The 56,147-nt window shown below is 64.0% G+C and carries 52 protein-coding genes and 1 pseudogene (1 of these 53 cut by a window edge); 29 read left to right on the top strand and 24 right to left on the bottom strand.

The window, feature by feature from the left end:
* Positions 1-57: 57 nt before the first annotated feature.
* A complete protein-coding gene (locus AC07OK_RS06900) occupies positions 58-957 on the bottom strand; it encodes a LysR family transcriptional regulator (RefSeq protein WP_494689603.1) in 900 nt (299 codons plus the stop codon).
* Positions 958-1,052: 95 nt separating this feature from the next.
* On the opposite strand from AC07OK_RS06900, the gene AC07OK_RS06895 reads away from it, so the two are divergent.
* Positions 1,053-2,003: an NAD(P)H-binding protein gene (locus AC07OK_RS06895; protein ID WP_494689602.1), complete on the top strand. Its 951-nt coding sequence runs from the start codon at positions 1,053-1,055 to the stop codon at positions 2,001-2,003.
* 63 nt (positions 2,004-2,066) lie between these two features.
* Here the strand turns inward: AC07OK_RS06895 and AC07OK_RS06890 are convergent, their stop codons facing one another.
* The 8 genes from AC07OK_RS06890 to AC07OK_RS06855 form a co-directional block, all read right to left on the bottom strand.
* Positions 2,067-2,255 (bottom strand): 4-oxalocrotonate tautomerase, encoded by a 189-nt coding sequence (locus AC07OK_RS06890; RefSeq protein ID WP_494689601.1) that lies wholly within the window; start codon positions 2,253-2,255, stop codon positions 2,067-2,069.
* Between the two features lie 11 nt (positions 2,256-2,266).
* Complete coding sequence (locus AC07OK_RS06885) at positions 2,267-2,995, bottom strand: class II aldolase/adducin family protein (protein WP_494689600.1); 729 nt, start codon at positions 2,993-2,995, stop codon at positions 2,267-2,269.
* Positions 2,996-2,999: 4 nt separating this feature from the next.
* Positions 3,000-4,322 carry a guanine deaminase gene (gene guaD / locus AC07OK_RS06880; RefSeq protein WP_494689599.1) on the bottom strand — a complete coding sequence of 441 codons (1,323 nt, stop codon included), beginning with the start codon at positions 4,320-4,322 and terminating at the stop codon, positions 3,000-3,002.
* A gap of 228 nt (positions 4,323-4,550) precedes the next feature.
* Positions 4,551-5,651 carry a xanthine dehydrogenase accessory protein XdhC gene (xdhC, locus tag AC07OK_RS06875; RefSeq protein ID WP_494689598.1) on the bottom strand — a complete coding sequence of 367 codons (1,101 nt, stop codon included), beginning with the start codon at positions 5,649-5,651 and terminating at the stop codon, positions 4,551-4,553.
* 2 nt (positions 5,652-5,653) lie between these two features.
* Positions 5,654-8,023, bottom strand: coding sequence for a xanthine dehydrogenase molybdopterin binding subunit (gene xdhB, locus AC07OK_RS06870; protein WP_494689597.1), 2,370 nt, complete (start codon positions 8,021-8,023; stop codon positions 5,654-5,656).
* On the bottom strand, positions 8,020-9,510 hold the full coding sequence (gene xdhA, locus AC07OK_RS06865; RefSeq protein WP_494689665.1) for a xanthine dehydrogenase small subunit: 1,491 nt from the start codon (positions 9,508-9,510) through the stop codon (positions 8,020-8,022). Before xdhA ends, xdhB begins: the two co-directional genes overlap by 4 nt.
* Positions 9,511-9,535: 25 nt before the next feature.
* The gene (locus tag AC07OK_RS06860; protein ID WP_494689596.1) at positions 9,536-11,290 is read right to left on the bottom strand and encodes an allantoate amidohydrolase; all 1,755 of its coding nucleotides are present in this window, start codon (positions 11,288-11,290) and stop codon (positions 9,536-9,538) included.
* 144 nt (positions 11,291-11,434) lie between these two features.
* Entirely contained in the window at positions 11,435-12,373 is a 939-nt protein-coding gene (locus tag AC07OK_RS06855) for a LysR family transcriptional regulator (RefSeq protein ID WP_494689595.1), read from the bottom strand.
* 223 nt (positions 12,374-12,596) lie between these two features.
* Between AC07OK_RS06855 and AC07OK_RS06850 the strand changes: the two genes are divergently transcribed.
* The 5 genes from AC07OK_RS06850 (at position 12,597) to AC07OK_RS06830 (ending at position 18,973) form a co-directional block, all read left to right on the top strand.
* A complete protein-coding gene (locus tag AC07OK_RS06850; RefSeq protein WP_494689594.1) occupies positions 12,597-13,835 on the top strand; it encodes a urate hydroxylase PuuD in 1,239 nt (412 codons plus the stop codon).
* Positions 13,836-13,849: 14 nt separating this feature from the next.
* Complete coding sequence (locus tag AC07OK_RS06845; RefSeq protein ID WP_494689593.1) at positions 13,850-15,475, top strand: HAL/PAL/TAL family ammonia-lyase; 1,626 nt, start codon at positions 13,850-13,852, stop codon at positions 15,473-15,475.
* A gap of 188 nt (positions 15,476-15,663) precedes the next feature.
* Positions 15,664-16,965: an NCS2 family permease gene (locus AC07OK_RS06840; protein WP_445231885.1), complete on the top strand. Its 1,302-nt coding sequence runs from the start codon at positions 15,664-15,666 to the stop codon at positions 16,963-16,965.
* An 87-nt stretch (positions 16,966-17,052) separates the two neighbouring features.
* Positions 17,053-17,916, top strand: a complete 864-nt coding sequence (locus AC07OK_RS06835; RefSeq protein ID WP_494689592.1) for an outer envelope protein — start codon at positions 17,053-17,055, stop codon at positions 17,914-17,916.
* A 175-nt stretch (positions 17,917-18,091) separates the two neighbouring features.
* Entirely contained in the window at positions 18,092-18,973 is an 882-nt protein-coding gene (locus AC07OK_RS06830) for a PEP-CTERM sorting domain-containing protein (protein WP_494689591.1), read from the top strand.
* 597 nt (positions 18,974-19,570) lie between these two features.
* Here AC07OK_RS06830 and AC07OK_RS06825 read toward each other — a convergent pair.
* The 3 genes from AC07OK_RS06825 to AC07OK_RS06815 form a co-directional block, all read right to left on the bottom strand.
* Positions 19,571-20,626, bottom strand: coding sequence for a GGDEF domain-containing protein (locus tag AC07OK_RS06825; RefSeq protein WP_494689590.1), 1,056 nt, complete (start codon positions 20,624-20,626; stop codon positions 19,571-19,573).
* 92 nt (positions 20,627-20,718) lie between these two features.
* The gene (locus tag AC07OK_RS06820) at positions 20,719-21,531 is read right to left on the bottom strand and encodes a beta/gamma crystallin-related protein (protein ID WP_494689589.1); all 813 of its coding nucleotides are present in this window, start codon (positions 21,529-21,531) and stop codon (positions 20,719-20,721) included.
* Between the two features lie 83 nt (positions 21,532-21,614).
* A complete protein-coding gene (locus AC07OK_RS06815; protein WP_116989168.1) occupies positions 21,615-22,073 on the bottom strand; it encodes an Lrp/AsnC family transcriptional regulator in 459 nt (152 codons plus the stop codon).
* A 126-nt stretch (positions 22,074-22,199) separates the two neighbouring features.
* Between AC07OK_RS06815 and AC07OK_RS06810 the strand changes: the two genes are divergently transcribed.
* Positions 22,200-22,487, top strand: coding sequence for a hypothetical protein (locus AC07OK_RS06810; protein ID WP_494689588.1), 288 nt, complete (start codon positions 22,200-22,202; stop codon positions 22,485-22,487).
* Here AC07OK_RS06810 and AC07OK_RS06805 read toward each other — a convergent pair.
* Positions 22,484-23,782 (bottom strand): NCS2 family permease, encoded by a 1,299-nt coding sequence (locus AC07OK_RS06805; protein ID WP_494689587.1) that lies wholly within the window; start codon positions 23,780-23,782, stop codon positions 22,484-22,486. The two genes, AC07OK_RS06810 and AC07OK_RS06805, sit on opposite strands and share 4 nt — an antisense overlap.
* A gap of 136 nt (positions 23,783-23,918) precedes the next feature.
* Between AC07OK_RS06805 and AC07OK_RS06800 the strand changes: the two genes are divergently transcribed.
* From AC07OK_RS06800 to AC07OK_RS06790, 3 genes are read left to right on the top strand one after another with little or no spacing between them, the layout of a single operon-like run.
* Complete coding sequence (locus tag AC07OK_RS06800; RefSeq protein WP_494689586.1) at positions 23,919-24,272, top strand: STAS domain-containing protein; 354 nt, start codon at positions 23,919-23,921, stop codon at positions 24,270-24,272.
* The gene (locus AC07OK_RS06795; protein ID WP_494689585.1) at positions 24,269-25,237 is read left to right on the top strand and encodes an MBL fold metallo-hydrolase; all 969 of its coding nucleotides are present in this window, start codon (positions 24,269-24,271) and stop codon (positions 25,235-25,237) included. The genes AC07OK_RS06800 and AC07OK_RS06795 overlap by 4 nt, the downstream gene beginning before the upstream one ends.
* Before the next feature lie 8 nt (positions 25,238-25,245).
* On the top strand, positions 25,246-27,357 hold the full coding sequence (locus AC07OK_RS06790) for a CHASE2 domain-containing protein (RefSeq protein WP_494689584.1): 2,112 nt from the start codon (positions 25,246-25,248) through the stop codon (positions 27,355-27,357).
* 4 nt (positions 27,358-27,361) lie between these two features.
* Here the strand turns inward: AC07OK_RS06790 and AC07OK_RS06785 are convergent, their stop codons facing one another.
* Together AC07OK_RS06785 and AC07OK_RS06780 are read right to left on the bottom strand one after the other, a co-directional pair.
* On the bottom strand, positions 27,362-27,952 hold the full coding sequence (locus AC07OK_RS06785) for an OmpA family protein (RefSeq protein WP_494689583.1): 591 nt from the start codon (positions 27,950-27,952) through the stop codon (positions 27,362-27,364).
* Between the two features lie 3 nt (positions 27,953-27,955).
* Positions 27,956-28,408 (bottom strand): FecR family protein, encoded by a 453-nt coding sequence (locus AC07OK_RS06780; RefSeq protein ID WP_494689582.1) that lies wholly within the window; start codon positions 28,406-28,408, stop codon positions 27,956-27,958.
* 40 nt (positions 28,409-28,448) lie between these two features.
* On the opposite strand from AC07OK_RS06780, the gene AC07OK_RS06775 reads away from it, so the two are divergent.
* Complete coding sequence (locus AC07OK_RS06775; RefSeq protein ID WP_494689581.1) at positions 28,449-28,868, top strand: ATP-binding protein; 420 nt, start codon at positions 28,449-28,451, stop codon at positions 28,866-28,868.
* Between the two features lie 28 nt (positions 28,869-28,896).
* On the top strand, positions 28,897-29,538 hold the full coding sequence (locus tag AC07OK_RS06770; protein ID WP_494689580.1) for an FABP family protein: 642 nt from the start codon (positions 28,897-28,899) through the stop codon (positions 29,536-29,538).
* Between the two features lie 6 nt (positions 29,539-29,544).
* On the opposite strand, the gene AC07OK_RS06765 is transcribed toward AC07OK_RS06770, so the two are convergent.
* On the bottom strand, positions 29,545-31,911 hold the full coding sequence (locus AC07OK_RS06765) for a sensor domain-containing diguanylate cyclase (protein ID WP_494689579.1): 2,367 nt from the start codon (positions 31,909-31,911) through the stop codon (positions 29,545-29,547).
* A gap of 101 nt (positions 31,912-32,012) precedes the next feature.
* Here AC07OK_RS06765 and AC07OK_RS06760 point away from each other — a divergent pair, with 101 nt between their 5' ends.
* The gene (locus AC07OK_RS06760; RefSeq protein ID WP_494689578.1) at positions 32,013-32,663 is read left to right on the top strand and encodes an HAD family hydrolase; all 651 of its coding nucleotides are present in this window, start codon (positions 32,013-32,015) and stop codon (positions 32,661-32,663) included.
* Here AC07OK_RS06760 and AC07OK_RS06755 read toward each other — a convergent pair.
* Positions 32,660-33,724, bottom strand: a pseudogene (locus tag AC07OK_RS06755) (methyl-accepting chemotaxis protein); the annotation flags it as partial. The gene AC07OK_RS06760 and the pseudogene AC07OK_RS06755 overlap by 4 nt on opposite strands.
* A gap of 372 nt (positions 33,725-34,096) precedes the next feature.
* On the opposite strand from AC07OK_RS06755, the gene AC07OK_RS06750 reads away from it, so the two are divergent.
* The gene (locus AC07OK_RS06750) at positions 34,097-34,345 is read left to right on the top strand and encodes a hypothetical protein (protein WP_494689577.1); all 249 of its coding nucleotides are present in this window, start codon (positions 34,097-34,099) and stop codon (positions 34,343-34,345) included.
* Positions 34,346-34,481: 136 nt separating this feature from the next.
* Here the strand turns inward: AC07OK_RS06750 and AC07OK_RS06745 are convergent, their stop codons facing one another.
* Positions 34,482-35,111 carry a LysE family translocator gene (locus AC07OK_RS06745; RefSeq protein WP_494689576.1) on the bottom strand — a complete coding sequence of 210 codons (630 nt, stop codon included), beginning with the start codon at positions 35,109-35,111 and terminating at the stop codon, positions 34,482-34,484.
* Positions 35,112-35,196: 85 nt separating this feature from the next.
* Between AC07OK_RS06745 and AC07OK_RS06740 the strand changes: the two genes are divergently transcribed.
* Genes AC07OK_RS06740 through AC07OK_RS06725 form a run of 4 tightly spaced genes read left to right on the top strand, consistent with a single transcriptional unit; the run spans position 35,197 to position 39,011 of the window.
* Positions 35,197-36,159, top strand: coding sequence for a helix-turn-helix transcriptional regulator (locus AC07OK_RS06740; RefSeq protein WP_494689575.1), 963 nt, complete (start codon positions 35,197-35,199; stop codon positions 36,157-36,159).
* 32 nt (positions 36,160-36,191) lie between these two features.
* Positions 36,192-36,980 carry a DNA/RNA non-specific endonuclease gene (locus AC07OK_RS06735; RefSeq protein ID WP_494689574.1) on the top strand — a complete coding sequence of 263 codons (789 nt, stop codon included), beginning with the start codon at positions 36,192-36,194 and terminating at the stop codon, positions 36,978-36,980.
* Positions 36,977-37,237, top strand: a complete 261-nt coding sequence (locus AC07OK_RS06730; protein ID WP_494689573.1) for a hypothetical protein — start codon at positions 36,977-36,979, stop codon at positions 37,235-37,237. The genes AC07OK_RS06735 and AC07OK_RS06730 overlap by 4 nt, the downstream gene beginning before the upstream one ends.
* Before the next feature lie 49 nt (positions 37,238-37,286).
* Positions 37,287-39,011 carry a DUF4214 domain-containing protein gene (locus AC07OK_RS06725; RefSeq protein WP_494689572.1) on the top strand — a complete coding sequence of 575 codons (1,725 nt, stop codon included), beginning with the start codon at positions 37,287-37,289 and terminating at the stop codon, positions 39,009-39,011.
* Here AC07OK_RS06725 and AC07OK_RS06720 read toward each other — a convergent pair.
* Together AC07OK_RS06720 and AC07OK_RS06715 are read right to left on the bottom strand one after the other, a co-directional pair.
* The gene (locus AC07OK_RS06720; RefSeq protein ID WP_494689571.1) at positions 39,008-40,000 is read right to left on the bottom strand and encodes a sensor domain-containing diguanylate cyclase; all 993 of its coding nucleotides are present in this window, start codon (positions 39,998-40,000) and stop codon (positions 39,008-39,010) included. The two genes, AC07OK_RS06725 and AC07OK_RS06720, sit on opposite strands and share 4 nt — an antisense overlap.
* 24 nt (positions 40,001-40,024) lie before the next feature.
* Complete coding sequence (locus AC07OK_RS06715; protein WP_494689570.1) at positions 40,025-40,846, bottom strand: sensor histidine kinase; 822 nt, start codon at positions 40,844-40,846, stop codon at positions 40,025-40,027.
* Positions 40,847-40,989: 143 nt separating this feature from the next.
* Here AC07OK_RS06715 and queE point away from each other — a divergent pair, with 143 nt between their 5' ends.
* From queE to ldcA, 5 genes are all read left to right on the top strand, one after another.
* A complete protein-coding gene (gene queE / locus AC07OK_RS06710) occupies positions 40,990-41,625 on the top strand; it encodes a 7-carboxy-7-deazaguanine synthase (protein WP_494689569.1) in 636 nt (211 codons plus the stop codon).
* Positions 41,626-41,627: 2 nt separating this feature from the next.
* Entirely contained in the window at positions 41,628-42,074 is a 447-nt protein-coding gene (gene queD / locus AC07OK_RS06705; protein WP_492924776.1) for a 6-carboxytetrahydropterin synthase QueD, read from the top strand.
* A complete protein-coding gene (gene tadA / locus AC07OK_RS06700) occupies positions 42,067-42,549 on the top strand; it encodes a tRNA adenosine(34) deaminase TadA (protein WP_494689568.1) in 483 nt (160 codons plus the stop codon). The genes queD and tadA overlap by 8 nt, the downstream gene beginning before the upstream one ends.
* Before the next feature lie 85 nt (positions 42,550-42,634).
* Positions 42,635-43,579: an alpha/beta fold hydrolase gene (locus AC07OK_RS06695; protein ID WP_494689567.1), complete on the top strand. Its 945-nt coding sequence runs from the start codon at positions 42,635-42,637 to the stop codon at positions 43,577-43,579.
* A 10-nt stretch (positions 43,580-43,589) separates the two neighbouring features.
* A complete protein-coding gene (ldcA, locus tag AC07OK_RS06690) occupies positions 43,590-44,516 on the top strand; it encodes a muramoyltetrapeptide carboxypeptidase (protein WP_494689566.1) in 927 nt (308 codons plus the stop codon).
* Here the strand turns inward: ldcA and AC07OK_RS06685 are convergent.
* A complete protein-coding gene (locus AC07OK_RS06685) occupies positions 44,495-45,424 on the bottom strand; it encodes an EDSAP-1 family PEP-CTERM protein (RefSeq protein WP_494689565.1) in 930 nt (309 codons plus the stop codon). The genes ldcA and AC07OK_RS06685 overlap by 22 nt on opposite strands.
* 252 nt (positions 45,425-45,676) lie before the next feature.
* Between AC07OK_RS06685 and AC07OK_RS06680 the strand changes: the two genes are divergently transcribed.
* From AC07OK_RS06680 to nadC, 3 genes are all read left to right on the top strand, one after another.
* Complete coding sequence (locus AC07OK_RS06680; protein ID WP_494689564.1) at positions 45,677-47,278, top strand: ABC-F family ATPase; 1,602 nt, start codon at positions 45,677-45,679, stop codon at positions 47,276-47,278.
* A 91-nt stretch (positions 47,279-47,369) separates the two neighbouring features.
* Positions 47,370-48,515, top strand: a complete 1,146-nt coding sequence (gene nadA / locus AC07OK_RS06675) for a quinolinate synthase NadA (RefSeq protein ID WP_494689563.1) — start codon at positions 47,370-47,372, stop codon at positions 48,513-48,515.
* Positions 48,512-49,378, top strand: a complete 867-nt coding sequence (gene nadC / locus AC07OK_RS06670; protein WP_494689562.1) for a carboxylating nicotinate-nucleotide diphosphorylase — start codon at positions 48,512-48,514, stop codon at positions 49,376-49,378. The genes nadA and nadC overlap by 4 nt, the downstream gene beginning before the upstream one ends.
* 4 nt (positions 49,379-49,382) lie before the next feature.
* On the opposite strand, the gene AC07OK_RS06665 is transcribed toward nadC, so the two are convergent.
* Positions 49,383-50,420: a DUF418 domain-containing protein gene (locus tag AC07OK_RS06665; protein WP_494689561.1), complete on the bottom strand. Its 1,038-nt coding sequence runs from the start codon at positions 50,418-50,420 to the stop codon at positions 49,383-49,385.
* Between the two features lie 120 nt (positions 50,421-50,540).
* On the opposite strand from AC07OK_RS06665, the gene AC07OK_RS06660 reads away from it, so the two are divergent.
* Entirely contained in the window at positions 50,541-51,320 is a 780-nt protein-coding gene (locus AC07OK_RS06660) for a PEP-CTERM sorting domain-containing protein (protein WP_494689560.1), read from the top strand.
* 37 nt (positions 51,321-51,357) lie between these two features.
* Here AC07OK_RS06660 and AC07OK_RS06655 read toward each other — a convergent pair whose 3' ends face one another.
* Both AC07OK_RS06655 and nadB read right to left on the bottom strand, forming a co-directional pair.
* Entirely contained in the window at positions 51,358-51,894 is a 537-nt protein-coding gene (locus AC07OK_RS06655) for a GNAT family N-acetyltransferase (protein WP_494689559.1), read from the bottom strand.
* A 9-nt stretch (positions 51,895-51,903) separates the two neighbouring features.
* Complete coding sequence (gene nadB, locus AC07OK_RS06650; protein ID WP_494689558.1) at positions 51,904-53,517, bottom strand: L-aspartate oxidase; 1,614 nt, start codon at positions 53,515-53,517, stop codon at positions 51,904-51,906.
* Between the two features lie 184 nt (positions 53,518-53,701).
* On the opposite strand from nadB, the gene AC07OK_RS06645 reads away from it, so the two are divergent.
* Positions 53,702-55,084 (top strand): TIGR03013 family XrtA/PEP-CTERM system glycosyltransferase, encoded by a 1,383-nt coding sequence (locus tag AC07OK_RS06645; RefSeq protein WP_494689557.1) that lies wholly within the window; start codon positions 53,702-53,704, stop codon positions 55,082-55,084.
* Positions 55,084-56,147 carry the 5' portion of an XrtA/PEP-CTERM system histidine kinase PrsK gene (prsK, locus tag AC07OK_RS06640; RefSeq protein ID WP_494689556.1) on the top strand. Its footprint extends 952 nt past the window's final position, so the window shows 1,064 of its 2,016 coding nt (coding positions 1-1,064); its start codon is at positions 55,084-55,086; its stop codon lies beyond the right edge, outside the window. The genes AC07OK_RS06645 and prsK overlap by 1 nt, the downstream gene beginning before the upstream one ends.

Genomic DNA, 56,147 nt, shown 5'->3' with positions numbered 1-56,147 from the left:
AGCATCATCCAAGATCGAGTAAGCCGACGTTGTGTTCTGGAGCAGGCAACCGGGCGGCTAGCTGATGTTGACGTACTCGGTGAGACCTTCGGCGAGCGCGGCGAAGGTCGTTGCGCAGGCGGGGTTGCTGCGCAGGTTTTCATGCATGGCCAGCCAGGTATCCATCGGCATGGTCAGCAGGTCGGGCAGCACACGCACCAGCCGCGCGTCGCGCTCGGCCAGCCTGACCTGGCAAATGCCTATTCCCAGTCCGGCGCGGATCGAAGCCAGATGAACCAGATCGCTGTCGCTGCGCAACGCGAAGGAAGCCGTTTGCATTCCCACCATCATTTGTTGCAGCTTGCGCGTGAAGGCGGTTTCGCGGTCGATGCCGATGAGGGTGTGCTCCGACATGTCCTCCCAGGTGCGCGGTGTGCCGCGGCGCTTCAGGTAGTCCTTCCGGGCGTGGAAACCAAGGTCGATATTGCCGATGCGGCGTGCGACCAGCACGTCCTGCTCCGGACGCTGCATGCGCACGGCGATGTCGGCGTCGCGCCGCAGCAGGTTCTCGATGCGGTTGTTGGTCGCCAGCTCGATGGTGATGCCGGGATGCGCGCGCGTCAGCCGCGCCAGGATGGGCGGCAGCACTTCAACGCTGACGACTTCACTGGCCGTGATCCGCACGGTGCCCTTGATTTCCCCGTGCCCCAATCCGGACGCCGCCCGCAGCAGGGCGGAAGAGGTGGCGGCCAGCGTCTCCGCATACGGCTGCAGGGCGTAGGCGGCGTCGGTTGGAATAAAGCCGGACTGCGAACGCATGAATAGCGACAGCGACAACGATTGCTCGAGCGCGTCGATATGGCGGCCGATCGTCGGCTGGGTCAGGCCCAGCGCGCGGGCGGCCCCCGACAGCGATCCTTCCGTCAGCACGGACAGGAAGGAGCGGTAGAGATCCCAGTTTGGTTCGTTCGTAGTCATACGAAATTGTATAGTGCCCATGCTATTTTCGGTAATTTTCTTTTATCTTCGATTGGGCGACACTAGCTTCATCAACTCACCAAACGGAGAACAACATGGGAAAAACAGCACTGGTACTGGGCGCAACCGGCGGCATCGGCGGCGAGGTGGCACGTCTACTGGTGGCGCGCGGCTGGCATGTGAAGGCGCTGCACCGCGAACCACAGCGCGCCGCCAAAGCGAACGACGGCATGCATTGGCTGGCAGGCGACGCGATGAACCGCGACGACGTCGTGAGCGCCGCGCGTGGCGTGCAGTTGATCGTCCACGCCGTGAACCCACCTGGCTATCGCAACTGGGGTGGCCTGGTGCTGCCGATGATAGACAACAGCATCGCCGCCGCCCGCGCCAGCGGCGCCCGCATCCTGCTGCCTGGCACCGTGTACAACTACGGCCCGGACGTGTTTCCGGTCATCGACGAGGAGTCGCCACAGCAGCCGGTCACCCGCAAAGGCGCGATCCGCGTCGAGCTGGAAGCGCGCCTGCAAGCGGCGGCAGATGACGGCGTGCGTACGCTGATCGTGCGGGCTGGCGATTTCTTCGGTCCCAAGGCCGGCAACAACTGGTTCGCACAAGGTCTGATCAAGCCGGGCAAGCCGCTGACCGCCATCAGCTACCCAGGTAGCACGGGAATCGGGCATCAATGGGCTTATCTGCCGGATGTCGCCGAGACGATGGTGCGGCTGGTCGAGAAGGAGGGCCAACTGGAGACCTTCGCCCGCTTCCAGATGGAGGGGCACTGGGACGCCGACGGCACCCAGATGGTCGCGGCCATCGCGCGCGCGGCCGGCAAGCCGGATCTCAAGGCCAGCGCCTTCCCATGGTGGTTGCTGGCGCTGGCCTCGCCGCTGGTGACGGTGTTCCGCGAACTGCGCGAGATGCGCTATTTGTGGCAGCAGCCGGTCCACATGACCAATAAGCGCCTGGTGCAATTGCTCGGCGCGGAACCGCGCACTCCGCTGGACGTCGCCGTGCATCGCACCCTGGTGGGATTGGGGAGTCTCTAAGCCAGGTTGTGCTTACCCAGGACGAACGACGTAATCCATCGCTGCGGCTCGTTTCGTAACCAGTTAATCCTGTTCAGACCACAGCTTGCCGGCGGTGGCCCAGTTCTCGCGTTTGCACTCGTGGATGATGATGTCGACCGATTCCGGCGAGGCGCCCAGCGTCTGAACCGTGACCTCCGTGATGGCTTTGACAAAGGCGCGCTTCTGCTCCTGCGTGCGGCCTTCGAACAGTTGTACATTGATAGTTGGCATAGCGGTTCCTTTCAGGAGCGATAGTTGGGACTGAGTTTGTCCAGTTTGCGCAGCAGCGCGGGCCATTCCAGCTTGCCGTCCGGCGTGCCGTCGCCCAGCAGTTCCTGATGCGCCTTGAGGCAGATTTCGTGAGGCGGAACATGACGCCGGCCGCCGGCGGATTGCGCCTTCAGCTGGATCACGCAGGCTTTGTCCAACGCCTCCATCAGCACGAAAGCCTCGGCGATGGTCCGGCCGCAGACCAGCGATCCGTGGTTCCGCAGCAGCATGGCCGGATGGTCCGCAAGGCGCTCCAGCAGGCGCGCCTGCTCGCCATCGGTCATCGCCAGCCCCTCGTAGTCGTGATAGGCCAGCACGCCGTAGAAACGCAGCGCATGCGCCGACAGCGGCAGCAGGCCCTCGCTTTGCGCGCCGACCGCGATGCCGTTCACGTTATGCAGATGCATGACGCAAGCCACGTCGTGGCGGGCGCCATGCACCGCCGCATGCAGCGTGAAGCCGGGACGGTTGATGTCGTACTGCGCGGCGTCGACCGGGTTGCCGTCGCGGTCTACCTTCACCAGGTTCGAGGCGCACACTTCGTCGAAGCGCAGCCCGAACGGGTTGATGAGGTAGCGCTCCGCCTCGCCCGGCACGGCGGCCGAGATGTGCGTGTAGATCACGTCATCCCAGCCGTTCAACGCGCACAGGTGATAGCACGCGGCGAGATCGACGCGTGCCTGCCATTCGCTTGGGTTCATCCGTTCAGTCCTGGCGCTGGTGTACCACCTTACCGGCGGCGTAGGTGGCGGAGATGGAGCGGTCGTCGCCCAGCATGGCGATGGCGAACAGCAGTTCTTCGACCGAATCGGTGCGTTCCGTGCGGCGCGCCAGCAGCGGCGTGGCTTTCGGATCGAGTACGATGAAGTCCGCTTCCGCGCCCGGCACGAAATTGCCGATCGTGCCTTCCAGCTGCATGGCACGGGCGCCGCCCAGCGTGGCCAGGTAGAACATACGCATCGCTTGCAGGTAGGTGCCGCCCATGCGCGCCACCTTGTAGGCTTCGTTCATCGTTTGCAGCATCGAGAACGAGGTGCCGCCGCCAACGTCGGTGGCCAGCGATAGCGGAACTCTGTTCGCGTCGGCGCGCTCGAAGTCGAACAGGCCGCTGCCCAGGAACAGGTTGGAAGTAGGGCAGATCGAGATGGCGGACTGCGTTTCGCCCATGCGCGCGCGGTCGGCATTGTCCAGCCAGATGCAGTGTGCGTACATCGAGCGCGGGCGCATCATGCCGAAATGGTCGTAGACATCCATGTAGCTGCGGGCGCTCGGGAACAGCGATTTGACCCACGCCACTTCGTCGGTGTTCTCGGCCACGTGGGTTTGCAGGAAGGTGTCCGGGTAGGCCTTTGCCAGGGCGCCGGCCAGTTCCAGCTGTTCTTCGGTGGAAGTCGGCGCGAAGCGCGGGGTGATGGCGTACAGCTGGCGGCCACGCTTGTGCCACTTCTTGATCAGCGCTTCGCTTTCACGCGCGCCGCTTTCGGCGGTGTCTTGCAGGAAGTCCGGGCAGTTACGGTCCATCAGCACTTTGCCGGCGACCATGCGCAGGTTGCGCTTTTCGCTTTCATTGAAGAAGGCGTCCACCGACTGCGGATGCACGGTGCAGTAGACCATGGCGGTGGTGGTGCCGCAGCGGGTCAGCTCATCGAGGAAGAAGCTGGCGACGTTGGCCGCGTGTTCCGGATCGGAGAATTTGCGTTCGGTCGGGAAGGTGTACTTTTCCAGCCATGGCAGCAAGCCGGGGGCCGGCGAGGCGATCATGTCCGTTTGCGGGTAGTGCACGTGGGTGTCGATAAAGCCCGGCATGATGATCTTGCCGCGATAGTCGTGCAGCGGCGTGCCTTGCGGCAGGAAGGCGATCAGCTGGCTGAAATCGCCGGCCAGGTGGACCTTGCCATCGTTGATGATCAACAGGCCGTCTTCGTGCCAGGAGCAGGCGTTGCTGGCGAATGCCGGGTCGCCGCTGAAGTGCAGAAGGCTGGCGCGATACGCCTGGAAAGTGCCGCTTTGGGTGATGATGCTTGCCATGATATTCGTTCCTTGTTCCGTGTTGCGGACGCCAGTTGACGCGCGCGAGTGCGCGACGCGACTGACATGGTCGTCGGCGATGAAGGCGGGCGCTTGGCGCCACGCCGGATCTGTATGCGTTGGGGTACTGCTAGCGCGGTGGCTAGGTCAATAGAGTGCGATGACGCGCTCCCGCCCCGGCGCTGCCGGAGAGTGAGTGCGCCTGGCTTGCAGGCAGTTGGAAGAACATCAGTTGGTGCATGTGGTTTGCGTTTCCGATAATACGGGTTGAGCAGATGCGCTCATTTTAGCACCGATTTCCATCGGTACGGCCAGTGCGGCGGCTTCCCACACCTGCATCAACTGCGCGGCCACCGAGACGGCGATCACTGCCGGCGCCTTGTCGTGGATGCCGGGCAGGCCGATCGGACAGGTCATCTCGGCCATGCGCGCGGCCGGGATGCCGCGCTCCTGCAAGCGGCGCTCGAAGGACACGCGCTTGGTCTTGGAGCCGATCAGGCCAAACCACGTGAAGTCGGTACGGCGCAGTATATGCTCGGACAACTGCTGGTCCAGCGCGTGGCTGTGCGTCAGCACCAGGAAGGAGGCGCCGGCCGGTGCCTCTTCCACTACCGCTTCCGGCGTATCGGTCGCTTCGACGCGCACGTTGGCCGGCAGGACCGACGGGAACATGTCGTCGCGTTCATCGACCCACACCACCTGGCATGGCAATTCGGACAAGGCGCGCACGATGGCGGCGCCTACATGGCCTGCGCCGAACAGGTACAGGCGTGGACGATAAGGCAGGCAAGAGTCGATCAGCCAGCGCTTGCCGTGATCGTCGATGCGCACCTTGCAGTCGATGCCGGGACCCGGACGCGCCAGCGCCGTCGGGCCGGGGCCGCACAAATGGGCGCCGGTGGCGTCGTAGATGCTGGCCGGTTCGACGCTATCCAACGGCACCATGCGCCAGCTGTCCTGGCCGTCGCGCCAGCGGCGGGCCAGGGAGCCGAAGTGCTCTCCCGCCTCCGGCATGATGCGTTCGAACGCCAGGTGGACTACGCCACCGCAGCATTGGCCCAGGCTAGGGCCGAGCGGGAAGCGTTCAATCCGGCGTTCGGCGCGCAGTTCGCCGGCCGGCATGGCCAGCATTTCACGGGCGATGTCGGTGGCGACCATTTCGAGGTGGCCGCCGCCGATGGTGTCGAAGGCGTGATACTGGGTGATCAGCATCTTGGCGCCGGGCTCGCGCGGCGCGGAGCCGGCGACTTGCGCCACCGTGACCAGCACGCGCGGCACCGCCTTGCTGGCCGCCGCCGTCAGCGCGTTGAGATTGAAGGGCATGGACATGATTAATTCGCCGCTTCCGCCGCATCCTGCACCGCGCTAATCGCGTTGAGGATAGCTTCGCTGGTCGCGGGCGCGCGCAGCGGTGGGTTGAAGCGATGATCGCCGACGCTGGAGCAGGCATCGCGGATCGCCAGGAATACCGAAAACGGCAGCAGCAACGGCGGTTCGCCGACAGCCTTGGAGCGGTGGATGCTGTCCATCACGTTGCGGTTCTTGAACAGGCGCACGCTGAAGTTCTCCGGGCAGTCCGACACGCCGGGGATCTTGTACGTGGAAGGCGCGTGCGTCATCAGCTTGCCGGCCGGGTTCCACCACAACTCTTCGGTGGTCAGCCAACCCATGCCCTGTATGAAAGCGCCTTCGACCTGGCCGACGTCGATGGCCGGGTTCAGCGAATTGCCGGCGTCATACAGTGCGTCGGCCTTCAGCAGCTTCCATTCGCCGGTCAGCGTGTCGACCACCACTTCCGACACCGAGGCGCCGTAAGCGTAGTACGAGAACGGATTGCCGCTCATGGTCTTGGGATCCCAGTGCAGGCCAGGCGTGGCGTAAAAGCCGTCGGACCACAGCTGGATGCGTGCCATGTAGGCTTTTTGCACCAGCTCCGCGAACGGGATAGCATGGTCGCCGACGTGGACGAAGTTGGCCTCGAAGCGCACCGTGTCCGGGTCGCCGTCGTGACGCTTGGCGGCGAATTCGGCCAAACGTTTGCGGATGGTGTTGGCCGCGTCCTGCGCCGCCTTGCCGTTCAGGTCCGCGCCGGTCGATGCGGCGGTGGCCGAGGTGTTGGCGACCTTGCTGGTGTCGGTGGCGGTGGCGCGCACCATGGCGAGGTCGATGCCCAATTCATGCGCTACCACCTGGCATACCTTGGTGTTGATGCCCTGGCCCATTTCGGTGCCGCCGTGGTTGACCAGCACCGAGCCGTCGGTGTAAATGTGGACCAGCGCGCCGGCCTGGTTGAAGTGCGTGACGTTGAAGGCGATGCCGAACTTGACCGGCGTGAGCGCCAGGCCGCGCTTGAGCACTTTGCTTTTTGCGTTGAAGGCGTTGATGTCTTCGCGGCGCTTGCGGTAATCGCTTTCGCTTTCCAGCTGCGCGACCAGGTCGTGGATGACGTTGTCGACCACTTTCTGGTTGTACTGGGTGACGTTGCGGCCTTCTTCGTCATTACGGCCGTAGAAGTTGATCTTGCGGACATCCAGCGCATCCATGCCGAGATTGCGGGCGATTTCATCGACGATGTATTCGATGGCGATGGCGCCTTGCGGGCCGCCGAAGCCGCGGAAGGCGGTGTTCGATTGCGTGTTGGTTTTGCCGGCCATGGCGCGGATGTCGACGTCGCCCAGGTAGTAGGCGTTGTCGAAGTGGCAGACGGCACGCGTGGCGACCGGCGCCGACAGGTCGGCCGAGAAACCAGCGCGCGACACCATTTCCACCTTGGCGGCGACGATGCGGCCGTCGTCGCCATAGCCCATTTCGTACTCGTAGTAGAAGCAGTGGCGCTTACCGGTGACCATCATGTCGTCGTCACGGTCGGCGCGCAGCTTGATCGGGCGGCGCAGGTGCGCGGCCGAGATGGCGGCGCAAGCGGCCCACAGCGCGGACTGCGATTCCTTGCCGCCGAAGCCACCGCCCATGCGGCGGCACTCGACCACGATGTCGTGCGAATGGCGGTGCAGGGCATGCGCGACCACGTGCTGCATCTCGGTGGGATGCTGGGTCGAGCAGTAGATCAGCATTCCCTTGCCTTCCTTCGGAATGGCGTAGGAGATCTGGCCCTCCAGGTAGAACTGCTCCTGGCCGCCGACGTGCAGCTCGCCCTTCAGGCGGTGCTTGGAGCGCTCGAAGGCTGCCTGCGCATCGCCGCGCGCCAGGTGCATAGGCGGCACGACGAACGATTTGGCGTCGCGCGCGGCTTGCGGCGTCAGGATGGCCGGCAGTTCTTCGTACTCGATGACGGCCTTCTTGACGGCGCGGCGTGCGTTGTCGTGCGAGGTCGCCACCACGATGAAGATAGGCTGGCCGACATACTCGACCAGTCCTTCCGACAGGATCGGATCGTCGTGGATGATGGGCCCGCAGTCGTTGGTGCCGGGGATGTCCTTGTGGGTGTACACGGCCACCACGCCTGGCATGGCCTTGACGGCGTCGAAATTCATCGACAGGATATTGGCGTGCGCCTTGGCCGAGATGCCCAGCGCGGCGTGCAGCGTGCCGGTGGCTTCTGGGATATCGTCGGTGTAGGTGGCCTCGCCGAGGACGTGCAGCACCGCCGATTCATGCGGGTGCGACTGGCCGACTTCGGCCCACGCCATCGGGACGCCGGCAGCGGCGGGCTGCGTCAGGAATGCTTCGGATTTGCTGTTCATGCTGCGGCGACTCCCTCTGCGTAGTGATAGGCGTTGATCGATTGCAGCGGCTGGGCGGAGTCCGGATTGGTCTCCAGCCAATAGCGACGCAGCAGGTTTTGCGCGGTCTTCATGCGGTAGCCGGCGGTTGCGCGCATGTCGCTCAGCGGCGTGTAATCCTTGGCCAGTTCGGCCATCGCCAGTTTCAGCGTGGCTTCGTCCCAGCGCTTGCCGTTGACGGCTGCTTCGGCCAGCGCTGCGCGGCGCGAGGTAGCGGCCATGCCGCCATAGGCGATGTGGGCGTCGCTGACCACGCCGTCCTTCAGCGTGAATGCAAAGGCGGCGCAGACGGCGGAGATGTCCTGGTCGTAGCGCTTGGCCAGCTTGTAGGTGCGGAAGTGGATGTCCTTGCGCGGCAGCGGAATCCGCACGGCTTCGACGAACTCGCCCGGCTGCCAGTCCTTCTTCATGTAATCGAGGTAGAACTTCTCGAGCAGCATGGAGCGCTGGCCCTTATCGCTGCGGATGACGATTTCCGCGCCGAGGGCGATCATCCACGGCGCCGAGTCGCCGATCGGCGAACCGTTGGCGACGCTGCCGCCCAGGGTGCCGGTGTTGCGGATCGGTTGCGATGCGAAGCGCTGCCACATTTCGTGCAGCTCTTCCTTGTAGTGCTTGCAGACCGCCTCGTAGGCGTCGTTGAGGGAGACGGCGGCGCCGATATACAGCATGCCGTCTTCCTCCACCATGCGGTACAGCTCCTGCACCTGGCGCACGTAGATCATGTCGCCGAGGTTGCGCATTTGCTTGGTCACCCACAGACCGACGTCGGTCGAGCCGGCGACGATGGTGGCGGTGGGTTTTTCGGCGCGCAGTGTCGCCAGTTCGGCCAGCGTGCGCGGGGCGTAGAAGGTCTGGCCGTCGTGGGTGTAGCTGTACATTTCGGTTCGCTGTATGGTTTGCAGCGAGGCTTTCAGCGCCTCGCGGTCGAAGCTGACGGGAGGCAGCTCGCCCATGCGGCGCGCGGCATCGATGATGGGGCGGTAGCCGGTGCAGCGGCACAGGTTGCCGGACAGGGTTTCGTCCACGGTCTTGCGGCATGGCGGCGTGGTCTGGCCCTCCTGCTTGAGGTAGAGGCTCCACAGCGACATCGCGAAGCCCGGCGTGCAGAAACCGCATTGCGATCCGTGGCATTCGACCAGCGCTTCCTGTACCGGGTGCATATTGCCGTCGGACTGTTTCAGGTCTTCGATGGTGAAGACGGCCTTGCCGTCCAGTGTGGGCACGAACTGGATGCAGGAATTGACCGACTTCATGGCGACTTCGCCGTCGGGCTGCAGTTCCGCCACGACCACGGTGCAGGCGCCGCAATCGCCTTCGGCGCAGCCTTCCTTGGTGCCGGTGCAGTGCAGGTCTTCGCGCAGGTGCTGGAGCAGGGTGCGGGTAGGTGCGCCGTCTACGACGTTGTGCACTTCGCCGCGATAGAAGAATCGAATAGGTTCAGACACGGTTTTGGACATGGTAGCTCCGCAATTACTTGGTTTTGAACTGGCGCAGGAAATCCAGGAAGATCTGGGCCGATACTTCGGCGTCGTCGGCGGTCATGGTCTCGAGCGGGTTGTGGCTGATGCCGCCGTTGCCGCAACGTGTGAACAACATCGCGACGTCGGTCATGCGGGCCAGCGCCATGGCATCGTGGCCGGCGCCGGACGGCAGTTCGAATACTTCGACGCCGGCGCGCTCGGTGGCGGCGGCGAATTGCTTGACCAGCCACGGCGCGCAAGGAGCTGCGGGCGCTTGCATGATCTTGGTGACTTTGAGGCCGATCTGGCGGCGCGCGCACACGGCTTCCGCCTGATTGAGGATGTCGGTGACGGCGGCGTCGCGGGTGGCGTCGTCGGCAGCGCGGATGTCCAGCGACAGCTTGCAGGCGCCAGGGATCACGTTGACCGAACCATCCGGCACGTGCAGCTGGCCGACGGTGCCAACCAGCGAACGTTCACGCCCGCAGCGGTCTTCCACATACAGCACGATCTCGGCGGCGGCTGCGGCGGCGTCCTTACGCATGATCATCGGCGTGGTGCCGGCGTGACTGGCCAGGCCGGTCAGCTCGACCTGGAAGCGGCAGCTGCCGGCGATCGAGGTGACGACGCCGGTCGGCAGGCCTTTGCCCAGTAATACCGGGCCTTGTTCGATGTGGACTTCGACGAAGGCCAGCACGTCTTCCGGCTTGCGGGCCACCGAAGCGATCTTGCTGACATCGTGGCCGGCGGCGGTCAGCGCGTCGCGCATGGTGATGCCTTGGGCGTCGGTCTTGTCCAGCAGCGCCATGTCGAACCGGCCGATGACGGCATTGGAGCCGAGGAAGGTGCTTTGATAGCGCACGCCTTCTTCTTCCGAGAAGCCGATGATCTCCAGGTCGAAGGGCAGGCGTTCGCCGCGTTCGTTGAGGTGCTTGACCACGGCGATCGGCAGCAGGATGCCTTCGCGGCCGTCGTACTTGCCGCCGTTGCGCACGGTGTCGTAGTGGGAGCCGGTCAGCAGCGCCTTGGCGCCCGGCTGGTCCGACTTGTAGCGGCCGACGACGTTGCCGACCGGGTCGATCGACACTTCCATGCCGGCTTCCTTCATCCACGTCGCCAGCTGGGTGGCGGTCTTGCGGTGGGCGTCGGTCATGTAGGCGCAGGTGAGGTTGTCGGCGTCGTCGCTCCAGGCGCCGATGGTTTCGGCCCATTGCATGATGGTGGGGCCGAATTGCAGTTCCACTTGCAGCAGCGCATTCAGGCGCATCTCGGCGATGCGGCCGATCTGCCGCAGGCACTCGGCCAGTTCGTCGTCGCGCTGCGAACGCAGGCGGCGGCCAAAGGCGGCGGTGATCTCCTGGCGGGTCAGGCCGTTGCCGGTCGGGCCTTTGACGGCGAGGATGAAAGGGAAACCGAATTTGGCGTTGTAGTCGGCGTTCAGTTTGTGCAGCGTCGCCAGTTCGTCGGCGTTGCAGTGGGTCAGGCCGGCCTGCGCCTGTTCGCCGGTCGATTCGGCGGTCAGTTCACCGGCGAGGGCCGCTTTGCCAGCCAGCTCCGGGTGGGCGCGCACCAGGCCCAGTTGTTCGGCTTCGGTGGCTTTCTGCACCACGCCTTGCAAGGCTTGCTTCAGTGCGGAGAGGGTGGAGAATGGGCGCTGCGCGGCGGCGCGCTCCGGGATCCACGGCGAGTGTTCGTACAGGCCATGCAGCAGCTGGGTGAATTCGTCGGCGCCGCAGCGGTTCAGGTGATCTAGTGTGATTGTCATTGTTGTGCAGGCGGTGGCCCGTCTCCTCTTGGTATATGAGGAATGATATATGGCGAGGGAGGCTGTTATATACGCCCGGAGCCATAACCGCATTCAGCCCGGGCTTATGGAGAGTGTTGTGGGCGTGCCACGCCCACGGCAGGATTATTTGGCGGTGAGGGCTTGTGCGGCCTGCGTGACCTGGTCGCGCAGCCACTTGTGCTCCGGCGCCTGGTGCACCCGTTCGTGCCACAGCTGGTAGAAGCGCATCGTCGGGAAGCGCACGGGTACCGTGAAGGTCTTGATCGGCAGGTTGCGCTCGTAGAAGCGCAGGTACTGGCGCCCTGTGGTGAGCACCATGTCGGTCTGCGTCAGCATGTAGGGAATCAGGCTGAAATACGCCGATTCCACCACCACGTTGCGTTGGTAGCCCTGCTGGGCCAGGAAGGAGTCGATCACGCCGTGGAAGCCGGGTAGCGTGGGCGAGGGCGCCACGTGGGGCAGGCTCAGATAATCGTCCAGCGTCATATCGTTGGAATCGGTGCGCTTGGCATAGGGCGCGTCGGCGCGCATGGCGCAGATGATCGGGTCTTCGAAGAGGCGCGACAGGTGCAGGTGCTCCGGCGGCTGTTCCCAGTTACCGATCAGCAGATCGAGTTCGCCGTCGGACAGCATGCGGATCGCGTCCACTTCCGCGCCCAGGCTGTGGATGATGACGCGGCTCTTGGGCGATTCGCGTCGCAAGCGCGCCACAACGTTGGGCAAAAATTGAATATCGAGGTAGTCCGGCGCGCCGATGCGGAAGGTGCGGCCTTCCTCCTTGGAGGCGAACGGCGTCTTGTGCAGGAACAGCTGTCCCACCTCGTCGAGGATGCGTTTGGCGGGCGCCTTCAGGCTCTCGCCGTGCTGGGTCGGCACCATGCCGCGGCCGCCGCGCACCAGCAGCGGATCGCCTGTGAGGTCGCGCAGTTTTTGCAGCGAGGCCGAGATGGAGGGCTGCGTTTGATCCAGTTTCATCGCGACGCGTGAAACGTTTTTTTCGCAGAGGAGCATGTACAGAATGCGTATGAGGTGCAGGTCTAAGTGGTCGGGAAGTTGTGCCATGATGATCGATCTATAACGGTGAGCCTATTTTTAATATACGGCTACTGCCATACGAAAAGCCAGAATTAGTTTTATCGTTCGTCCCAGACCGTGCGTGTTCTGCGTGCGGTTTTCAATCGGTCGCAGCGGAGCTTTCAACAGTTCGCGGCCAAAAGGGAAATCATCCCAATCGTCTGGAGCGCCCGCGGTGGCAGACGAGCTTAATCCAATCATTGGGGACAACATGGAATTGCTCGCTTACGGCGTGGACTGGCTCAATCTATTGGTGCGCTGGCTGCATCTCATCACGGGTATCGCCTGGATCGGCGCATCCTTCTACTTCGTCTGGCTCGACAACAGCATACGACCACCGAAGCCGGGTTCCGACCTGGCCAAGAAGGGCGTGTCCGGAGAATTGTGGGCCGTGCATGGTGGCGGTTTTTACAACCCGCAGAAATACCTGGTGTCGCCAGCTGAACTGCCGTCGGACCTGCACTGGTTTAAGTGGGAAGCCTACGCGACCTGGATCTCGGGCTTCTCGCTGCTGTTCATCGTCTACTACTTCAACGCCTCGGCGATGATGATCGATAAGTCGGTCGCGGACCTGACGCAGTTGCAGGCGATCGGCGTCGGCCTCGGCTCGCTGCTGGCGGGCTGGCTGTTCTACGACACGCTGTGCCGCTCGCCGCTGGGCCAGAAGGATGGCCTGCTGGGCATCATCATGTTCGTGTTCATCGTCGCGATGGCCTATGTGCTGACCAAGTTCCTCAGCGGCCGCGCCGCCTACATCCACGTGGGCGCCATGATCGGCACCATGATGGTCGGTAATGTGCTGATGCTGATTATTCCGGGCCAGCGCAAGCTGGTGGAAGCGATGGAGCAGGGTAAATCGCCTGATCCTATCCACGGCAAGAAGGCCAAGCAGCGTTCCGTCCACAATAACTACTTCACGCTGCCGGTCCTGCTGATCATGATCAGCAACCACTATGCGATGACTTATAGCCACGCTTACAGCTGGGCGCTGCTGGGCGCGATCATCGCCGCCGGCGTGCTGATTCGTCACTTCTTCAACCTGCGCCATCACGGCAAGACCGCGTGGCAGTTCCCTGCGGCCGGTGTCGCGATCCTGGCGGCGGTTGCCGTGGTGATTGCGCCTCGTCCTGCGGCGGCTCCTGCGCCAGCCATCGCCGGCGACATCGCCGGTGAGGCACATGCCAGCGTTGCGGCACCTGACTTCAACCGTGTGCAGGCCATCGTCAGCCAGCGTTGCGTCAGCTGCCACGCCGCCCAGCCTACGCAACCCGGCTTCGCCACCGCGCCGGCCGGCATCAAGTTCGATACGCCTGAGCTGATCCGCCAGAACGCGGCCAAGATCAACCAGCAGGCCGTCGTCCTGAAGGCTATGCCGATCGGGAATATGACCAACATCACGCCAGAAGAACGCTCCGAACTCGGTGCGTGGTTCTCCGCCGGCGCCAACTGATAAGAAGACAGATCATGACTACTACCACCATCAATGGTTTCAACCTGACCGCGGCCCAAGTCGTCGCCGTCGCCCGCGACCACTCCATCGAAGTGAACCTGGCCGCCTCGTCGCGCGCCGCGCTGAAGGAAAGCCGCGACTACATCGAGTCGACCTGGATGCACGACGAGGCGCCGATGATGTACAGCTTTAACACCGGCGTCGGCATGCTGAAGGACACCCGCGTCAAGGTGCAGGACATCGTCCTGTTCCAGACGCAGCTGATCAAGGCCCACGCCTGCGGCATGGGCGAGCCGTTCTCCGAAGAAGTCAGCCGCGCCACCATGCTGTTGCGCGCCAATGCCTTCGCCAGTAACTACTCCGCGCCGCGCGTGGAAGTGGTGGACCGCCTGCTGGCCTTCGTCAACGCAGGCATCCACCCGATCATGCCGCAGAAGGGTTCCGTCGGCGCTTCGGGCGACTTGGCGCCGTTGGCCTACCTGGCGGCGGCCATCGCCGGCTTTGAGGAAGCAGAAGTGATGTACAAGGGCCAGCGCATGTCGGCTCCAGACGCGATCCGCGCTTCCAATGTCGGCCCGGTCGTCTTTGAGCTGAAGGCCAAGGATGCATCGGCGCTGATCAACGGCTGCACCGTCTCGCTGGCGGTGGCGCTGCTGGCCGCCTCCGATGCGCGCAACATGCTGTCGGACGCCTGCCTGTCGCTGGGCCTGACGCTGGAAGCGATGCGCGCCGAGATGTCGGCCTTCGATCCGCGCATCCACGAAGCGCGCCCGCACGCGGGCCAGATCAAGACCGCCGCCATCATTCGTGACCTGTTGGACGGCTCCACCCGCACCACGCACGAAGCGCGCGCCGTACAGTTCCCGGAAGAGCTACGCCGCACCGACATCCCGTACACCGCCCGCATCCAGGACGTGTACTCGCTGCGCTGCGCACCGCAGGTCTACGGCCCGGTGTTCGATGCGCTGGACTACATCGACACCATCTTGGACAAGGAAGTGAACTCCGCCACCGACAACCCGCTCATCTTCGGCAAGGACGGCGGCGGCTTCGAGATCATCTCGGGCGGTAACTTCCACGGCCAATACCTGGCGCAGGCGATGGACCTGCTGGCGATGGCCGTGGCGGACCTGGGCAGCATCGTCGAGCGGCGCGTGGCGCGCCTGATCGATCCTACGCTGTCGTGGGGCCTGCCGCGCAACCTGATGTCCGGCGTGCGTGGCGTGAACACCGGTTATCCGGTGATGCAATGCTCGCTCAGCTCCCTCGTGATGGAGAACCGTACGCTGTGCATGCCGGGCAGCGTGGACTCGATTCCGGCCAAAGGCAACAGCGAAGACCACGTGTCCAACTCCACCTGGTGCGCCCGCAAGGCCGCAACTGTGGTGTCGAACACACAGTACATTGTCGGCGTAGAAATGTTGTTGGCGTCCCAGGCTTTGACGATGACAGAAAACCTGCTGCCCGGTTTTGTGCTCGGCAAAGGCACGCAGGCGGCCTACGAATCGGTGCGCGCGCAGATCCCGGCCTGCCTCGATGGCGACCGCTGGCTGCACAACGACCTTGAAGTGGCGCGCTCCTTCATCGTGACAGGCTCGGTGCGCAAGGCCGTGGTGTCGAAAATCGGCGAATTCGTTTAGGAGGGTTGGAACGGGGCTACGCCGCATCCAAATGCGGCGCGCCCCGGCTGTTATAGGTGATAACAGATAGCAGGTATGCCACCGAAGCAATTTCACGCGGTGGCCCCTGAGATAAGGTCTAGTCGATTGTTCCCATGTTTAATCGGCGGATGACCAATAAGCAGTTAAAAATAGAACACGGAGACGTTATGTTAATTTTAGAAAAATTCTTCAAGCTGAAAGAGAATGGGACCGATGTGCGCACCGAACTGGTGGCGGGTCTGACCACATTCCTGACGATGGCTTACATCATCTTCGTCAACCCCTCCATTCTCGGTGACGCCGGCATGCCCAAGGGCGCCGTGTTCGTCGCCACCTGTATCGCGGCGGCGCTGGGCTGTTTGATTATGGGCCTGTACGCAAACTATCCGATTGCCATGGCGCCGGGCATGGGCTTGAACGCCTACTTCGCCTATGTCGTGGTCAAGGGCATGGGCATGCCTTGGGAGATGGCGTTGGGCGCGGTCTTCATTTCCGGCTGCCTGTTCCTGTTTGTCAGCGTCTTCAAATTGCGGGAGATGATCGTCAACGGCATTCCGCATTCGATCCGCACCGCCATCACCGTTGGCATCGGCTTGTTCCTGGGACTGATCTCGCTGAAAAGCGCCGGCATCGTCGTCAGCAGCCCGGAGACGCTGGTGCGCGTGGGCGACCTGCACAAGGCGCCCACCTTGCTGGCCATCGTCGGCTTCTTCATCATCGTTGCGCTGGATCGCCTGAAGGTCAAGGGCGCGATCCTGATCGGCATCCTAGTGGTGACGGTGCTGAGCTTCTTCGTCGCCGGGAATACGTTCAACGGCATCGTGGATATGCCGCCATCGCTGGCGCCAACCCTGTTCAAGCTGGATTTGATGGGCGCGATTTCGGTCGGCCTGCTGAACGTGGTGCTGGTGTTCTTCCTGGTCGAACTGTTCGACGCCACCGGCACGCTGATGGGCGTGGCCAACCGCGCCGGCCTGCTGGTCAACGGCAAGATGGAGCGCCTGAACAAGGCACTGCTGGCCGACAGCTGCGCCATCGTCACCGGTTCGCTGCTGGGCACTTCCAGCACTACCGCTTACATCGAAAGCGCAGCCGGCGTGCAAGCGGGCGGCCGCACCGGCCTGACCGCTGTCGCCGTCGGCGTGCTGTTCCTGGCTTGCCTGTTCATCTCACCGCTGGCCGGCGTGGTGCCTAGCTACGCCACGGCGCCTGCGCTGCTCTACGTCTCCTGCCTCATGCTGCGCGAACTGGTCGACATCGACTGGTCCGACACCACCGAAAGCGTGCCAGCCGCCATCGCGGCGCTGACCATGCCGTTCACGTACTCGATCGCACTTGGCGTGGCGTTCGGCTTCATCTCCTATGCGGTGCTGAAGCTGTTGACCGGCCGTGTGCGCGAAGTGCGTCCAGTGATCTGGGCGATCGCTTGCGTGTTCACCTTCAAGTTCGTCTACCTCGGCGCAGGCTGAGGAACTAACCCCAACGACTGCCTCCTCTCCGGCGCGCCCTGACGGCGCCGGCGGGGACAGTCACGTCCTAAAATATGGAAAACTAAAATGAAAACGAGACAAATTCCACAGCTGGCATGCATCGCCTTTTTGAGCCTGGCCGGTTCGGTTCACGCCGCCGACTGGAGCGACACGTCCGTCAGCTGGCGCTACGGCAACGACTATCGCGAGCCGTTCAATCCGAACGACATCTCCAAGAACATCCTGGCGCTGACCCACGTCAGCGGCTACAAGTACGGCACCAATTACTTCAACGCCGACTTCCTGATGTCGGACAAAAACGACCCGGCCTCGCTGACGCAGAAGTCCGGCGCCAACGAAGCCTACATCCTGTACCGCAACACGGTCGACCTGAGCAAGGTGACCGGCACCGAATACAAATTCGGTCCGGTGCGCGGCCTGGGCATCACCGCCGGTTTCGACCTCAACACCAAGAACGACGTGGGTTACAACTCGCGCAAGCGCATGTTCGTACTGGGACCGACTTTTATGTGGAACGTGCCGGCCGGGCACTTCAACACCAGCCTGCTGCTGCTCAACGAGAGCAACGCGCCGAGCGGCGCCTTCCCGCCGATCTCCACCGTCACTGGTCGCTATACCTACAAGACGCATGCGATGCTGTCGTCGGACTGGGGCATCCCGCTGGGTTCGCTGTGGGCCTTCGAGGGCTATGCGAACTTTATCGCGTCCAAGGGCAAGGACGAAGTGGGCAACGATACCGGCGCCGAGACCAATATCGACATGCAGCTGATGTTTGACGCAGGCGCGGCGATGGGCCATGCGAAGAACACCTTCCGTGTCGGCGTCGAGTACCAGTACTGGCGCAACAAGTTCGGCAACACCTCGGCCACCACCGGCGGCCAGGGTTATGTGGCGAAGACGCCGATGATACGGGCCGAGTACCACTTCTAAGCGGTACCGGCCGGACAAGCGAAGGGTCGCCACGGGCGGCCCTTTTTTTCAGTGTCGGCTGCGCTTACAGTGCGGCGCCGGCGCGCGCAGGCCTGTCGTGGCGCAGCCGTGGCGGCAGCGCTTGGAACCGAATTTGCTTCTTCTGGTGCGCAGCAACCACAACCAGGAGACAAGCATGAAACATTTCCCAACGAAGTTATTTTCTTTGAAGCGCGGCGCTGTCCATGGCGCTTTCCTCATGACGCTGGCCGGTATCGGCTTGGCCGGCATGGCCCAGGCGGCGCCAATCCACGTGAGCGACGGCCTGTTCGGCCCGGCAGAATGGACGGTGTCGGCGGCAAACGGCGCGCCGGCCCGCCCCACCGTGAGTTCGGCCAGCTTCAATGTCGGTGCGCCGGGCGGCACGCGTTTTTATGTGGAGCAATCGACCAACGGCGCGCCGGGTTCGACGCTCGGACACACGCTTAATTTGATGTACGACCTGGGCAGCTTTACGTCCGGCGCGCCGAGCGGGCAGTTCATGGATGTGTTTTTCCAGAACGGCAGCACGGACTATGTCGTCCATATCAGCGACAGCGGTATCCAGTCGTTTGAAAAAAGCCACGATGTGCGATCGCCGGTCGATGCTGCGGGTGGTTTCGATCTGAGTTCGCCAGTCTGGTCCGCGCTTGATGCCGACGATCTGGCGCTGGCCAAGTTCCACGCAGGTGCAAGCTTCGGTTCCAGTCCGAACTACGCGGCGCCGCACTTCATAGTCGAATTCGACTTGTCGGTCGATACCACCGGAAGCGGCACACCGTTGGCGCCGTTGCCGCCGGACGGGCTATATAGCCCATCGCCATCGTTCTGGTCCGGCTCGTTCGGCGGGGCGGGGCGCCGCACTATCGTGGTCGGCTCGGCCGTTTTCAGCCTCAATGGCGATGGCACGACGGTGGTGAATCCAGTGCTGGGGCCAGGCGGTCTGCCTGTGCTGCAAGCGATACCGGAGCCGGGCACATTGCTGCTGCTGGGCGCCGGCATGCTCGGCCTGATCGGCGCAAGCCGTCGCCGTTGGTGATGTTGGGGAAGCCGGCGACCCGTTCGCCGGCTCAGGGCAGAGGGTCAGTTCCGGCATTGTGCCAAATGTGCTGCAGGAAGCACTGGCAATGAAGGCAGACGGGAGGTTGACTTGGCTCACTGTTGAGCGAGGTCAGCCTAAATTGGATTAACGAAGCCAGGGGCAGAGATGACACGTCCACTCCGCTTAGAGTTTTCCGGCGCACCTATCATGTGACCTCCCGTGGTGATCATCGCGAGGCAATCTATCGCGATGACATCGACCGCCATTGAAGCGAGTTAGCCATCAACTTATTTTGGGCGATGAGGCTTTCGTGGACCGCCAACGTAGTAAATCAGGCGATAAGCCTTTGCCAGGGGTTTCTAAAGCGCATAGGCGTGCGCTAGCTTCCTCTTTGGAAGAATACCGGCGTCGATTTCCTGACAGGGATGAGGCAATAGCGAATGCGTACTTTTCCACGATGTTCACAATGGAACGGATCGGTGACTTCTTCAGTGTCTCATTGAGAACCGTGAATCGGGCGGTTAAAAAAATTGACGGTAAGCTTTGAAATGGCACGATGCCGGAACTGACCCCACCGGCTCTGCCCCCACCAGCTCAGGCGGCGGCCTGCATGGGGTCCGCCAGCATGTAGCGGTTCTTGCCGTGCCGCTTGGCGAGATACAGCGCTTCGTCGGCACGCTTATAGCTGACCGACGGGTCGCTGTCCCGGTCGAATTCCGCGATGCCGATGCTGACCGTGCGCGGGGGATGCGTTGCCGCGCGCACGCCGTCCAGCAGCGCGGCGGCAAAGTCCATTACGTCCGTTGCCTCGCCATGGAACAAGACGCCGAATTCCTCGCCGCCGAGACGGCCGCACAGCTGACCCGCGCCCAGCTTGCCGATGACCTGCGCCGTGTGGATCAGCACCTCATCGCCGGCATCATGGCCCAGCGTATCGTTGATCTTCTTGAAGTCGTCGATGTCTATCATCAGGAAAAACAGCGGCAGAGGCGAGGGCAGCATTTGCATGCGGCCTACTTCCAGCGTGAATTTACGGCGATTGTTCAAGCCCGTGACCAAGTCCTTGAAAGCCATTTCCGCCAGTTCCCGCCGCGCGCGGTGGCTGCGCACCCGCAGGTTCAGGAAATAGGCGTGCAAATAGATCGCCATGGCAAAGCTGCTGCCCATGACCAGCAGCGCAAGATTGAACGTGAGCTGCCCCGGCTGCGCGGGGAAATTGCCTACCGTGAGTATCAACCACACGGCGACGGCGGCGCCGATGTAATTGATCATGCCGCCGAAGATGGGGGCGGCCGACAGCGTCAGCACGGTGCCAACCGGCAGCACCCAAAACGTCGGGTCCGGACAGTAGGTCATCAACAGGCGGAAGGCAAACGCGGTGGCGCTGGTGCCGATGATGCCGGAAACGACCAGCGCCTTGACGGAGCGGGCGCCCAGCGAGATGGCAAGGCTGAGTAGCATGCCGGGCACGCCCAACAACAGGCTGGTGTGCAGCGACTGTCCGCCGGCGGCCAGCAAGACGGCGGCCGTCAGCCAGCTCACCAGTCCGACGCTTTGCGAAATGATGGCGACCGGCCGTAGTTCGGAGTAGAACTGCTGCTGCTCGTCGGTGTCGCCGCCGTAGTAGGAATAGGGGAGTAGGTTGCGCATGCAGTCTCAGGGCCGGCCCGTTTGGGGGCTCGAGTATACTTGCTGTTTGCCCACATCCCAGTTAATTTGGGAAATGTGGGCAAATTTCAGCATTACATGCGTGGTTCGCCGGTGCCGGCGTTGACGGCGATGGTCTGGCCGGGGGCTGTGCTCATCTGCACGCGGTGTTGCTGGCCGCGATAGTTATACGTCACGTCCCAGTATTCGGGCGTCGGGTTGCTGACGTTTTCGCAGCGGCGCACGTCGCGGGCATAGCTTTGCGAGTTGCTGTTGTTGGCCATGTTGTTGCCGATGGCCGCGCCGGCTACTGCGCCGCCGGCTGTGGCGACGTCGCGTCCCGTGCCGCCGCCCACCTGGTGACCCAGGATGCCGCCGATCAGCGCGCCGGCGATGACGCCGCCGACGTTGGTGCCGCTGCGGGCCGGTTCAGTCACTTGCTGGCGTTCGACCCAGCAGCGTTGCTCCGGCGTACCCACCACGGCGCGCACCGAGGTGATCGGTACGTCGATCACGCGCTCGCGTGGACGGCGGCGGTATTCATAGGTCGGTTGCGGCAGCGGCGCCGGTGCTTCGTTGTCATAGCGGTCGCGACGGCCTAGCGGACGCACCGACGAGATCCGGTCGTTCATGCCCATGCCGCTCAGCGACTCGTAGCTGCCGCGGCGCAGCACCATGCAGTTGCCGCCGAAGTTGGCGTCGTCGCAGACTTCCCATTGGCCGCGTTCGACTACCACCGACGAGGCGCGGTCGTTGAAACCGGTGCGCGAGAAGTCGTTGACTGGGCGGTCGGCGGTGAAGGTGCGGCCGCGCCAGCCGTCATGTTCGTAAAACGTGATTTGCGCCATGGCTTGCGACGTCAAAGTCAGCGCGGCGAGCGCGATGGCGAGTTTGAGGGGCTGGTTCATGTTCATCCTTTTATAGTTGTTCGAGCACCTGCACAATGCGCCGCTTCCGGCGGCCTATCTGTGCGGTCGACAACATAGCCGGATCACGGTTCGACCGAATGCGCGCGTTTCAGGCAGCGCAGCACGAAGGTGGAGCGGCTGTGGCGCAGGCCGGGCAGTTTGTATAGCTTGCGGCGCAGGAATTCCTCGTAGCCGGCCGTGCCGGCCACCGCCACCTTGATCAGGTAATCGTATTCGCCGGTCAGCAGGTAGGCTTCCATCACTTCCGGCAGGTCGGCCAGCGCCTGGCCGAATTTCTCGAAGATGTCGTCGTCGTGGCGGTCCAGTGTGACTTCGATGATGACGGTGTCCGGGTAGCCCAGCGCCTGTTGGCTGAGCAGCGCCGTGTATCCCTCGATCAGGCCGCCTTCCTCGAGGGCGCGCACGCGGTTCCAGCACGGCGTGGTGGACAGGCCGACTTTTTCGGCCAGCTTGGTGTTGCTCAGGCGGCCATCACGGCGCAGTTCGCGCAAAATACGGCGGTCCAGTTCGTCGATTTCCATGTTGCAGGTCCGTAAAAGATGATTATTCCTCCGATTTTACATTGAATGGGATGATCTTCTTCAATTGACTGGGTATCGAGCAAAACAAGGAAGCCTATTTTGCCGGCTCCCGGATATTCTGGTTGCATGAATACCACACAAAAAAGTTACCGATTTTATATCGATCCGGACGACCCCATCGCCACGCTGGAAGCGGTGCTGGCCATCGTGCGCCGCCTGGGACTGGAGTTGCGCAGTCTGCGCACCACCACGCATCCGCAGGGCGTCGACGTGCAGATACGGCTGGCGGCCGAGGAGGAAGACCCGCTGACGTTGTGCCGCATGCGGCTCAACAACGTGGTTGGCATCCTGGCGGTGCGGGAGATGCCGACGCTGGTGGCATCCCCGGAACGGCTGGCGGCTAGCCGCGCCTAGGCCGTCAGGTAGGCGTACTTGAACAGGAACAGCGCGGCGATCACCCACACCACCGGCTTGACCTGGCGGGCCTGGCCGGTCAGCAGCTTCAGTCCGGCGTAGGTGATGAAGCCAAAGGCGATGCCGTGGGCGATGGAATAGGTGAACGGGATCACCAGCGCGGTGATGGCGGCCGGCACGCTCTCGGTGGTGTCGCTCCAGTCGACATCGACCAGGTCGCGCAGCATCAGGCAGGCGACGAACAACAAGGCCGGCGCGGTGGCGTAGGCCGGCACCACGCCGGCGATCGGCGCGAAGAACAAGGCCGCCAGGAACATCAGCGCCACCACCAGCGCCGTCAGGCCGGTGCGTCCGCCCGCCTGCACGCCGGCCGCGCTTTCCAGATAGGCCGTGGTGCTGGAGGTGCCGAGCATGGAGCCGGCGACAATCGCGCAGCTGTCGGCCAGCAGCGCCTTGTTCAGGCGTTTCATTTTGCCGTCGACCAGCAGGCCGCCGCGGCTGGCAACGCCCATCAGCGTGCCGGTGGCGTCGAACAGTTCAACCAGGAAGAACACCAGCACCACGTTGAACAAGCCCATCGAGGCGGCGCCCTTCAGGTCGAACTGGAACAGCGTCGGCGCCAGCGATGGCGGCAGCGACATGAAGCCATGGAAGGTATTGCCGCCGAAGAAAAAGCTCATGATGGTTACCACCACGATGCCGATCAGCAGCGCGCCCGGCACCCGCAGGCGGTCCAGCGTGACGATCAGCAGGAAGCCGAAGACCGCCATGATGGTCTGCGGCTTGTGCATATCGCCCACGCGCACCAGCGTCTCGGGGCTGGCGACCACCAGGCCGGCGCTCTTCATCGCGATCAGCGCCAGGAACAAGCCCAGGCCCACCGTGATGGCCACCCGCAGCGAATGCGGTATGCCGTTGACGATCAATTCACGCACCTTGAACACGCTCACCAGGATGAACAGGCAGCCCGAAATGAACACCGCGCCCAGCGCCGATTGCCACGGCACGCCCATGCCCAGCACAACGGCGTAGGCGAAGTAGGCGTTCAAGCCCATGCCCGGCGCCATGCCGATCGGATAGTTGGCGTACAGGCCCATGATGATGGTGCCCAGCGCGGCCGCCAGGCAGGTGGCGACGAACACGGCGTCCTTCGGCACGCCGGCGTCGCCCAGGATGGCCGGGTTGACGAAGATGATGTAGGCCATCGTCAGGAAAGTGGTAATGCCCGCGACCACTTCGGTCCGAACGTTGCTGCCATGCTCAGTGAGCTTGAAAAATTTGTCGAGCGGCGACATGCGCGTTCTCCCTGGTTGCGTCGAGGCCGAAGAATATCATGTACAGGCGATTCTCCTCGGAATTGCTTCTTGCACAAAAAGATGCAAAAATGGAAAAAATCACCATTCCCACCCGCACAGCGCACAGGGCACCATTATGGAACTTCAGCCACAGCAAGCCGGCAGCACCGTGGTGCTCAACCCCGCCGGTCGTATCGATCATACCCATGCCGACGCCTTCAAGCTAGCACTCGATCCGCACCTGCGCGACTGTGGCAAGGATGGCGCCGCGCTGGTGCTCGATTTCAGCGGCGTCAACTACATCAGCAGCATAGGCTTGCGCGCGCTGATGTTGGCCATCAAGCAGGTCAAGGCGCAGGGCGGGCGCATGGTACTGGCGGCCCTGCAGCCGCTGGTGCTGGAGGTGTTCACCATCAGCCGCTTCGATATGCTGTTCGAGATCTTCCCGGACCGCGCCGGCGCCCTGGCAGCCGTGGGAGGCGCTTCATGAAAGCGCGTATCTGGGGCGCGCGCGGCTCGCTGCCGGTGGCGCTGAACCACAAGCAGATCCGCTCCAAGCTGGTGACGGCGCTCGAAGGCGCCATCGGCCGCAACCTCGATACGCCGGAGAAGGTGGCGTCGTATATCGACAACGACCTGGGTTTCGATGTGCGTGGCACGTATGGCGGTAATTCCAGCTGCGTGGAAGTCGAGGTGTGGAACCCGGACACGACGCACGAACACATCATCCTCGACCTGGGCTCGGGCGTGCGCGCGCTGGCCGGCGCCAAGCTGGCGCGCTACGGCCCGGCCAAGCCGCAGACCTACCATGTGTTCATGTCCCATCTCCATTGGGACCACATCATGGGCTTCCCGTTCTTCACGCCGGCCTACATACCGGGCAACCGCATTATCATCTACGGCTGCCACCAGGAGCTTGAGACGGCTTTCCGCCGCCAGCAGGAGCCGATCAGCTTCCCGGTCGGCTTCCACCAGCTGGGCGCGGCCATCGAGTTCGTGCAGATGGAGCCCGGCGTTCCGCTGCGCCTGCACGACCTGACCGTGACGGCCAAGCTGCAACTGCACGCCGGCGACTCCTACGGCTACCGCCTGGAGCAAGGCGGTAAGGTCATGATCTACAGCACCGACTCCGAGCACAAGCTGGATAACGCCGTCGAACGCCTGGCCTTCGTCGAGTTCTTCCGCGACGCCGACCTGGTGATCTTCGACGCCATGTATTCGCTGGCCGATTCCATTTCGGTGAAGGCTGACTGGGGCCACTCCAGCAACGTGGTCGGCGTCGAACTGTGCCAGCTGGCCGGGGTCCACCAGCTTTGTCTGTTCCATCACGAACCCATCTACGACGACGCGCAGATCGCCCGCGTGCTGGCCGAGACGCGGCGCTACGCCGAGATCACCGGCGAAGCGCCGCTGGTTATCGTATCGGCCTACGACGGCATGGAAATCGAACTGTAAGCGCGGCCATGCTGCTCCGCTTGCAAACCCAGGCCCTGGGCGGCGTCCGCGCAGGCCAGGGCAGGCCGCTGGCGCTGGTGCTGGCCTGCCTGCTGGCCGTGGCGCTGGCCGCCGGCGGCGACGGTCTGCTGCCGCAGCTGCGGCTGGCCCTGTTCAACGCCTACCAGGTCCACTTTCCGCGCCAGCGCGCATCGGGGCCGGTCCAGATCATCGCCATCGACGAAGCCTCTCTGAAGGAATTCGGCCAGTGGCCGTGGCCGCGCACCCGTTTGACCGAGCTGATAGAGCACATTAACGCCCAGCAGCCGCTGGCCATCGGGCTCGATATCCTGATGCCGGAGCCGGACACCACCTCGCCCGAGGCCCTGGCTGCGCGCTTGCCCGCCGGTCCGCTGCGCGACCGCCTGGCGGCGCTGCCCGCGTATGACGAGGTGCTGGCGGCGGCCATGCGGCGCGCACCGATCGTGCTGGGCGCGGCGGGGTTTGCCCATCCCGAAGCCGGCACCAGCGACGCCCTGCGCGTGTGGCCGGTGCACGTGAAATGGCCGGCGTTGTCGCTGCCGGTGATGCGCTTTCCGCAGGCGATGTCCAGTTTGCCCCTGCTGCAAGCGGCTTCCAAGGGACAGGGGCTGTTGTCGGTGAGTCTGGAAAAAGGCATCGTGCGGCGCGCGCCCCTGGTCGGGGCCATCGGCGAGACGCTGGCGCCGGCGCTGTCGATGGAACTGCTGCGCGTGGCCACCGGCAGTTCGGCGCTGGAGATCGAGGCCGACGCCGACGGCGTTCACAGCGTGTCGGTCGGCGACTTGCGCGTGCCGACCGCGCCGGATGGCACGGTGTGGGTCAACTTCTCGGCGCCGGCGATGGACCGCTACATTTCGGCGCTGGACGTGATGCGCGGCCGGTTGGCAGACGGCGCGCTGCAAAACAAGATCGTCATCGTCGCCATGACCGGCTTGGGCCTGACCGACTACAAGACCAATGCCCGCGGCGACTTCATGCCCGGCGTGGACACCCATGCGCAGATGATAGAGAGCTTCTTCGACGGCACCTTCCTGCGCCGCCCCGAATGGATGCGCTGGGCCGAGGTGGCGACGTTTGGCGCTTGCAGCCTGCTGCTGGTGTGGTTGCTGCCCAAGCTGCGGCTGTTGCTGGCCGCGCCGCTGGGCGGCGCGCTGGTGCTGGGCGTGTATGGCGGTGGCGCGCTGCTGTTTGCGCGGGCCGGCTTGCTGTTCGATGCGACCAGCGTGGTGTGCGCCGTCGTCCTGGTCGGACTCAGTCTGTTGACCAGCATGCTGGCGGCGGCGGTGCGCGAGCGCAAGCACAGCGACCGCGCCTTGCAGGTGGCCCGTGTGTCCGCCGCCAAGACCGCCGGTGAACTGGGCGCGGCGCGCCGCATCCAGATGGCGACGCTGCCGCAGGCCGCGCTATCCTTCCCCGGCGAGCGGCGCTTCTCGCTGGCGGCCTTGCTGGAGCCTGCGCGCGAAGTGGGCGGCGACCTGTATGACTTCTTCATGCTGGATCGCGACCGCGTGTTCTTCATGGTCGGCGATGTATCGGGCAAGGGCCTGCCGGCCAGCCTGTTCATGGTGGTGGCGAAGGCGCTGTCCAAGAGCATTGCGCTGCGCGGACCATCCGAGATGGCCGCCATCATGAACGGCGCCAACCGCGAGCTGACCCGTGAGAATCCGGAGATGCTGTTTGTGACCAGCGTGGCGGGCATCCTGGACGCGTCCAATGGCCAGGTTTTCCTGTGCAACGCCGGCCATGACGCCCCGCGCCGCCTGACCGTGGACGGCCGCGTCGAGCACCTGCAATCGGCCGACGGTCCGCCACTGTGCGTGTTGGACGATTTCGAATATCCGGTGCAGCACTACCAGCTGCAATCCGGCGAGTGCCTGTGCCTGACCACCGACGGCATCAACGAGGCCATGAACGAAGCAGGGGACTTGTATGGCAACGAACGCCTGGACCGCTTGCTGGCCGCGCTGCCATCCACGGCGGCAGCCACGCCCGCCGCCGTGGTGCAGGCGGTGCGCGACGATGTGCGCCTGCACGTAGGCCGGGCCGAACCTTCGGACGATTTGACCTTGCTGGTGTTGCGCTGGGACGGCGCGGCTTGATCGGTCAGCGTACGCGAATTTCAACCCGCCGGTTACGCGGCTCGTCGACGCCGTCGGCGGTAGGCACCAGCAGCTCACGCTCGCCGCGTCCCTGTACGGCGACGCGGTCGGCATCGATGCCCACTTCCACCAGGATGCGCTTGACCGTGGCCGCGCGCCGCAGCGACAACTGGTCGTTGTAATCCTGCTTGGCGACGGTGTCGGTATGGCCGATGACGATGATCTCGGGAGCGGGGCGCGCCACCAGCTGCGCCTTGACGTCCGCCAGCCGCGCCGCCGATTCCGGCACCAGCGTGTCGGTGTCGGTGACGAAGTACAGCGTGAACACCGCGGCCCGTTGCGGCATCGCGGTCAGCGTGCTTGCATAGCGGTTGCCGACCTCGGTGCCGTTGCCGGCGCTGACGGCGGCGCCCTTGCGATCGATCGTGGCGGTCTGGTAGGGTTGGTCGAGCACCGTATCGACGCCGGCGGTGGTGATGATCACCGCGCTGGCCTTGCCGTCCTGGCTGGGCAGCAGTGTGATTTGCTCGGTCGGGGTGCGTTGTTGCTGCGAGACTGCGGCCAGCAGGCAGACGATCCAGATCAGCATGGTCATGCTTTACTCCCCATCTTTGACGTCGATCACGAATTCGGTGCCGCGCACTCCCAGGATGGAAGTCGGGGTGCGGAACTGCACAGCGCCCGGCGATTGCTTGGAGAGCTTGCCGGAGATGACGCCCAGCGTGCCGCGCTTGACGGTGGCATTCAGCACGCCTTCGTGCGAGGTCGGATCGAAAGCGTATTTTTCAAGCCACACATTGCTGTTCGGGCCCACGGCCAGCAGCGTCTCGTCGCGCAGCGTGATGCCGACGCTGCCGTCGGCGCCGGTGACCACGCGGTCGCTGGCCATCAGCGCGGCGCCGGTGATGGCCGGGGCCTGTTTGCCGGCGTGCTCTATGGAGGCCGCGCCCTTGGTGGTCTTGACCATGCCCGCCGGCTGTTCGGCGGCGCAGGCGCCGCCCATCGCAAGCACGGTGGCCGCTGTGACAAGGGCAGCTTTTAAGTTGCGCATGATTCTTCTCCTGAGATGAGCATTCCGATAATATGCTCGAATGGATAGAAAAGAAACCGGTATTGCGCAGCTGTTGCGGTTTCCGGCGCGGCTGGATGCGGTCTCCGGCGCGATGTCGTTTGCTGCGATGGCGCTTCAAAAGGCTGGCCTTGGGCCGGGCGTGGTCGCGCGCGCAGAACTGATACTGGAGGAGCTGCTGCGCAACAGCATCCTGCATGGCCACGGCGGCGACAGCGCCCATTCGGTGTGGGTCGGCGTGGCCGGCGCGTGCCTGGTGTACGAGGACGAAGCACCGGCCTTCAATCCGCTGGCGCAAGGCCCGCCGTCGCCCGACCCGGCGCGCTCCATCGAGGAGCAGGGTGTGGGTGGCGTCGGGCTGCTGCTGATACGCCAGTTGGGCAGCGCGGTGGCCTATCGCTATCATGAAGGACGCAACCGCATCGAGATCGCCTTACAATAGTGGCTATCACCAACCACCAGGATTATGCATGAGCGAGTTTTCCAGCGATATCTACACCGAGCCTACCCCGATCGACGTCAACACCCTGAACAACCTCGGCCCGCTGGCGCCGATGGCGGGCATCTGGAAGGGCGAGCGTGGCCTCGATATCAAGCCGAAAGCGGACGGCCCGCGCAAGCAGGCCTACGTCGAGCGCATCGAGTTGCAGCCTATCGATCCGGTCACCAATGGTCCGCAGCTGTTCTACGGCTTGCGCTACCTGATCATCATCAACAAGCCTGGCCAGGCCAAGACCTACCACGAGCAGGTTGGTTACTGGCTGTGGGAACCTGCCACCAGCACCGTGATCCAGACGCTGGGCATCCCGCGCGGCCAGATCGCCATGGCTTCGGCCGTGGTGGCGCCGGACGCCAAGGAGTTTGAGCTGGTGGCGCGGTTGGAGTCCGATACCTACGGCATCCGTTCCAATCCCTTCCTGGAATACGGCTTCAAGACCGTCGAGTACCGCATCAAGGTCACCATCAACGACGACGGCAGCTGGGGCTACGAGGAAGACACCGTGATGATGATACGCGGTCAGGAAGAACCGTTCCACCACGTCGACCGCAACCTGTTGTTCAAGGTGTCCGAACCGCTGCCGAATCCACAGGCGAGCGGCATCCCTGCCTGATAGCGTTTAGTCGGCGAGCGCGTAACCGTCGCGGCCACGGCGTTTGGCCGCGTACAACGCGCAGTCGGCGCGGGCGATCAGTTCGGCCGGGGTTTCGACTTCACGTTCGTGCAGCGCGATGCCGATGCTGGTGGTGATCTGCATCGCCTTGCCGGCGATGTCGAACGGCCGTCGCACCGATTCGATGATCTTGGCCGCCAGCCGCGCGCATTCGCCGGGGCCGTCCACCTGTTCGAACACGATCACGAATTCATCGCCGGCCAGGCGCGCCACCGTATCCGAGGCGCGCACATTGCGCACCAGCCGCGAGGCGAATTCCTTCAACACCGCGTCGCCGGCGCCGTGGCCCAGGGTGTCGTTGATGCTCTTGAAGTGGTCGATGTCCAGGTAGGCCAGCGCCAGCGGCCGGCGATTGCGCCTGGACCGCACCACCGCCAGTTGCAGTATCTCTTCGAACATCAGGCGGTTGGCGATGCCGGTCAGGGAGTCGATGCGGGCCAGCTGCGTCAGGCGTTCTTCGATTTCCTTCATGCGCGTGGTGTCGTGCGTCAGCGAGTAGATGCCGACCACCGTGCCGTCGGCCGCGAGCTCCGGCACGAAGGTGGTTTCCAGCGTGTGCAGGCTGCCGTCGATCTGCGCTTTGAGTTCGTAGGTGACGTTTTGGCCGCGATAGGCCTGCTCCAGATGCGCCTCCGCATGCTCGTAGTGGTCGCGGCCGATGCCGTCGACCAGGTGGCGGCCTATCAGCTTGTCCGGGTCCACGCCGAACCACTGGAAGAAGGTGGCGTTGACGAACTGGAAGCGGCGCTTGTGGTCCAGGTAGGAGATCAATACCGGCAAATTGTCGGTCAGGAGTTTCAGTCGCTTTTCGCTGGCGGCCTGGCGCAGCTCGGCGCTCTTGCGTTCGGTGATGTCGACCGCCATCAGGTAGACGCCGGCCACGCTGCCGTCGGCGGCGATGTCCGGTATCAGGTCGCCCATCACCTGCTGCGGCAAGCCGTCCTTGCGGCCTTCGCGCTCGTAGTGCACGCGGTCGCCGCGCATCGCCGCCTCGTGGTAGGGAGCGATCGAGGCGACAAAATCCTTGCCCAGCACCTCGGACATGGTCCGGCCTAGCATCGCCTGCGGATCGAGGCCCAGCATGGTGCGGAAGTATTCGTTGGTGAAGTGGTAGCGGTTGTCCCTGTCGATGTAGGCGACGATGGCGGGGATGCTGTCGGCGATCATGCGCAGGCGCTTTTCGCTGGCGGCGATCAGCGCTTCGCGGTCGCGTATCGCTTCTTGCGCCTGTTCGCGCTCCGCCATCAGTTCGTGGAAGGCGCTGCTCAATTCACCGATCTCGTCGCGGCGGCGCCGCTGCAAAACGCCGATGCTGACGTCGCCGCTGCGGATATCGCTGATGTTGCGGCGCAGCCGGCCCAGGGGTTTGAGCAGGGCCTGGATCGCCAGCCACGCCATCAGGCCGGCCAGCGCGGCGAAGGCGCCGGCCGCCAGCATCGCGTGGCGCCGCATTTCGATCATCGGCGCGAACGCCTCGTCGACCGGGAAGCGGGCGCCGATGATCCAGTTGGTCGTGGACAGGTGCTTGTACGAGTAGATGCCTTCGCTGCCGTCCTTGTTGGCCGCCTCGGTCCATCCCTCGAAGCCTCGCAGCGCCATTTCGGTGGCGCGGTTGTAGCCCGGCCGCGCATTGATGTGCTCCAGCAGCCGCTTGGGATTGGGATGATGCAGCAGGATGCCGCCGGTGGTCATGATGAACATGTAGCCGGTCTTGCCCGGTTTTTGCGCGGCGACCTGGGCCAGGAAGTCGGAGTGGCTTAGATCGATGCTACCGCCCAGCAGCATCACCGCTTTGCCCTGGGCGTCCAGCACCGGCTGGAGGATCATGATGGCGGGCCGGCCGGACAGGATGCTCTTGAACGGCGGCGACACCACCACACGGCCACCGGCCAGCACCTTTTGCATGAAGGCGCGCGGGCGTTCATCCAGCGCCAGTACGGCTGCGCCTTCGCCCTCGGTGTGTATCAGGACGCCGTTGCGGTTGAAGATGTGCAGGTTGAGGAATTGCTTGCGCACGGCCGGATGGCGGGCGACGAAGGCGCTCATGCGCTCCGGGTCTTGCCCGGCGTCGGGCGGCATGGCGTCGGCCAGGCTGGCCAGCAGCGCTTCTTTCGCGGTGATCTGGGCGTCCACCTGCGCGGCGGCGGAGGACAGCAGGGCGTATTGCTGGTTGCCGATCACGCTTTTCATATCGCGTTCGGCCAGCACCAGCGCTACCCAGGTGACGATGACTGTGGCAACCAGCACCAGCAGGACGACCACCGCCGTCATGCGGAATTTGAGGCTGCGTGGCAGCAGTGCTAAAACGGCCATGTTGCTCTGTTTTTAGTATATTGGACGGAGTATTACATACCCGGCCGTGCAAGGCCAGCGGGTACAATGGCCACTGTGACGATTTACACGGGACAGTGACGATGCTGCGGGCGATTTTGTGGGATAACGATGGCGTGTTGGTGGACACCGAACGCCTGTTTTACGAGGCAAACCGGGAGCTGTTTCTGCCGCTTGGGCTGGAGCTGAGCGAGCAGCACTTTTTCGACTGGTACCTGGCCGATAACTGCGGCGCGTGGCACTTGCTCGATCCGCAGATGGACCAAGCCGGGATGGACGCATGGCGCAGCGAACGCAATCGCCGTTACGCCGCCACGCTGGCTTCGGAGCACATACCGGCCATCGAGGGCGTGGGCACGGTGCTCGCCAGCCTGTCGGCGCGCCTGCGCATGGGCGTGGTCACCAGTTCCAACCGCGAGCATTTCGAGATCATCCATCAACGCCTGGATCTGCTGCCGCACTTTGAATTTGTGCTGACACATGAATCCTACGCGACCAGCAAACCGTCACCGGAACCCTATCTGCTGGGCCTTGAGCGGCTGGGCGTGCAGGCCGGCGACTGCCTGGTGGTGGAAGACTCGCCGCGCGGGCTGCAAGCGGCGACGGCGGCCGGCATCCGCTGCATCATCCTGCGCAATGCGCTGACGCGCGGCCATGACTTCCCCGGCGCCTGGCGCGTGGTCGATACCATGCCGCAGCTGCTGGCCGAGATCGAACTGCTGATCGCCGCCTAACGGGCCGACGAGCGCCGCGCTTGCGGCGCATCCAGCTCGGCGAAGTGTTCCGACGGATGGGCGTTGGCGCGGCGCGCCGACTTGATCGGCTTGATGCTGGCGCTCTTGTGTACACCGCCATCGCCACTGAGCTTGAACACGCCCACCGCGCCTTGCAGGTGCGCGGCCTGTTCGCGCATGGTGGCCGCGGCCGCCGAGGCCTGTTCCACCAGTGCGGCGTTCTGCTGCGTGGTCTGGTCCATCTCGACGATGGCGCCGTTGATGTGTTCAATGCCGGACAGCTGCTCCTGGCTGGCGGCGGCGATGTCGCTCATGATGTCGGTGAAGCGGCGCACGCTGGCGACGATCTCCGTCATCGTCACGCCGGCCTGGTCGACCAGGCGCGCGCCGGCATCGACCTGGTCGACGGAATCGCCGATCAAACCCTTGATTTCGCGCGCCGCCGCAGCAGAGCGCTGCGCCAGGTTGCGCACTTCGTTGGCCACCACGGCGAAGCCGCGACCCTGTTCGCCGGCACGCGCCGCTTCGACGGCGGCGTTCAGCGCCAGGATGTTGGTCTGGAAGGCGATGCCGTCGATGACGGCGATGATGTCGACGATCTTGCGCGCCGAGGCGTTGATCGAGGCCATGGTGTCGACCACCTGTGCCACCACCGCGCCGCCCTGGCCGGCGACGGCGGAGGCCGACACAGCCAGCTGGTTGGCCTGTTGGGCATTGGCCGCGTTCTGTTTGACGGTGGAAGTGAGTTCCTCCATCGACGAGGCGGTTTCCTCCAGCGATCCGGCCTGGCGCTCGGTGCGCTCCGACAGGTCCAGATTGCCGGCGGCGATTTCGGCCGACGCGGTGCTGATGGCCTCGGTGCCGCCGCGCACTTCGGAAACGATGCCGATCAGGCTGGCGTTCATTTCTTTCAGCGCGGCCGACAGCTGGCCGATCTCGTCGCGCGAGCGGATTTCGATGTTGGAACTGAGGTCGCCGCCGGCCACCGTGCGCGCCACCCGCACCGCGTGGCGGATCGGACCGACGATGCCGCGCGTGATGAACCAGGCGGTGAACAGGCTCATCACACCGCCGGCCAGGCCGAGGACGATCATCAGCGTGCTGTAGAAAGAGGCGATCTGCTGCGCGTTGCCGGAAGCGTGTTCCACGCTGGTGGCGCGCAAGCCCAAGGTGCCGACCGTGACCACCACGGCCAGCATCAACGTTGTTAATGAAAAGGCAATTGTCAGGCGTTGGCCTATCTTGATATCGGCAATCTTCATGTCTCGTCTTTTATTATGTTTGTAAGAACCGGTATTTGCTCCGGGGAACGGAAAGTGTATCAGCGAACGGTCGTGCGAATCTATAACTTTTAGCAATATTTCGCTGCCGTGCGACGACAGTGTTGCGCTTTCGGTAGCATGGTCCTGCAAACCAGAGCGAAGGAGCACATCATGCCCAAAGGAGCGAGTCCCAAGCGCGAGCGGGAGTACAAGGAACTGGAACACAAATTCGAGGAGGAAGGCCGCTATCCGGGCCGGGAAGAGGAGGTGGCGGCCCGCATCGTCAACAAGCAGCGGGCCGAGGCCGGGGAGACCAAGGACAGCAAGCCCAAGGAAAGCGGCACCGTCAAGCCCCGCAGCGGCACCGGGCACCGGCGCGCCAATACCACGCGGGCGGCACGCCGCAGCAAGCCGTCTTGACCACAACTTCTACCCATTTGCGGCAAAACGATGTAAAATAGTAAGCAGAGTTGTCGCTATTGAAATAAAACTCAGCCTCTGGTAGGGCGGATGTTTGGAAGGGCTGGAACCGTCGCGGTTCCGGCCCTTTTTGTTTTCATGACCAGGCCTGGGTGGCGCTGAGCACCGCGGTCAGTATCAGCAGCGCGCCCATCACGCGCGCGGCGACGGTGGCGGCGGCCGGATGGCTGGCGAACCAGCCGCTGGCGCCGCTGGCGGCGTAGGCCAGCGCGCCGTAGACGCCCAGCTGGGTCAACGCGGTGATGCCTCCCAGAACCCCCGATTGCACCCACAGCGGCCCCTGGCCCGGTTTGAGGAATTGCGGGAAGATCGCCAGCATGAAGATATAGGCCTTGGGATTGAGCAGGCTGGTGGTCAGCGCGCGGCGGAAGATGACGGCGTCCGCCATCGCCTCGGCGCCTGGCGTCGGGTGGAAGATGCTGTCGCTGCGCAGCAGGCTGTAGCCCATCCAGGCGATGTAGACCGCGCCCGCCAGCAGCATGATCTTGAACAGCGGCGGCCAGCATTGCAGCACCACCGCCACGCCCAGCGCGCCCATGCACAGGTGGCAGAAGCCGCCGGCAATGATGCCGCCCACTGCCGCCATCCCCGAGCGGCGTCCGCCCAGCATCGAGCTGCCCATGACGAAGGCGATGTCCAGGCCGGGCAGGGCAACCACCCCGAAAACCACGACAAAATACAGGCCCAGGTTGGCGGTTTGACTCATGTTTTGCTCCTTTGTAGGTGTGTTTGCAGCAGTCTAGCGATGAAATAGGACGGATTTGGCCCTGTATATCTGCTATCTTTGCGGCATGTACCATCCAACCACCCGCGTGCTGGCAGTGCTCGAGCTGCTGCAAACCCACGGCCGCCTGAGCGGCGCCGACTTGGCCAGCCGGCTGGGCGTCGACGGCCGCACCTTGCGCCGCTACATCGTCATGCTGGAGGATATCGGCATACCGATCACGGCCGAACGTGGCCGCCATGGCGGTTATGCGCTGATGCCGGGCTTCAAATTGCCGCCGATGATGTTCACTGACGACGAGGCGCTGGCCTTGTCGCTGGGCTTGCTGGCGGCGCGGGGGCTGGGTCTGGCCGAAGCGGCGCCGGCGGTCGCCAGCGCGCAGGCCAAGCTGGGCCGCATCATGCCGGACGGCTTGCGCCAGCGGGTCGACGCCATCGACGAGACGGTGCGGCTGGATCTGCGTTCCATCGTCCAGCAGGGCGGCGTGGCGCAGGACAATGCGGTGCTCACGGCGCTCAGCCTGGCCGCCAAGTCGCGCCGGCGCGTGCATCTGCACTATCGTTCCGGCGGTGTCGACAGCGAGCGCGATGTCGATACCTACGGCCTGGTGTATTACGGCGGCCTTTGGTACGCCGTCGGCCACTGCCATTTGCGCGCCGACATCCGCACCTTCCGCCTCGACCGCGTGGTGCAGGTGGCGCCGGTGCGCGGTCAGTTCCAGCTGCCGGCCGGCTTCGATGCGCTGGAGCATTTGCGGCAGTCGGTGGCATCGCTGCCGCGCAAATTCGCCGCCACGATCTTGCTGGAGACCGAACTGGCCACCGCGCGCAGCGCCTTCATCGACACCATCGGCCTGTTCGAGCAAACAGCGGATGGGATTTTGCTGCACAACCAGTCCGACGAACTGGGTTGGCTGGCGCGGCAACTGGCGGCGGCGCCGTTTGCCTTCACGGTGCTGGAGCCGGCCGCCTTGCGCGACGAGCTGCGCACGGTTGCCGCGCGCTTGTTGCGGGCCGCCAAGCTCCGCTAGAATGCCGCCACTACAATTTATTCTAAGGAACTATGTATCTGATTCAACGAACCGTCGCTGCGGCGGCGCTCGCTTGCGGGCTGCTGGGCGCCAGCCTGGTCTGGGCCGGCAACTGTCCCGCGCATTATGTCGATGGCCGTCTGCCGGAAATCCGCAACGCCAAGATGACTGCCGCCACCACCGAGTTGTGCTACGGCGTGTTCGGCGTCATGCATTCCGGGATCACGCGCACGCCGCTGTGGTCGGCCGAGCACCTGACCGCCGATAACATCGACGCCGCCAAGAACCTGTCGCGCGAGAATTCCTTCCATACCGAACAACAGTTGCCGGCCAGCCTGCGCGCCGAGCTGTCCGACTACGCCCGCAGCGGCTACGACCGCGGCCACATGGCCCCGAACGGCGATATGCCGGACCGCGAGACCCAGCACGAAAGCTTCACCTTGGCGAACATGGTGCCGCAGGACGCGGACAATAACCGTCACGTGTGGGCCGGCATCGAAGGCGCGGTGCGCAAGCTGGCGCAGAAGGAGGGCGATTTGTATGTGATCACCGGCCCGGCCTTCATCGGCGGCAATTTGCAGAAGGCCGGCAATGTGCTGGTGCCCAGCCATTTGTACAAGCTGGTGTACAGCCCGCGCCAGCGCGCGGGGGCTGCGTTCTTTATCGAAAACCGCGCCGACGCGGAATATGAAACACTGACCGTGGCGCAGCTGGAAGCGCGGATTGGCATCAACCTGCTGCCGTCGTTGCCGGCCAATCAGAAGGAGACGATGTTGCGCTTGCCGAAAGTCAAACCACGTAAATCCCGGAGCCTGTCATGAGTAAATTCGTACCCTACGCCAATGAATCGGACGTGTTGAACATCGGCCATCTGTCGATCGAGAACCGGCTGGACCGCATCACCCTCAGCGGCGATATCGACCTGACCGCCGACCAGGCCGGGCTGGCCGATGCCCGCGCGTTGCATGCGCTGCTGGGCGACGTGGTGGCGCGCTTGGAGGCCCAGATGGCGGCGCAGACACTGCCGTCCAGGCTGCCGCCGGCCGCCAACCAGAGCGTGGCGAATCCGTTTGACTAGGCGGAATCTGGTGTTACTATGATGCAATCCTCCCGTTTTTGGCCATATCATGACTTTCTTCACGACAGGTAATAATTCGATCGACTCGCTGGTGTACAGCAGCTGGGCCAGCAGTCCCGGCCATGCTGTGTCGTTGCGGTATAGCTTCATGAGCGCCGCGCCGAGCGACGGCAGCGCCGACGACGTCAATGGTTTCGTGCCGATGTCGTCCGTGCAGAAGCAAGCGGTGCGCGCCGAACTGGCGGTGTGGTCTGCGGTGGCCAATATCAAGTTTACCGAAGTGTATGTGGGCGGCGATATCCAGTTAGGCACCAACGACCAGGGCAACCAGAGCAGCGCTTATGCGTATTTGCCGAACGGCGGTGATCCGACTTATCTGTTCACTAATAATACTGACAACTTCAATACCGTCTTTACGCCAGGCAGCTACGGCCCCTCGGTGCTGATCCATGAACTCGGTCATACGCTGGGCTTGAAGCATCCGGGTAATTACAACTCCACCGGCGGCGGCGTCGACGGCCCCTTCCTGCCGGCGGCGACGGATAATCTGGATTACAGCCAGATGTCCTACAACGACAGCTCCGGCTACCAGCTCGATCACAAGTACGGCATCACGCCCGCGCTATACGACATCCAGGCGATGCAGTATCTGTATGGTGCCAACATGACTTACCATACAGGCAACGACAGCTACAACTTTGTGCAGGGTTCGCCGGAGCAATGCATCTGGGACGCGGGCGGCAGCGATACGTTCAATTTCTTCGGCTGCACCGATGCGGTAACCATCAACCTCAATGCCGGCAGCTTCAGTTCGACCGCGCCGGGCTACAACAATATTTCGATCGCCTACAACGTGACGATAGAGCGGGCCGTCGCCGGTTCGGGCGGTTCGACGATTTACGCCAACAACAGTGGCGACTGGATCACCTGCGGCGCCGGCGTGGACATCATCCATGAAGGCGCGGGCAACGATGCGATCTATGGCAGCGGCGGTAACGATACCGTGGTGTTTTCCGGCCCGTTCTCCAACTATCTGTTGTATGGCAACGCCAACGTCTTGACCGTGAAGGGCGACGGCACGGATATGCTATTCGATGTGAAAACCCTGCAGTTCAGCGACCGCACGATCGATGTAGCCAGCATCGCGCGCTTTGCCAGCGGTGGTGCCGGCAATGACGTGCTGGTCGCAGGCGCCGGCAATGAAGTGTTCAGCGGCGGCGCGGGCGTCGACTCCGTCAGCTACAGCGGCGCCCGCGGCAATTACACGGTGGTGACTGGCGGCGGCGAATTCATCGTCACCGATAATGCCGGCGCGGGCGGCCAGGATGTCCTGACCGGCGTGGAGCGCCTGAGCTTTGCCAACGGCGAGGGGCTGGCGCTCGATATCGGCGACCATGCCCCCGCTGGCGAAGCATATCGCTTGTATCAGGCCGCGTTCAACCGCGTGCCGGATCTGGGCGGGCTGGGCTTCTGGATACGCGCGCTTGATGCCGGGGTCAGCCTGGTTAGCGTGGCCCAGGACTTCCTGACCAGCGCGGAGTTCGTCAAGACCTACGGCTCCAATCTGAGCGATGAGCAGTTTGTTGATCTGATGTACCACAACATCCTGCACCGCGAACCGGACGCCGGCGGCGCCGCCTTCTATCTCAATGCGCTGCATGCCGGCGGCCCCAGGGCGTCGGTGCTGAGTTCGATTTCCGAGTCGATTGAGAATCAGATCGGCGTGGTGGGTTCCATCACCAACGGCATCGAGTACCATATCGCCATAGGCTAGTTGCGCTCCGGCTCCGGCAGGCTGATGCGGTTGCGGCCCATGTGCTTGGCGCGGTACAGCGCCGAGTCGGCCGTGGCCACCAACTGGCTGGGATCGCTGCCCGGCGCCGCCAGCGCGGTGGCCGCGCCTATGCTCACCGTCACCACATGTTGCTCGCTGCCCAGGTTGGGCAGGTGCAGCTGCTCGACCCGGCAGCGGATGCGTTCGGCCACGATGGCCGCGCCTTTCAGCGACTGGTTGGGCAGGATCACCGCGAATTCCTCGCCGCCGTAGCGCGCCACCAGGTCGTTGGCGCGCATTTCACTCGACACCGCGCAGGCGATTCTTTGCAGGCATTCGTCGCCGCCCAGATGGCCATAGGCGTCGTTGTATTGCTTGAAATTGTCGACGTCGACCATCAGCAGCGACAAGGGCTGCTGCTGGCGCAGCGCGCGCTGCCACTCGGCTTGCAGGGTGTCGTCGAAGCAGCGGCGATTGGCCAGGCCGGTCAGGCCGTCGCGCGTGGCCAGCTGCTCCAGCGCCACTTGCGCGCGCTTCTCGTCGGTGACGTCGCGCAGCGTTTCGGCGACCGCCACTAGCTTGCCGTCGGCATCCAGGATGGGGCTGGCGTCGGCCGCCAGGTAGCGCCGCCGGCCCACGCGCGGCATATCGCACCAGTTTTCCGCGCGCAGGCCGCTGTCGTTATCGTTGCGCCGGGCGTGCTGGTGGTACAGGGTCTGGACGTCGGCGTCGCGGCCCTGGATCACCAGGTCGGCCAGCGTCGGGCGCTGGTCATGGTAGAAACTTTTCCAATGGTCGGCGGTCCCCAGCACTTCCCAGGCGTCGACGCCGGTCAGGCGCTCGCAGGCCCGGTTCCAGATGATGACCTTGCCGTGGATGTCGATCACGAACGTCGGAATGACCAGCAATTCCATCAGTTTCAGCGCGAAGCCATGTTGCATGTCGGCTTGCGAGAATTCCATCAGATGCTGGATTTTTTGAGTGGGCATGGGTGGTCCCCGTTATCGGTTTGTTTATTGGAGCGGGAAAGACATGGTCAGCGCCGTGCCGTGGCCGGGCTGGCTCGAGATGTCGAAACGGCCGCCGGCCTCGGCCACGCGCTGGGCGATGCCGCGCAGGCCGCAGCCGCGCCGGGCCGGCGGGTCGGGCAGGCCGACGCCGTTGTCGCGCACGGTCAGGCTCAGACCGTCGGCCACGCGGCACAGGCCGATGCAGACTTCGGACGCCTGGGCGTGGCGCGCAATATTGCTCAACGATTCTTGCAGGATGCGGAACACCACGGCGTCCATGCGCTCGTCGGCGGGGATGCTGAAGGCCGCCGGCTCGGCTTCCAGCCGGCAGGGTATGCCGCTGAGCCGCGAAAATTGCTCCACCTGTTGCTGGACCGCGCCCTGCAGGCCGCTTTCCAGCTGTTCCGGCCGCAAATCGCGCACAATGGTGCGCAGGGCGCGGGTGGCGGCTTGCAGCCGGACTTCGACCTGGGCCAGCGGCTGGGCCAGCGTTTCGTGGCGCTGCGCCAGCGCGGCGATGTCGAAGGAGATGGCCAGCAGGTGCTGGCCCATGTCGTCGTGCAGGTCGCGGGCGATGCGGCGGCGTTCGGCGTCCCGCAGCGACTGCTGGCTGGTGCTGAGGCGCGCCACCTGCAGGCGGGTGTCGCCCAGCGCCTGTTCGGCCAGTTCGCTGCGGCCGCGTTCTTCGGCCAGCTTGCCTTCCAGCCGTATCAGGGCGCGGTGCAGGCGCCGCTGTCGCCACAGCAGCAACAGGGCTATGCCGGCCAGCATGACGGCGCCGCCGATAATGACATCGATTTCCAGGAGCGGTTGAGCGTAGCGCATGATTGATCTTCCCCGGTTAGCGTCCACCAGACCAACATATCGTGGTTGCCGCGCGGTAGCATTGTGAAATGTCAACTTCTACCGGCATAGACCGGAAAGTGTAGCGTAAGATATAATTGAGGGTTGTCCTATTGGGAACTGCCGTGACGTACAGCATCAAAGAGATTTTTTACACGCTGCAAGGTGAGGGCGCCCACGCCGGGCGTCCCGCCGTGTTCTGCCGTTTTTCCGGCTGCAATCTGTGGACCGGACGCGAGAGCGACCGCGCCAGCGCCGTCTGCCAGTTTTGCGATACCGATTTTGTCGGCACCGACGGCGAAGGCGGCGGCAAGTTCAGCACGCCCGAAGCGCTGGCCGCCACCATCAACGCCTTGTGGCCCGAGACCTACACCGCCAGCAAATACGTGGTGTTCACCGGCGGCGAGCCGCTGTTGCAGCTCGATACCGCGTTGATCGCCGCGATGCATGCGGTCGGCTTTACGATCGCGATTGAAACCAACGGCACGCTGCCGGTGCCCGAAGGCGTGGACTGGATCTGCGTCAGCCCGAAGATGGGTTCCAAGCTGGTGGTGACCAAGGGCAGCGAAATCAAGGTGGTGATCCCGCAAACCGGCCAGGACCTGGGCGCCTACGAGCAACTGGACTTCGACAATTTCTTTGTCCAGGCCATGGATGGCCCGCTGGCCGCGTTCAATCTCAAACTGGCGATCGAAACCTGCAAGCGCAATCCGAAATGGAAGCTGAGCTTGCAAACCCATAAACTTTTACAGATACCTTAATCATGCTGACCATTACCCGCAAGCTGGAATTCGACGCCGGCCACCGCATCCCCGATCACAAGAGCCAGTGCCGCAACCTGCATGGTCACCGCTACACGCTGGAAATCACGCTGACCGGCAACATCATCACGGCCGAAGGCAATTCCGACAACGGCATGATCATGGACTTTTCCGACATCAAGGCGCTGGCCAAGGAGCACCTGGTCGACGTCTGGGACCACGCCTTCATCGTCTACGAAAAAGATGCCGCGGTGCGCGACTTCCTGGCCACGCTGCCGGGCCACAAGACCGTGGTGATCGACCGTATACCGACCGTGGAAAACCTGGCCCACGTGGCTTTCGGCATCCTGAAGGCGGCCTACAAGGACCGCTACGGCACCGGCCTGCACCTGCACAAGCTGGTGCTGCACGAAACGCCTAACTGCTGGGCAGAGATCACCGATGCCTGACCAGGATTTTATGCGGCAGGCGCTCGAACAGGCCCAGCACGCATGGGACCTGGGCGAGGTGCCGGTTGGCGCGGTGGTGGTCAAGGACGGCCTGGTGATCGCGCGCGGCTACAACCAGCCGATCGGCCAGCATGATCCGACCGCGCACGCGGAAATCGTCGCGCTGCGGGCGGCGGCCGAGGCGCTGGGCAATTACCGCCTGCCGGGCTGCGAGCTGTACGTGACGCTGGAGCCATGCGTCATGTGCTCCGGCGCGATGATGCACGCGCGCCTGGCCAGGGTGGTGTACGGCGCCACCGATCCCAAGACCGGCGCCTGCGGCTCGGTGCTCAATCTGTTCGAGCAGGAGCGGCTCAACCATCACACCGAGATCGCCGGCGGCGTCATGGCCGAGGAGTGCGGCGCCATGCTGAAATCCTTCTTTGCCGCGCGCCGCGCCGCGGCCGCCGCGGCAAGGCGCAACACTTCAGAATAGCGGCGATTTTCCCCGGTCCGGTAAAAATGGTATGCTCAAGCTACTGTCGCCGGCACTGATACCGGCACCATCGAGGGAGGTCGTTTTGGCTACCGCACAAGCTAACGGTATCACGATTGCTTACGAGGCCAGCGGCAATCCACTGGACCCGCCGGTGCTGCTGATCATGGGCCTGGGCATGCAATTGGTTGCATGGCCGCAGGACCTGGTCGACGGTCTGGTCGAGCAGGGCTATTACGTGATCCGCTACGACAACCGCGATATCGGCCTGTCCAGCAAGTTCTCACATCTCAAGCAACCCAATCTGATGCTGGCCTACCTGAAATCGCTGTTGGGGTGGAGGCAGGCGCCGGCCTACACGCTGAACGACATGGCTGACGACGCGCTCGGCCTGCTTGATGCGCTGGGCATCGCCGGCGCGCATCTGGTCGGCGTGTCGATGGGCGGCATGATCGCGCAGATCTTCGCAGCGCGCCATGGCAAACGTACCCTGAGCCTGAGTTCGATCATGTCCAGCAGCGGCCGGCGCGGCTTGCCGGGACCGACCCCGGCCGCGCGTAACGCGCTGATGCGCGCGCCCGCCGCTGCGCACAGCCGGCGCGACGTGATCGATCGCATGGTGCAGGTGTACCGCATCATCGGCAGCCCGTCGTTCCCGACGCCGGAGCGGCAACTGCGCGAGGACATCGAACGGGCGCTGGACCGCAGCGTCTATCCGGCCGGCATGGCGCGGCAGATGGTGGCCATCGTCGCGTCCGGCGACCGCACGCCGCTGCTGCGCAAGATCAGTTGTCCCGCCATGGTGATCCACGGCGCCGCCGATCCGCTGGTGCCGCTGGCCTGTGGCGCCGATACGGCGGCCGCGATTCCCAACGCCCGCCTGCACGTGATCGAAGGCATGGGCCACGACTTGCCGCCGCAGTTGATCGAGCGCCTGCTTGCCTTGCTTGAGCAACATCTGCGCGGTAATATGTCGCCGGACATACCTCCGTTGACGCCCCGCCGGGCGGGCAGCGGCACCCATCACTGACAGAGACACTTTGAGCACATCGACTATTGGCATCGCGATCGCGGCCACAGGCGGCTACGCGCCGGACCATGAGGCACTGCAAAACGGCATTGAACGCTTGCGCCAGCAAGGTCATCTGGTCCACAACTATTACGACGACGATAAAAAATTCCAGCGCTTCGCCGGCACCGACGCCGGCCGCCTGGCGCAGCTGAACGCGGCCGCCGCCGATCCCGCGGTGCAGCTGGTGATCGCGCTGCGCGGCTCCTACGGCATGAGCCGTTTGCTGCCGGCTATCGATTTCCGGGCGATGGCCGATAGCGGTAAATTATTCGTCGGCTACAGCGACTTCACGGCGTTCCAGATGGCGTTGATGAAGCAGACCGGCCGCATCAGCTTTGGCGGCCCGATGATGTGCGACGACTTCATCCGCGAGACGCCGCTCGATTACACCATGCGGCAGTTCTGGGATTGCCTGCGCGGCCCGGTGCACACGGTGTGCGGCACGGTGGCGGAGGGCGGCGCGGACAATCCACTGGTCGATGTCAGCGGCAAGCTGTGGGGCGGCAACCTGGCGATGGTGGTCAGTCTGCTGGGCACGCCGTATTTCTCGGCCCAGCAGGACGGCATCCTGTTCCTGGAAGATATCAGCGAACATCCATACCGGGTCGAGCGCATGGTGCTGCAACTGCTATACGCCGGCGCGCTGGAAGGCCAGCGGGCGCTGGTGCTGGGCGACTTCTCCGGCTACAAGCTCAGCGTCTTCGACAACGGCTATGACTTCGATACCATGCTGGCCTATCTGCGGGAGCGGCTGCCGATGCCGGTGCTGACCGGCCTGCCATTCGGCCACATCAAAGAACGCGCCACGCTGCCTTACGGCGGCATGGCGCATTTGGTGTCGACCGAACGCGGGTTCGATTTGACGGTCAGCGATTATCCGACGTTGGGACGCTGACGGCGGCGTGCTACGGCGCCCACGATGCCGAGGCCGGCCAGCAGCATGGCGTAAGTGTCCGCCTCGGGCACGGCCGACTGGAGCGCGATGTTTTCATGCATGGACAGGTTCAGCGTGTAGACACCGGCCGCCAGTGCGTTGGTCGTGGCACTGAAGCAACCAGCGCCGCCGACGATGCAGCTGGTCGGTGCGAAAGTCAACGGACCGCCGTTACCGTTCAACGCGGTCAGCGAGGTGTTGAGGGTGTAGGCATCCGCTGTTTCGGTGCCGCCCTGGATGCCGCCGGCGATGCCGTCCGGCGCCCAGTTGAACACAATGTTGCCGGAATTATCGACCAGGTTGAAGTTCAGGCCGATCGATCCCTGCGCTTGCGAAGGCGCCACGGCGTCGTGGGTCAGGTAGGCCTGGATGTAGGGCAGGGCGTCGAAGTGGAAGCTCAGCTTGTCGCCTGCGCCGGCGACGACGGTGGTGCTCAGCAAGGTGGCGGACGAGTTGCCGGCCACCGCGTTGGCCGTGCCGTTGCCGACCAGCTTGCCCTCGGCGAAGTTGCGGGCGCGGGTGAACGGCGCACCGCTCAATTGCAGCTGGTCGATGGAGGCGTCGGCCACCGCATACGATGTGGCGGACGCGGCATTGCTGGCGTAGCTGTTGTTGATGTATCCAGCCCAGCCTAGTTGGGCGGGCGCGCTGTCGGTGACGCCGGCGCCGCCGTTCGAAACGCAATTGCCGTTTGGTAAGCACGCGGTGGCGAAGGAGCTATTGACCGATTGGCCGGCGCCGACGCTGTTGGTGGATGTGACGACCAGATTGGTGATTTCGTTATACGCGCGGGCATAGGTATCGGCGTTTGCGGCGGTGCTGGCGAGGCAGGCGGCTGCGGCCGCCATGGCGATGACTGCTTTCTTCATTAACTTCCCCTTACGATTTTTGGTGTGGGACATGCTGCGGGATATCCGCAGGCATGCTTGGAGACATGATGCTAAAACGCCATGAAATGCGCTCCTTGATTGATGTCAAATGTTTCGGTGATCGCGAGAAATGTGACAGTTTGATGAAATTGGCGGCCTTGGGCGTTGCTGCAGAACGGCGATTCGCCCAGCCATGCCCGGCTAGTGGTAAAATGCCCGGTTAATTAAATCCATGCTTTAAGGGCCTTATCCGTGCTATCCACAGCAAACATCACCATGCAATTCGGCGCCAAGCCGCTGTTCGAAAACATTTCCGTCAAATTCGGCGATGGCAACCGCTATGGCCTGATCGGCGCCAACGGTTGCGGCAAGTCCACCTTCATGAAAATCCTGGGCGGCGATCTGGAATCGTCGGGCGGCAATGTGATGCTGGATACGAACGAGCGCCTGGGCAAGCTGCGCCAGGACCAGTTCGCGTATGAGGACATGCGCGTGCTGGACGTGGTGATGATGGGCCACACCGAGATGTGGGCCGCGATGCAGGAGCGCGATGCGATCTACGCCAATCCGGAAGCCACCGACGACGACTACATGAAGGCCGCCGAGCTGGAAGGCAAAGTCTCCGAGTACGACGGCTACACCGCCGAGTCGCGCGCGGGCGAGCTGCTGCTGGGCGCGGGCGTGGCCATCGAGCTGCACAAGGGGCCGATGAGCAATGTGTCGCCGGGCTGGAAGCTGCGCGTGCTGCTGGCGCAGGCGCTGTTCTCGAATCCGGACATCCTGCTGCTCGACGAGCCGACCAACAACCTGGACATCAATACGATCCGTTGGCTGGAAGACGTGCTGAACGACCGCAACTCCACCATGATCATCATTTCCCACGATCGCCACTTCCTGAACCAGGTCTGCACCCACGTGGCCGACATGGACTACGGCACGCTGAAGATCTATCCGGGCAATTACGACGAGTACATGTTCGCCTCGACCCAGGCGCGCAACCAGCAACTGGCCAACAACGCCAAGGCCAAGGACAAGGTCGCCGAACTGCAGGACTTCGTGCGCCGCTTCGCCGCCAACAAGTCCAAGGCCCGCCAGGCGACCTCGCGCGCCAAGCAGATCGAGAAGATCAAGGTCGACGACATCAAGCCATCGTCGCGCGCCTATCCCTTCGTGCGCTTCGACGGCGAGAAAAAGCTGCACCGCCTGGCCGTCGAGGTCGATTCGATCGCGAAGAAATACGATCGCCAGCTGTTCAACAACTTCAGCATCATGGTGGAAGCGGGCGAGCGCATCGCCATCATCGGCGCCAACGGCGCCGGCAAGACCACGCTGCTGCGTTGCATCGGCGGCGACGACATCGCTCACCTGCACGCCGACCACGGCACGGTCAAGTGGGCCGAGAACGCCAACGTCGGCTACATGCCGCAGGATCCGACCGAAGAGTTCGCCAAGGACACCACGCTGACCGACTGGATGGGCGACTGGACCCAGGAAGGCGACGACGACCAGGCCGTGCGCTCGATCCTGGGCCGCCTGCTGTTCGGCGGCGACGAGGTGAAGAAATCGGTCAAGGTGCTGTCCGGCGGCGAGAAGGGCCGCATGATGTACGGCAAGCTGATGCTGGGCCGCCACAACGTGCTGCTGCTCGATGAGCCGACCAACCACATGGACATGGAATCGATCGAGTCGCTGAACATCGCGCTGGAGAAATACGCCGGCACGCTGATCTTCGTCTCGCACGACCGCGAATTCGTGTCGTCGCTGGCCAACCGCATCATCGAGATCAAGGAAAACGAGATCGTCGATTTCCGCGGCAACTATGAAGACTACCTGACCAGCCAGGGTATCGACTAAGCGTTAGCCCGAAACCAAGAATCCCGCCGCCAGCGGGATTCTTTGCAATGTGCGATAGTTATTGCCTCACGTTTTACGCTCACTGAACACCATGCAAACCATAGAGATCAAAGCCGTCGAGTACGAGCATCCACAAGACGGCGCCAGCTGCACCGCCCACGCCTGGGCGCGTACGCCAGCGACGCCATCCCCCGAGCAACGCATCGCCCTCAAGGAGCGCATCAAGCGCCTGCTGGTCGAAAAGCAGGCGGTGCTCGTTTCCCACTATTACGTCGACGCCGACCTGCAAGACCTGGCGGAAGAAACCGGCGGCTGCGTCTCCGATTCGCTGGAGATGGCGCGCTTCGGCCGCGACCATCCGGCCAAGACGCTGGTGGTGGCCGGCGTGCGCTTCATGGGCGAGACCGCCAAGATCCTCAGCCCGGAGAAGCGCATCCTGATGCCGGACCTGGACGCCACCTGTTCGCTGGACCTGGGCTGCCCGGTCGATGAATTCACCGCCTTCTGCGACGCCCATCCGGACCGCACCGTGGTGGTGTACGCCAACACCAGCGCCGCCGTCAAGGCGCGCGCCGACTGGATGGTGACCTCGTCGATCGGCCTGGACATCGTCCAGCACCTGCACGAGCAGGGCAAGAAGATTCTGTGGGCGCCGGACAAGCACCTGGGCTCCTACATCCAGCAGCAGACCGGCGCCGACATGCTGCTGTGGCAGGGCTCCTGCCTGGTGCATGACGAGTTCAAGGGCATCGAACTCGAGCTGCTGAAGGCCGAGCATCCGAACGCCAAGGTGCTGGTGCACCCTGAATCGCCGGCCAATGTGGTGGCGCTGGCGGACGTGGTCGGCTCGACCACGCAGATCATCAACGCCGCCGTCGAATTGGACGCCGATACCTTCATCGTCGCCACCGACAACGGCATCCTGCACAAGATGCGCGCCGCCGCGCCGGGCAAGCGCTTCATCGAAGCGCCGACCGCCGGCAACAGCGCCAGCTGCAAGAGCTGCGCGCACTGCCCGTGGATGGCGATGAACGGCCTGCAAAACCTGGCCGACGTGCTGGAGAACATGGACAACAATTCGTCCAACGAGATCCACGTCGATCCGGAGATCGGCAAGCAGGCGGTAACGTCCATCAACCGCATGCTCGATTTCGCGGCGGCCAAGAAGGCCAAGGTGCAGCCGGGCGCTGACCTGGCGAAAGAAGCTAAACTGTTTTCGGGGATCGGTCCGGCATGAGTACCTTGGTCAATACCTTTGCGCCTTTCGACGAAGCGCTGAGAACCGCCTTTGAAGGCAATATGCTGGCGGCCCTGCTGGAAGACGTGGGCAGCGGCGACCTGACCGGCTTGCTGGTGCCGGACGGCGGCCGCGCCACCGCGCGCGTGATCGTGCGCGAGGAGGCGGTGCTGTGCGGCGCGCCCTGGTTCGAAGGCGTCATGAACTGCATGCAGGCCGGCATCGAGATCGACTGGCAATACGCCGAAGGCGATCTGATGAAAGCGGACAGCCTGGTTTGCACCATCCAGGGCCCGGCGCGGGCGCTGCTGACGGCGGAACGCGCCGCGCTGAATTTCCTGCAACTGCTGTCGGGCGTGGCGAGCGCCACCCGCAAGTATGTCGACGTCGTCGCCGGCACCCGCGCGGCCATCCTCGATACCCGCAAGACCATGCCGGGCCTGCGTCTGGCGCAGAAGTACGCGGTGCGCGTGGGCGGCGGACAGAACCAGCGCCTGGCGCTGTACGACGGCATCCTGATCAAGGAAAACCATATCGCGGCGGCCGGCGGCATCACCGCGGCGGTATTGGCGGCCAAGCGCCTGGACAAGGGCGTATCGATCCAGGTCGAAGTGGAAAGCATCGCCGAGCTGGAAGAGGCGCTGGCGGCCGACGCCACCTCCATCCTGCTCGACAACTTCAGCCTCGACATGATGCGCGATGCGGTCCGGCTCAACGCCGGCCGCGCCTTGCTGGAAGCGTCGGGCGGCATCAACTTCGATACCGTGCGCGCCATTGCCGAAACCGGCGTGGACCGTATTTCGATCGGCAGCCTGACCAAGGATGTGCGCGCAACGGATTATTCCCTGCGCATCGTCGGCTAAGGCTTCAGCCGGCCAGCTTGCGCATCAGCGCTTCCACCGGACCGCGCTGGAAGTGGCGCGACCACCACCAGGCATAAACGCTGGCGGCCACGCAGAACAGCAGCGCGGCCGTCACCGCCGTCGCCACGCCCTGGCCGCTGAGCAGTCCCAGGGTTTCCAATGTTCCCATTCCCAGCAGCACGTGCGCGATGTACAGCGTCAGCGTCTGGCGGCCCGCCGGTATGGCCAGCTGCAGCACGCGCTTGCGCTGCAGCCAGGCGGCGCTGCGCAGACACAGGCCGATCACCAGCACGGCGCTGCCGGAACTGGCCAGCATATATAGAGGCATGGGCGGTATCGGCTTGGTCGTCAGCAGCTCGGACAACTCGGGCAGGGCGGCGCGCAGCAACAGGCTGGTGCTTTCCCCCGCCAGCAGTGTCGCGCCGCCCCAGGCGATCAGGCGGTGCTGGATCGCGCGCCGCCCCAGCGGCAGCCGGCCCAGCAGTATCCCCAGCAGCAGAAAGCCCAGCCACGGCAACACCGGGTGCCAGCCGTTGAACAGCAGGTTGCGGCCGAAGCCCGCCGGCGTCCAGAAGCCGCTGTAGGTGTAGCTGTGCCAATCCCAACCCGCGCTGTAATTCTGCGTCAGCACCAGCCCGACGAACAGCAGGTCCATGGCGACGATGCAGGCGGCCAGCGCCTGCCACGACAGCCTCAGCAGCAAGGCGCCGAACAGGAAGTAGAAGGCGTAGTAGTGCAGGATGTCTGCTTCGAACAGCAGCAAATTGCACAAGCCCAGCACCAGCAGGAAGGCGGCGCGGCGCAGCGTAACGGTGACGGTCTGGGCATGGTCGTTGCCGGAGGCGGCGATGCCCAGGCCTATGCCGGCCAGCACGACAAAGCAGGCGGCGGCCCGGCCTTCCAGCGCGCCGGTAAGCAGGGTCAGCAGGCTGTCGCCATCCTTGATGCCCATCGCCATGCGAAAGTTGACGATGACCATGCCGACAAAAGCAAGATATCGGGCCAGGTCCAGCCCTTCAAGTCGTTGTTTCTGATGCTGCATGTGGTTTCCTCAACATGAAAAAAAAGCATGCATATATGTAAAAATTAATCATTATAAATGACTTAAATACAATATAATATGCCTTGTTATTTTTACATGATTAATTAAAGGAGTAGGTAGATGAAAGTGCAATTTTTGGCAGGTGTGGTGGCGATGCTGGGTCTGACGGGCCTGGCGCATGCGGATGGTTTTGTCAATGGCAACTTCGAGACCGGCACCACGACTGGCTGGACGACCGGCGGTGGCTATCGCGGCAACATCGACAACCCCACCATGCTTCCTTCGCAATTCCTGCCTGGTGGCAGCTTGAACTCGGACAACGGCAACCGTGGCACCGTGATCGATACCAATTATGTCGATCCTAAACTGGGTGCGCTGTTGGGTTCGACCGTGTACAGCGGCAGCCATGCGTATCGTGCCGAAGACACGAGCAATGGCGGCTATGCGACCGTCATTAGCCAGAGAGTCAACAACTATAGCGATGCGAATATCTATTTCGCCTGGAAAGCCGTGTTGGAAAACGGTGGCCACCCGGAATATCAGTCGGCGCTGATGAAGCTGACCCTGACCGACGACACCACGGGCACATTGCTGATCAGCCGCAGCTACAATGCCGGCTTCGATGGTTCCGGCGTCGATAGCCGTTTCGCTTCCAACGGGAATCTGTTCTACACGCCATACTGGCAGGTTGAGCAGCTGGCCATAGACCAGTCGCTGTCCGGCCATAGCTTCACGCTGTCGCTGCTGGCTTCCGATTGCGAGCCTACCGGCCATACTGGCTATGCCTACCTGGACGGTTTCGGTTCGACCACGCCAGTACCTGAACCTACCACCTACGGCATGATGCTGGCTGGCCTGGCCTTGCTGGGCTATATGGCTCGCCGCAAGAAATCGGCTTAAGCCAGAGTGTGGCGCCGGCGGCTGATGCCGGCCGGCGCTAGGCGTCGAGACGCTTGCTCATTTTTGCCAGCGCCACCTTGATGTCGCCCGGCAGCGTAATCTCAAACCGCTCCACCATTGCAAAGCCGCAGGCCAGGTACAGCGGCACGCCCGGCATGGTGGCGGCCAGCTCCAGCGTGCGGAAACCGGCGGCGGCCGCCGCCTCGGTGCAATGGCTCAGCAGCAGCCGGCCCAAGCCCTGGCGGGCCGCCGACGGCTCGACGAAGAAGGCGCGGATGCGCGCCGCTTGCGTGGCCGGATCGAGCAGCGGATCGGCGCCTTGCTTGGTGCGGTCGGCGCCGAACAGCGTGCTGCGCTTGCTCCAGCCGCCGCAGGCCACCAGCTCCCCATGCTTTTCAATCAAAAAATAAGTTTGATCGGCGACCAGTTGCGTATCGACGCCGAACACGTGGCGGGTGATCGCCACAGCCTGCTCCGGGCTGTAGAAGCCGTCGCTCAGCGCTATGCCGGAGCGGGCGATCAGCGCTTCCATCGCGGGGATGTCGGCCGCCAGGGCTGCGCGCACGGTGATCACGCCCGCCCCTTACTTGCGGCGCGCCGGCGTCAGGATGCTCGGCAGCGCTTTCGGCAGCGTCTCCGGGTAGTCGCGGCTGAAGTGCAGGCCGCGGCTTTCGTGCCGCTGCAGGGCGCTGTTGACGATCAGGTTGGCCACGTCGACCAGGTTGCGCAGTTCCAGCAAGTCGTGCGTGATGCGGAAGTTGCGGTAGTACTCGTCGATTTCTTCCTTCAGCAGCGCGATCCGGTGCTGGGCCCGTTCCAGGCGCTTGGTGGTGCGCACGATGCCGACATAATTCCACATGAAGCGGCGCAGTTCATCCCAATTGTGGGAGATGACCACTTCCTCGTCGGCGTCGGTGACGCGGCTTTCGTCCCAGTCCGGCAGGTAGGGCACTTCGCCTTTTTCCTTGGCCGCGATGTCGGTGGCGCAGGCGCGGCCGATGACCACGCATTCCAGCAAGGAATTGCTGGCCAGGCGGTTGGCGCCGTGCAGGCCGGTGCAGGCGGTTTCGCCCACCGCGTACAGGCCGGGCAGGTCGGTACGGCCGTGCAGGTCGGTGACCACCCCGCCGCAGGTGTAGTGCGCGGCCGGCACGATCGGGATCGGCTGTTTGGTGATGTCGATGCCCAGTTCCAGGCAGCGCGCGTAGATGGTCGGGAAGTGCTCGATCAGGAATTCGGCCGGTTTGTGGCTGATGTCCAGGTGCACATAGTCGAGGCCGCGTTTCTTGATCTCGAAGTCGATGGCGCGCGCCACCACGTCGCGCGGCGCCAGTTCGGCGCGTTCGTCGTGGGCCAGCATGAAGCGGTTGCCGGCGGCGGCGCCGGCTTCCGGCGGCAGCTTGAGCAGGCCGCCTTCGCCGCGGATCGCCTCGGTGATCAGGAAGGACTTGGCGTAGGGGTGGTACAAACAGGTCGGGTGGAACTGGATGAACTCCATGTTCGACACGCGGCAGCCGGCGCGCCAGGCCATGGCGATGCCGTCGCCGCTGGCGGTGTCGGGATTGGTGGTGTACAGATAGACCTTGCCGGCGCCGCCGGTGGCCATCACCGTGTGCTCGGCGGCGAAGGTCAGCACCTGGCCGGTCTTCTCGTCCTGCACGTACAGGCCGTAGCACTTGGGCTGGGCGTTGGCTTTTTTCAGCGGGTGCAGCTTGTCCGAGGTGATCAGGTCGATCGCGCAATGGTGCTCGAACAGCGTGATGTTCGGATGGGCGCGGACTTTTTCCTCCAGCGTGACCTGCACCGCATGGCCGGTGGCGTCGGCCGCGTGGATGATGCGGCGCTGGCTGTGGCCGCCTTCGCGGGTCAGGTGGAAGCCCAGTTCGGCCGTGTCGTCCCTGGTGAAGGGCACGCCTTGCTCGATCAGCCATTCGATCGCCTCGCGGCCGTGCTCGACGATGTAGCGCGTGGCGCTCTCGTCGCACAGGCCGCCGCCGGCGACCAGGGTGTCGTCGATGTGCTGGGTGTGGCTGTCGCCGGAATCGAGCACGGCGGCAATGCCGCCCTGGGCCCAGTTGCTGGCGCCGTCCTTCAGCGCACGTTTGGAAATGATCGCGACTGTGCGCGTTTCGGCCAGGTGGAGGGCGACCGACAGGCCGGCCAATCCGCTGCCGACAATTGCAACATCAAATTTCATGATTACGTTTGGATGCGGTAGAGAACCATGACTATAGACCATTTGTCATGAACGCGTCATATCCGGCTGATTTTCGGGTTTTTTAAGCCGCAACCGAGCAGCCAATTGTGGCCGCTCAAGGTGCAAGTGTCGGCTGTTGGCGATGATCGGAGTTACACCGCCGTTTGGTGTCGGGGAGCGGATCGTGATCAGGATATTCCACCACTATGTGTCCAAAATAGCCTTCATGCTGTTGTTGCTGGAGTTGTTGGTACTGTTGACGGCCGCCGTGGCCAGCGCGCCGCTGTGGCTCAAGGGACGGCATGGCGGCGACCAGCTGTACCTGCCGGCGCTGGCGTTCGCGCTGGTCATGGTGCTGAGCATGGGCACGCTGGGCATGTACCAGCACAATCAATCCAGGGAAGACATCAAGAGCACCTTGCTGCGCATCCTGCCGTCGTTCGTGCTGGGCTTCGGCCTGATGACTTTGCTGTCGAACATGCTGCCGGGCGCGCAGTTCGGCCGGGTCGGCAGCGTGGTGTTCGTGCTGGGCGGGGCGGCGGTGCTGCTGGCGCGGCTGGTGGTGTTCACCTCCGCGCAGTCGAGCATGCTGGAGCAGCGCCTGATCGTCATCGGCGACGGCGCCACCGCGCGCGAGTGCCTGGAGCTGGGCGCCAGCAGCGTCGGCTTCCATGCGTTCAAGGTGGTGGGCTTCGTGCCGGTGGCAGGGGAAGTGTCCTGCGTGCCGGCCTCGCTGCTGCTGCCGGCCGACCTGTCGCTGCTGTCGCTGGCGCGGCGCTATGCGGCCGACGAGATCGTGGTGTCGGTCGGCGACCGCCGCAATGGCGCGTTTCCGGTTCGGCAACTGCTGGAGTGCGCGCTGGGCGGCGTGCCGGTGACCGACGCCGCCACTTTCTTCGAGCGCGAGGCTTGCCAGATCCGGGTCGACTCCCTGCAACCGAGCTATCTGATATTCGGCGGCGGCTTCGACCAGAGTCTGCTGCGGGCGGCGGTCAAGCGCGCGTTCGACCTGGTGGCCAGCGGCGCGATCTGCCTGGCGGCCCTGCCGGTGATGTTGCTGACGGCGCTGGCGATCCGTCTCGAGGATGGTGGACCGGTGTTTTATCAGCAGGAACGGGTGGGGCGCGACAACCGCCTGTTCAAGGTGCTGAAGTTCCGCAGCATGCGGCTGGATGCCGAGCAGGACGGCAAGCCCAAGTGGGCGGTGCTGAACGATCCACGCGTGACCATGGTCGGCCACTGGATACGCAAGCTGCGCATCGATGAGCTGCCGCAGATGTTGAACGTGTTCAAGGGCGAGATGAGTTTTGTCGGACCGCGCCCGGAACGGGCCTATTTCGTCGAGCAGCTGTGCGGCGAGATCGCCTACTATAACGTGCGGCACAGCATCAAGCCCGGCATCACCGGCTTGGCGCAGGTGCGCTACAGCTACGGCGCCTCGGTCGAGGACGCGCTGCGCAAGCTGCAATACGATTTGTATTATGTGAAAAATAACAGCCTGTTCCTCGATTTGCTGATCCTGATCGACACGGTGCAGGTGGTGCTGTTCGGCAAAGGCGGGCGTTGATGTCCTGGGAGCTGGTGGCCGGCTTCAGCTACGGCCTGGCGGCGCTGGCGTTCGCGCTGCTGGCGGCCCTGCTGCTGCGCGACGGTTGGCGCCAGCGCGGCCATGCGGGCGCTTTCGGGGCGGCATGCGTGGCCACGGCCTCGTGGGCGGCGCTGGCGGCCGCCGGCTCGGCCTGGCGTGCCGGCCTGCTGGCGGCGATGGATGGACTGGAAGCGCTGCGCACCGCCGCCTGGCTGGCGCTGCTGTTGGTATTGTCCAGCGGCGGCGCGCGGCGGCGCGGCTGGCTGGCTGCGGTAGGCGTGCTGGCGCTGCTGGCGTGGCTGGCGGCGGCCGATGGGTTGGCGCTGGCGGCGATCGCCATCCGCCTGGGGCTGGCGGTGTTGGGCATGTTGCTGGTCGAGCATCTGTACCGGGGCACGCCACCGTCCTCGCGCTGGGGCATCAAGTTTGCCTGCCTGGGCGCGGGCGCCCTGTTCGCCTACGACTTCTACCTGTACAGCGAAGCGCTGCTGTTTCATCGTGTCAACCAGGAGATCTGGGCCGCGCGCGGCGCCGTCAACGCACTGAGCGTTCCCTTGCTGGCCCTGGCGGTGGCGCGCAACCCGGTGTGGACCGCTGGCTTGTCGCTGTCGCGCCAGATCATGTTCGGCTCGGCGGCGCTGCTGGGCTCGGCGCTCTACCTGATGGCGATGGCGGCCAGCGCCTGGTACCTGCGCTACATCGGCGGCGTGTGGGGCACCTTGATGCAACTCGCCTGCCTGTTCGGGGCGGCGCTGTTGCTGTCGGGCGTGCTGTTTTCCGGCACGGTCCGCTCGCGGCTGAAAGTATTCATCAGCAAGCACTTTTATCAGGGGCGCTACGACTACCGGCAGGAATGGCAGCGCCTTACCCACGCGCTGGCCGAGGACAGCGCGGCGCTGTCGCAGCGGGCGATCCAGGCGGTGGCGGAACTGGTCGAGAGCCCTGCGGGCCTGCTGTGGCTGCGCCGCGACGGCGCCGACTTCCACGCCGTGGCGCGCTGGAATATGCCGCTGCCGGCGGCGGTGGAAGCGGCCGACGGCGA

Source organism: Duganella sp. GW821-FHT07G03 (genome assembly GCF_059418605.1).
The sequence above is the reverse complement of the archived record's forward strand: the minus strand, read 5'-3'. Positions and strand labels throughout refer to the sequence as shown.

Excerpts from the sequence above, each read along its gene's own strand:
- AC07OK_RS06900 (WP_494689603.1), bottom strand. The coding sequence starts at position 957 with ATGACTACGAACGAACCAAACTGGGATCTCTACCGCTCCTTCCTGTCC.
- AC07OK_RS06895 (WP_494689602.1), top strand. The coding sequence starts at position 1,053 with ATGGGAAAAACAGCACTGGTACTGGGCGCAACCGGCGGCATCGGCGGC.
- AC07OK_RS06890 (WP_494689601.1), bottom strand. The coding sequence starts at position 2,255 with ATGCCAACTATCAATGTACAACTGTTCGAAGGCCGCACGCAGGAGCAG.
- AC07OK_RS06885 (WP_494689600.1), bottom strand. The coding sequence starts at position 2,995 with ATGAACCCAAGCGAATGGCAGGCACGCGTCGATCTCGCCGCGTGCTAT.
- guaD (WP_494689599.1), bottom strand. The coding sequence starts at position 4,322 with ATGGCAAGCATCATCACCCAAAGCGGCACTTTCCAGGCGTATCGCGCC.
- xdhC (WP_494689598.1), bottom strand. The coding sequence starts at position 5,651 with ATGTCCATGCCCTTCAATCTCAACGCGCTGACGGCGGCGGCCAGCAAG.
- xdhB (WP_494689597.1), bottom strand. The coding sequence starts at position 8,023 with ATGAACAGCAAATCCGAAGCATTCCTGACGCAGCCCGCCGCTGCCGGC.
- AC07OK_RS06860 (WP_494689596.1), bottom strand. The coding sequence starts at position 11,290 with ATGACAATCACACTAGATCACCTGAACCGCTGCGGCGCCGACGAATTC.
- AC07OK_RS06855 (WP_494689595.1), bottom strand. The coding sequence starts at position 12,373 with ATGGCACAACTTCCCGACCACTTAGACCTGCACCTCATACGCATTCTG.
- AC07OK_RS06850 (WP_494689594.1), top strand. The coding sequence starts at position 12,597 with ATGGAATTGCTCGCTTACGGCGTGGACTGGCTCAATCTATTGGTGCGC.
- AC07OK_RS06845 (WP_494689593.1), top strand. The coding sequence starts at position 13,850 with ATGACTACTACCACCATCAATGGTTTCAACCTGACCGCGGCCCAAGTC.
- AC07OK_RS06840 (WP_445231885.1), top strand. The coding sequence starts at position 15,664 with ATGTTAATTTTAGAAAAATTCTTCAAGCTGAAAGAGAATGGGACCGAT.
- AC07OK_RS06835 (WP_494689592.1), top strand. The coding sequence starts at position 17,053 with ATGAAAACGAGACAAATTCCACAGCTGGCATGCATCGCCTTTTTGAGC.
- AC07OK_RS06830 (WP_494689591.1), top strand. The coding sequence starts at position 18,092 with ATGAAACATTTCCCAACGAAGTTATTTTCTTTGAAGCGCGGCGCTGTC.
- AC07OK_RS06825 (WP_494689590.1), bottom strand. The coding sequence starts at position 20,626 with ATGCGCAACCTACTCCCCTATTCCTACTACGGCGGCGACACCGACGAG.
- AC07OK_RS06820 (WP_494689589.1), bottom strand. The coding sequence starts at position 21,531 with ATGAACCAGCCCCTCAAACTCGCCATCGCGCTCGCCGCGCTGACTTTG.
- AC07OK_RS06815 (WP_116989168.1), bottom strand. The coding sequence starts at position 22,073 with ATGGAAATCGACGAACTGGACCGCCGTATTTTGCGCGAACTGCGCCGT.
- AC07OK_RS06810 (WP_494689588.1), top strand. The coding sequence starts at position 22,200 with ATGAATACCACACAAAAAAGTTACCGATTTTATATCGATCCGGACGAC.
- AC07OK_RS06805 (WP_494689587.1), bottom strand. The coding sequence starts at position 23,782 with ATGTCGCCGCTCGACAAATTTTTCAAGCTCACTGAGCATGGCAGCAAC.
- AC07OK_RS06800 (WP_494689586.1), top strand. The coding sequence starts at position 23,919 with ATGGAACTTCAGCCACAGCAAGCCGGCAGCACCGTGGTGCTCAACCCC.
- AC07OK_RS06795 (WP_494689585.1), top strand. The coding sequence starts at position 24,269 with ATGAAAGCGCGTATCTGGGGCGCGCGCGGCTCGCTGCCGGTGGCGCTG.
- AC07OK_RS06790 (WP_494689584.1), top strand. The coding sequence starts at position 25,246 with ATGCTGCTCCGCTTGCAAACCCAGGCCCTGGGCGGCGTCCGCGCAGGC.
- AC07OK_RS06785 (WP_494689583.1), bottom strand. The coding sequence starts at position 27,952 with ATGACCATGCTGATCTGGATCGTCTGCCTGCTGGCCGCAGTCTCGCAG.
- AC07OK_RS06780 (WP_494689582.1), bottom strand. The coding sequence starts at position 28,408 with ATGCGCAACTTAAAAGCTGCCCTTGTCACAGCGGCCACCGTGCTTGCG.
- AC07OK_RS06775 (WP_494689581.1), top strand. The coding sequence starts at position 28,449 with ATGGATAGAAAAGAAACCGGTATTGCGCAGCTGTTGCGGTTTCCGGCG.
- AC07OK_RS06770 (WP_494689580.1), top strand. The coding sequence starts at position 28,897 with ATGAGCGAGTTTTCCAGCGATATCTACACCGAGCCTACCCCGATCGAC.
- AC07OK_RS06765 (WP_494689579.1), bottom strand. The coding sequence starts at position 31,911 with ATGGCCGTTTTAGCACTGCTGCCACGCAGCCTCAAATTCCGCATGACG.
- AC07OK_RS06760 (WP_494689578.1), top strand. The coding sequence starts at position 32,013 with ATGCTGCGGGCGATTTTGTGGGATAACGATGGCGTGTTGGTGGACACC.
- AC07OK_RS06750 (WP_494689577.1), top strand. The coding sequence starts at position 34,097 with ATGCCCAAAGGAGCGAGTCCCAAGCGCGAGCGGGAGTACAAGGAACTG.
- AC07OK_RS06745 (WP_494689576.1), bottom strand. The coding sequence starts at position 35,111 with ATGAGTCAAACCGCCAACCTGGGCCTGTATTTTGTCGTGGTTTTCGGG.
- AC07OK_RS06740 (WP_494689575.1), top strand. The coding sequence starts at position 35,197 with ATGTACCATCCAACCACCCGCGTGCTGGCAGTGCTCGAGCTGCTGCAA.
- AC07OK_RS06735 (WP_494689574.1), top strand. The coding sequence starts at position 36,192 with ATGTATCTGATTCAACGAACCGTCGCTGCGGCGGCGCTCGCTTGCGGG.
- AC07OK_RS06730 (WP_494689573.1), top strand. The coding sequence starts at position 36,977 with ATGAGTAAATTCGTACCCTACGCCAATGAATCGGACGTGTTGAACATC.
- AC07OK_RS06725 (WP_494689572.1), top strand. The coding sequence starts at position 37,287 with ATGACTTTCTTCACGACAGGTAATAATTCGATCGACTCGCTGGTGTAC.
- AC07OK_RS06720 (WP_494689571.1), bottom strand. The coding sequence starts at position 40,000 with ATGCCCACTCAAAAAATCCAGCATCTGATGGAATTCTCGCAAGCCGAC.
- AC07OK_RS06715 (WP_494689570.1), bottom strand. The coding sequence starts at position 40,846 with ATGCGCTACGCTCAACCGCTCCTGGAAATCGATGTCATTATCGGCGGC.
- queD (WP_492924776.1), top strand. The coding sequence starts at position 41,628 with ATGCTGACCATTACCCGCAAGCTGGAATTCGACGCCGGCCACCGCATC.
- tadA (WP_494689568.1), top strand. The coding sequence starts at position 42,067 with ATGCCTGACCAGGATTTTATGCGGCAGGCGCTCGAACAGGCCCAGCAC.
- AC07OK_RS06685 (WP_494689565.1), bottom strand. The coding sequence starts at position 45,424 with ATGAAGAAAGCAGTCATCGCCATGGCGGCCGCAGCCGCCTGCCTCGCC.
- nadA (WP_494689563.1), top strand. The coding sequence starts at position 47,370 with ATGCAAACCATAGAGATCAAAGCCGTCGAGTACGAGCATCCACAAGAC.
- nadC (WP_494689562.1), top strand. The coding sequence starts at position 48,512 with ATGAGTACCTTGGTCAATACCTTTGCGCCTTTCGACGAAGCGCTGAGA.
- AC07OK_RS06665 (WP_494689561.1), bottom strand. The coding sequence starts at position 50,420 with ATGCAGCATCAGAAACAACGACTTGAAGGGCTGGACCTGGCCCGATAT.
- AC07OK_RS06660 (WP_494689560.1), top strand. The coding sequence starts at position 50,541 with ATGAAAGTGCAATTTTTGGCAGGTGTGGTGGCGATGCTGGGTCTGACG.
- nadB (WP_494689558.1), bottom strand. The coding sequence starts at position 53,517 with ATGAAATTTGATGTTGCAATTGTCGGCAGCGGATTGGCCGGCCTGTCG.